Genomic DNA, 57,671 nt, shown 5'->3' on the forward strand with positions numbered 1-57,671 from the left:
TAATATTATCCTGATTAGCAATACTCCTTTCACTATACTTAAGCAGAACATACAAATTGAAAAAACGCCTATAGAATCTTTTTCTATAGGCGTTTTTTCATGAAGAATATTTCATCGTTAAATGTAATACCGCCACTTCATCCTCTTCATTTTTATAACTATGTTTCTTATTCGCTTCAAATTGAATGGAATCAAACTCATCTAGCACGTACACATCGTTCTCCACTTGAATAGAAACTTTCCCTTTCATTACTGTTACAAGCTCAATTGCTCCTTCATGATGAGCTTCAGGTTCATATATACTATTCGCTCTTAAACAAGCTCGGTGCATTTCCATCCCCGTTTCTTTCGTATACCGGAACATTGTTTCTAAGTGCCACGCTTGTCCTACATCTACTGCAAAGCCTTCTCCGCAGCGCGCAACAGCTACAGGCTCTCCAACAACCATCAATCTCGATAAAGGGATTGATAACCCTTTCGTAATTTTCCAAATGACAGCTAATGTTGGATTCGTTTCACCTCTTTCGATCTTTCCTAGCGTTAATTTACTAACACCTGTCTTTTGGGCTAAATCTTCTAAACTTAATTTTTGTTCATTTCGAATTTGTCTTAATAACTGACCTACTTGCTGAATTACTTCTTTCGTTTGCATATCTTCATTTTCTTTCATATATAAAAACCACCTTAAAATATAAAATAGTTTACTTTTATTCTCTTTAAGTATATTATACTATACATAAATACTCAATCCCGAAAGGAGTGCCATACTTCATGCGCGCAATATTACTAGGTCTTTTATCATCGGCCTTTTTTTCTGCAACCTTTATTATTAACAGAGCAATGAATGTATCTGGAACAAGCTGGGCTTGGACTGCTTCCTTCCGTTTTCTATTTGCTCTCCCTATTTTATTCCTTATCGTTTTATTTCGCAAAAACTTAGGAGTTTTATGGGAAGAATTAAAAAAACATCCATTTGTATGGATCGGGTGGGGCTCGGTCGCTGGCATCGGCTTCTATTCTTTATTAAGTTTCGCAGCTGTTTTTTCTCCAGCTTGGCTCGTTGCTGGAACTTGGCAAGTTACGATATTAGCAGGTTTACTACTATCACCATTATTTTTCGTTAAAATAGAAACGAAATCAGGTACAAAACTTGTACGTGGAAAAATTCCACTTCGCAGTTTATACGTCGCTTTATTTATTTTACTTGGTGTACTTTGTATGCAAGCTACTGAAGCGGGTCATATTACAATGACTCAATTCATTTCTGGTTTTTTACCTGTCGTTTTAGCAGCTTTCTTATATCCCTTCGGTAACCGAAAAATGATGGAACTTGTTGGCGGGCGTCTTGATACATTCCAACGTGTATTAGGAATGGCAATCGGGAGTCTCCCTATTACAATTCTACTTGGTATATACGGATTTTCCACTACCGGTATTCCATCATCAAGTCAAATGATGCAAGGATTTTTATTAGCATTATGTTCCGGAGTTATTGCGACGATGACATTTTTCTTTGCTACTGACTTAGCAAAAGACAATCTCGCTTTACTTGGAGCTGTTGAAGCAACACAAGCTGGAACGATGGTCTTTACCGTGCTTGGTGAGATTATTTTCTTAAATGGCTCATTCCCTAGTGGTCTGTCACTGATTGGGATGATGATTATAATGTTAGGAATGGTCGTAAATAGTGTTTTAAACCGTCCTGCTCCAGTCATTAAACAAAAAAAATCAGCATAAAGATAGATATGGTTCTTCTTCATAGAACCATATCTATTTTTATTGTCCCCCTATTTCGCCTTATCAGAATAGTATTTCATTAGCTATTTATACTAAAACCTATGTTATAATACGTTTCATGTGCATTAATAGGAGGTAAATTATGTTAAAAAAAGCAATTGCTGAATTTATTGGTACATTTGTACTTGTATTATTCGGAACTGGAGTAGCTGTCATTGGCGGCGGAATTGAAGGAATTGGAACATTAGGTATCGCTATGGCTTTCGGATTATCTATCGTGGCTATGGCATATAGCATTGGGACAATTTCTGGATGTCATATTAATCCAGCGGTATCAATCGCTATGTTCATTAACAAAAGAATGAACGCTATGGAACTTAGCTATTATTTATTAGCTCAAATTTTAGGTGGTTTATTAGGAACTGCAACGCTAGTAACAATTTTACGATCTGCTAAATTACCTTTAGATAATTTAGGACAAAATAGTTTTGGAACTCTTGGTTTATCTGGAGCATTTTTAGTTGAATTCATTTTAACTTTCGTATTTGTTTTAGTTATCGTTGCTGTAACAGGTAAAAAGGGAAGTTCTTCTTTAGCTGGATTAGTAATTGGTTTCACATTAGTATTAATTCACTTATTAGGTATTCCGTTAACTGGAACATCTGTTAACCCAGCTCGTAGTATCGCACCAGCTCTATTCGCTGGCGGAGAAGCAATTTCTCAACTATGGGTGTTCATCGTTGCCCCAATTCTTGGTGGTATCGTAGCAGCTGTTGTAGGAAAGTTTATTTTAAATACTGAAAAATAGAATTTTCAATATTTCCGAATAAAAAAAGGCGAGCCCTCATCATGAGGAAGCTCGCTTTTTTATTCTTTAATTTTCGACTTTAAATTTGTAACTAACTGCTGCACCGTTACATTTGCAAGTACGTTTTCCATCGCTTCTTGCGATTGTATTAAAACAATCTCTAATACCGATTGAATATTAGCTCCTACTGGACATTCAATGTTGGGATTTTCATGGAAAGAAAATAGATGTCCTTCTTCTACAACTTCCACAGCTTTATATACATCAAGTAATGTAATTTCATCTAAATCACGAGCAAGTGTCGTACCACCTTTACCAGCTTGTACATCAACAAGTCCTGCTCTCTTCAACATTCCTGTAATGCGACGAATCACAACTGGATTTGTATTCACACTACCAGCAATCCATTCAGAGGTACAGCGAGAGTTTCGATCTATTGCAAGTAACGTTAACATATGAACACCTACTGTAAAACGACTACTAATTCCCATCTGCACACCCTCCTTTTTATTCATTCTATTAAAAGACGACTCTTGTTATTATATACTATTTTTAATTTATACATAAAGAAAAAGCATGATTCCACTATAAAATCATGCTTTTCTCCCATTATTGACGCTTTATAAATTTCGCTAAATCTTTAAACTTCACTTTGTCGGAGTAATTCATTACACCGTTTACATAGATACGGCTTGTGATAGCATTTAATATACCAATCGTCGCCAATAAAACTACTAATGTTATCGTAATCTCTAACATACCTGCTTCACCAGCTACAATCCGCGAGAAGGTAACCATCGGTGTGAAAAACGGAACATACGAACTTACAACAACAATAGTACTATTGGGATCACTTAATGATTTAATACTAATGAAGAATGCAGCCATGATCAAAATCATTACCGGGAAAGATACAGCTTGTAAATCCTCTGTCTTAGACACAACAGCTCCAGCCGCAGCGTACATCATCGCATAAAGTAAATACCCCGTAATGAAATAAACAAGAAACATACTTATAACCTTTGCATCTAATTTTGTAAAGTCAATTGGAACACCAAATAATGAGGCACTTTCTAAATCGACCCAACCTAACAAATAAGGAATAAGATAACCACACGCCAATATTACAAGTTGTAATAACGCCGTTGAAACAACCGCCAAAATTTTCGCATACATCATCGTAAGAGGCTTTACTTTTGGAAGCATTACTTCCATTACACGTGACGCCTTTTCAGATGCAATATTCATTGCGATTGTATTTCCGAAAGCTACAATAAACATATACAAAGCAAATGTAAAGAAATATGCAATTCCGAAAGAAGATGTGCGATCTTTGATCGCTTCTTGCTTCACTTGAATTTCTGCCTGTAATTGCTGCGCAATTTCTGGTGAAACATTATTTTTTGCAATCGTCACCATCGTATATTGTTGTTTTAAATAACCCGCCATAATCGCAGAAGTTGCTTCGCTTGGAAATCCATTATACATATATGTAACTGCTGGAGCCCCATCCTTTTCCGTCACATGGAATAGACCATCTAAATCTCCCTCTTCTACTTGCTTATGCAGTTTATCAAAATCACCCTTTGAACCAACCGTTATTTTTGCTGATGGCAATAACTTATTTAGCTCTTCTTTTTGTACTTTGTATGTGGAACTCTCTACTACAACTGCAATTTTATCTTTATCCTTATTTTTATCATCGCCTGAAGTAAAATGATTAAATGCAAAAATCCCAAACACAACCAAAAATAAAATCGCACTCGTAATTAATGATTTTTTAGATAAAAACGCTTCCCTAAAATAAAATGAAAATACATGATAAAATTTACGCATCTTTATTTCGCCCTCTCTACAAAGATTTCGTTCAACGTTGGCTCTAGCATTTTAAATTGTCGTAAGCTAATACCTTGTTCTTGCAATTGTTGCAAAATCTTTAGAGCCTCTGCATCGTCTTGTACTTTTACATAAAGAAGGCCTTGTTGTTTTTCATACGGGACATGTATAGCCTCTAATCCCTTTTCATTCTCTGCTATATCTTCAATCGTTAAATTACGAAAACCGTATTCTTTCTTAATATCACTTAACTGTCCTTCTACAACTGCTTCGCCTTTTTTCAAAATACATACATGTTGGCAAAACGCCTCTACTTGCTCCATACGGTGACTTGATAAAATAATTGTCTTTCCGCTCTGTACTTGTTCTCCAATAATACTAGCTAGCATTCCAGCATTAACTGGATCAAGTCCGCTAAATGGTTCATCCAAAATAAGGAGTTCTGGATCATGAAGAAGAGCAGCTATCAATTGAATTTTTTGCTGATTCCCTTTTGAAAGTTCTCCAGCCGTTTTAAATTTATATTCTGGAATTGCTAAGCGCTCTAACCAGTGATCAATTGCAAGATCCACTTCTTTTTTCGTCATTCCTTCTAATCTACCAAAATATCGCAACTGATCTATTACTCTACTTTTTGTATATAGTCCTCTTTCTTCTGGTAAATATCCAATTGTTACCCCGCTATCACCAAATGACTTTCCATCCCACGTAATAGAACCTTCATTTGGCGTTAATAAACCTAGTAACATTTTAATTGTCGTTGTTTTTCCTGCACCATTTCGGCCAAGTAACCCTAACACTTCACCTTTCGGTAACGAGATTTGCAAACCATTAACTGCTTTAGATTCTCCGAATATTTTTGTTAAGTTTTGAATTTGTAAACTCAATGTATAAAGCCTCCCCTTTAGTATCATTCGTACCCTCTGTTAAAGCCTATGATTGTTCAGAATGAAATATAGTACTATATTTCATTCTCTTATATGTATCACTACACCTAACCCATCATTTGTTTCATTTAGTTAAAATTGTAAATAAAAACCCTGTTTTTGTCAATTATAATTGTCATTACGACAATAAAACTTGTCAAAACAATTATTATTATTTAACTCATCTTTCTAATATAGGACAAACTACTACATATATAAAAGACAATATGCAAATGTTCATAAAAAAAATATCATATTTTAATATATAATATTAAATGATTTTCTAACATCGAGGAGGATACATATGAAGATGAAGAGGGGTATTACCACTTTATTATCTGTAGCCGTTCTTTCCACATCGCTTGTAGCATGTTCAGGAACAGCTGAGAAAACAGTGGCAAAAGAAGAGAAAGTACAATTAACAGACCAGCAATTAATGGCTGATTTATGGTATCAAACAGCTGGCGAAACGAAAGCACTATACTATCAAGGATACAATATTGGTCAATTGAAGCTTGATGCAGCTCTTGCAAAAGGGACAGGCAAAAAACCTGCTATCGTTCTTGATTTAGATGAAACTGTTTTAGATAACAGTCCTCATCAAGCAATGAGCGTAAAAACAGGAAAAGGCTATCCTTATAAATGGGACGATTGGATTAATAAAGCTGAAGCTGAAGCTCTTCCAGGCGCGATTGATTTCTTAAAATATACAGAGTCTAAAGGTGTAGATATTTACTACATCTCAAATCGCAAAACGAATCAACTAGATGCAACTATTAAAAACCTTGAGCGCGTTGGTGCTCCACAAGCAACAAAAGAGCATATCTTATTACAAGATCCGAAAGAAAAAGGGAAAGAAAAACGTCGTGAGCTTGTTTCGCAAACACATGACATCGTCCTATTCTTCGGTGACAACTTATCTGATTTCACTGGTTTTGATGGGAAATCTGTAAAAGATCGCAATGAAACAGTAGCAGAATCAAAAGCACAATTTGGTGAAAAATTCATCATTTTCCCTAATCCAATGTATGGTGACTGGGAAGGTGCTTTATACGATTATAATTTCAAAAAATCAGATGCAGAAAAAGACAAAATCCGTCATGAAAACTTAAAATCATTTGATGCAAAATAACAAAGAGGATGGCTTACGCCATCCTCTTTTATTGCATATTTCTTGTTAAAGGCAAGATAAACACTTCAACACGTCTATTTTTCGCTTTTCCTTCAGGCGTATCATTTGGTGCAATTGAACGATATTCTCCGTAACCAACTGCACTAAATTTTTCTGGTTGCAATTCTTTATTTTGGAGTAACACCTGCATAAAATTAACTGCACGCTGTGTACTTAACTCCCAGTTTGATGCAAACTGAGCATTTGCGATAGGAACTGTATCTGTATGACCCGACACTGTAATTTCACGAGGTGATGCCGACACAAGCAGGTTAGACATCTCTTTTGCAATCCCTAATGATTCCAACTTCACATCTGCTTTCCCTGAGTCAAATAATACATTTTCTAATATCGTTACCATTAATCCTTTTTCAGTTAAATCCGTTTTAAACGAAGAAGATAATTGCTTTTCCTCAATATACTTGTCAATACTTTGTTGTACTGCTTTTAATTCATTCATTTCTTGCTTTTTCACTTCAGCTTCAGCATCTTTTTTGATTTTCTCAGATTCCAAACCACTTGCCGATAGCTCTTTTTCTTCTTTTGGTTTTTGATCACTTAAAAACTCTTTATTTCCTGTTCCACCTGCTAGTTCACTTCGAAAAGCTACTGCCATCTGTTTAAATTTCGCAGCATCTATACTACTCATTGCAAATAAAACAATAAACAGCGCAAACAACAACGTTAGCATATCAGAATACGGGATTAACCAAGTTTCATCGATATGCTCGTCATGCTTTTTCCTTTTACTTCTTCTATTCTTCCTACTCCGCATTCTTTTCCGCTCCTTTTTCTAGCTTTTTACGCTCAGTTGCAGAAAGCGCACCTAAAATGCGGTTTTTCATAATAAATGGATATGTACCTTCTTGTAACATTAATAAACAATCAATAATTAAACGTTTCTTCTCTAATTCAGCAGCAGACTTTTGCTTTAATTTATTTGCAAATGGATGCCATAATACGTAACCTGAAAAAATACCGAAAATCGTTGCAATAAACGCACCTGAAATAGCATGTCCTAGCTTTTCAATATCAGTTAAATTTCCAAGTGCAGCTACAAGACCAATAACAGCACCTAAAACCCCTAATGTAGGTGCATATGTACCCGCTTGCGAAAAAATAGTAGCTCCTTTTGCATGTCTTTCTTCAATTGCTTCTAATTCAGCTTCTAAAATTTGTTCTAAGTCTTCTGCAGATACACCATCAATCACAAACTTCATACCACGCAAGAGAAATTCATCTTGAATTTTATCTAATTGTTGTTCTAAAGACAAAATACCGTATTTTCTACTCTCAGATGTCCAATGAACAAATAATTCTAGTAACTGTTCATAACTTAAATCTTTTTTATTTGAACCAAAAAGAACTTTAAATAATTTTGGAATCCTTTTTAGTTGATTCATTGGAAAGGCAATACATACTGCAGCAAATGTACCCACAAAAATAATTAATGCTGCTGCAGGATTAACTAAGGCCATTACGTCAGCGCCCTTGACGACCATTCCTACTACTACTGCCAACACTCCTAAAATGACTCCAATAATTGTTGCAAAATCCATTCCCATTCACTCCTAGTCTATACAAGAAGTCCTTTATTCTCCATAATCGTTACATCTCCTTATATGTATATATTACATAAAAAATGAATCACATGAAAGATAGGAAATGAATTATATAAAAAAAATACTACAATTTCACACATTTTCTGACATTTTCTTTGCATTTCTATTACGTTATGACTCTTATATTTCTTTTTCAATAAACTAGACTTATAATAAAAACGATACATATTTTATTAAGAAAGGACAGTGATTACAAGGTATCATGAAAAAGATAATACTTATTTCTGCCACTACTATTGTAATCGGTATCACATCTTTCGCTTACTTTGGTTCTAAATCACCACTGCAAAATGAGGCGAAAGCTGTCGAAAGTCAAAAACATAGTAACCATCCAAAAGAAGAGATTCCTGCTTTTCCAAAAGCTGATCATAATGCAAAGAAACTAGATGATAATTTTTCCGTTGTAACAAATCCAGATTCTGCTCTTGTATTAGTCAATAAACATCGTAAATTACCAGATGGGTACATTCCAGAAGATTTAACGAAACCGAACGTACCATTTACTAGTCCAAAAGATAAAGAGAAAACATTACTTCGCAAAGATGCTGCAGACGCTCTTGAAAAAATGTTCCAAGCAGCGAAAGAAGAAGGTTTAGAACTTACAGCAGTTTCAGGTTACCGTTCTTACAAACGCCAACAGTCATTACATAATACATATATTAAACGCCAAGGAAAAGCTGAGGCTGATTCGGTAAGTGCAATTCCTGGAACAAGTGAGCATCAAACTGGTCTAGCAATGGATATTAGCTCAAAATCTGCTAAATTCCAATTAGAACCAATCTTTGGAGAGACAGCAGAAGGAAAATGGGTTGCGGAACATGCTCATGAATTTGGTTTTGTCATTCGTTATTTAGAGGATAAAACAGAGACAACAGAGTATTCATACGAACCGTGGCACTTACGCTACGTTGGCAATCCATATGCCGCATACATATATAAGCACCACCTAACATTAGAAGAGGCAACGAAGGACAAAAAATAAGAGAGCGAATCGCTCTCTTATTTTTCTTTTATTCTATTATTGTAATAATTCCTTCCATTCCTCAGGCCACGGTTCGCCTCTTCCAGTTTTTTTCGATGCTTGGACCATCATACCGCGTCCAACTAAACAAACTTCCCCCTCTGCATTTTTGACCATATAGTGTAAATCTAATGAGGAGTTCCCAACCGCTCCTGCCTTTACATATACTTTCAACTGCTCATCAAAATAAATTTGTTTAATAAAATTGCATTGTAAATCTGCAACAACGATCATCGTTTCTGATGATTCATGTGTCCATTCTTGCATAAATCCAAGTTCTTTAAACAATGCGATACGAGCTTCTTCAAAATATGTAAAAGCAACGACATTATTTACATGTCCAAACATATCTACTTCACCAAAACGAACTTTGACAGGATTATAAAATGAAAAACCACTTTCCCATTGCTCAAAGTCTTCAATATAAGAAATTCTCTTCATTGTTCCCTCTCCTTTTCGCCTTTAAAATAAACAGAATAAACAGAAATATAAAGTTATAAATATTGCCTCTTCAACATGAAGAGGCAATATTTATTAATAGTTATTGTCGCTACCAAAGAAATCTTTGAACGATTGAATTGTTGTATCACGGTTTAATGCTGCAATTGAAGTTGTTAATGGAATACCTTTCGGACATGATTGCACACAGTTTTGAGAGTTACCACAGTTTGCAAGTCCTCCATCACCCATAATTGCACGCAAGCGATCTGCTTTATGCATTTCACCAGTTGGATGCGAGTTAAATAAACGTGCTTGTGAAAGCGGTGCTGGTCCAATAAAGTCAGACTTACTGTTTACGTTCGGACATGACTCTAAGCAAACGCCACATGTCATACATTTCGAAAGTTCATATGCCCATTGACGCTTTTTCTCTGGCATTCTTGGACCTGGTCCTAGGTCGTACGTACCGTCGATTGGAATCCAAGCTTTAACACGTTTTAACGCATTAAACATACGGCTACGGTCAACTTGTAAGTCACGTACAATCGGGAATGTCTTCATCGGCTTTAAGCGAATTGGTTGTTCTAACTGGTCAATAAGAGCTGTACATGATTGACGTGGTTTTCCGTTAATCACCATCGAACAAGCACCACATACTTCTTCTAAACAGTTCATATCCCATGCAATCGGAGTCGTCTGGTTTCCTTTTGAATCAACAGGATTACGACGAATTTCCATCAGTGCCGAAATAATATTCATATTTGGACGATATGGAATTTCAAACTCTTGGTCAAACTCTTGTGCATCTGGTCCATCTTGTCTCGTAATGATGAGGCGGATTGTTTTCTCAGACATGTTGCTTATCCCCCTTCTCTTCACCCTTAGCAGCTACATCATGTTTTGAGGAATAGTCACGTTTACGTGGTTTAATTAATGAAACATCCACTTCTTCGTAATGGAATGCTGGTGCTTTTCCTTCTCCCTCAAATTTCGCCATCGTAGTTTTTAAGAAGTTTGCATCATCACGATTTGGGAATTCTGGTTTGTAATGCGCTCCGCGGCTTTCATTACGGTTATATGCGCCAATTGTAATAACACGTGCTAACTCGAACATATTTGCAAGTTGGCGTGTAAATGAAGCACCTTGGTTACTCCATCTCGCTGTATCGTTAATGTTAATGCGTTTGTAACGCGCCATTAACTCTTCAATTTTCGCATCAGTTTCTATTAACTTTTTATTTTCACGAACTACTGTAACGTTATCTGTCATCCATTCTCCAAGCTCTTTATGAAGAACATATGCATTTTCGTTACCATCAAGCGTTAAAATATTGTTAAATTTCTCTGTTTCGATTAATTCATTTTGCTCATATACAGTAGATGAAACAGCATCAGATGATTTAGAAAGACCTTTCATATACTCAATCGCGTTCGGTCCTGCTACCATACCACCGTAAATTGCTGATAATAGTGAGTTCGCACCTAGACGATTACCACCGTGCATAGAATAATCACACTCACCTGCTGCAAATAAACCTGGAATACTTGTCATTTGTTTATAATCAACCCATAATCCGCCCATTGAATAGTGAACCGCTGGGAAGATTTTCATTGGTAGTTTACGAGGATCATCACCTGTAAATTTCTCATAGATTTCAATAATTCCACCAAGTTTAATATCTAGTTCTTTCGGATCTTTATGAGAAAGATCTAAGTACACCATGTTTTCACCGTTAATACCTAGTTTTTGCTCTACGCAAACATCAAAGATTTCACGCGTTGCAATATCACGAGGTACAAGGTTTCCGTAAGCTGGATATTTTTCTTCTAAGAAGTACCATGGCTTACCATCTTTATACGTCCAAACACGTCCACCTTCACCACGTGCAGATTCACTCATAAGACGTAACTTATCGTCTCCAGGAATTGCCGTTGGATGGATTTGAATGAACTCACCGTTCGCATAATATGCACCTTGTTGATATACAGCAGACGCTGCTGTACCTGTATTAATAATAGAGTTTGTTGATTTTCCAAAGATGATACCAGGGCCCCCTGTTGCCATAATCACGGCATCAGCTTGGAAACTTTTTATCTCCATAGTTTGTAAGTCTTGCGCGACGATTCCTCGGCACACACCTTCATCATCCACAACAGCTCGTAAGAAATCCCAACCTTCATATTTCGTTACAAGTCCTGCTACTTCATGACGACGCACTTGCTCATCTAATGCATATAGTAATTGTTGACCAGTTGTTGCGCCAGCAAATGCTGTACGATGATGTTGTGTTCCACCGAAACGACGGAAATCAAGAAGTCCTTCTTCCGTACGGTTGAACATAACACCCATGCGGTCCATTAAATGAATAATACCAGGTGCTGCATCACACATCGCTTTAACTGGTGGTTGGTTCGCTAAGAAGTCCCCACCATAAATTGTATCGTCAAAGTGGATCCATGGAGAATCCCCTTCACCTTTTGTATTTACGGCACCGTTAATTCCACCTTGGGCACATACAGAATGTGAACGTTTTACTGGTACTAAAGAAAATAGTTCAACATTCACTCCTGCTTCTGCCGCTTTAATCGTTGCCATTAAGCCGGCCAAGCCACCGCCGACTACTATAAGTTTCCCTTTCATGCTCTCCCACTCCTTACTGGTTTGCTAGCTGTGGATCGATGAACGCTAATAATGCACTCACACCTACATAAGATAGACCTAAGAAAATAGCTAATGTTACATAAGTAGAGATTCTTTGTGAACGTGGAGATACTGTAATTCCCCAGCTTATGCAGAATGTCCATAGTCCATTTGCAAAGTGGAAAATTGTTGAAACAACACCAACTAAATAGAAACCAAACATAAATGGGTTGTTTAAAATATCTGCCATCATATCATAGTTTACCTCTTTACCTAACAATGCTTGAATACGAGTTTCCCAGACGTGCCAAGAAATGAAGATCAGCGTAACGATACCTGAAATTCGTTGGAAGACGAACATCCAGTTACGGAAATAGCCGTAAGATACCGCATTGTTCTTAGCTGTAAATGCAATATATAAGCCATATATAGCATGGTACAGTATAGGTAAAAAGATGATGAAAATTTCTAGCGCATACCGGAATGGAAGGAGCTCCATAAAGCCTGCAGCTTTGTTAAAAGCCTCTGCTCCTCTTGTTGCAAAGTTGTTTACAATTAAATGTTGCGTCAAAAAGACACCAACCGGGATGACCCCCATTAATGAGTGCCACTTACGAAACGTATACTCGCGGCCTTTCATGTCCCCATTACCCCCTTGAATGTTTGACTGCTGTTTTCAGATTAATTTACAACAATAATGTTTTTTCACTATTGGCATAAGAAAAACTGAAAAAATTATTCAAAATATTTCAGCATAATTTGATTCCAAGTTCATTTTACCCCTATTTTTGTCGAAGCGTCAAGAAAACGTATACATAATTTGCATATAATTTGCCAATTCTTTTTTTTTCTTATATATTCAGATTTCCCCAAAGAAAAATCTGTTTTTATAAATGAAAAATGTTATATAATAATCCCTATAGAAAGAGGGGAATATTGTGAGCAAAAATACAATCGATATAACATCTTTAGAAGATGTTTCATTGAACGCCTTCGCTTATGAATTGCTACGTGAAGAATTACTACCTGATTTAATTGGTAACGATTTAGATGGTATTTTATACTGGGCCGGTAGAAACCTTGCGAGAAAATATCCACTAGAAACAATTGAAGAAGTCATTCAGTTTTTTGAAAAAGCTGGTTGGGGCACTTTAAGCATCATTGAACATAAACGTCGTGAAATGCAATTTCAACTTAAAGGTACACTTATTACTGAGCGTCAAAAACAAAAAAGACATTCATCTTATCAATTAGAAGCTGGATTTATCGCCGAGCAAATTCAAAGACAAAGAAACGTCGTTGCAGAGTCCTATGAGGAACAGAAAAAACGTTCAGACTCTATTACATTTCTTGTTAAATGGGATATAAAAGATCTCATTGAAGTGTAGCATCTACTTACAGTCAACTAGACATATAAGTTTAGTTGACTTTTTTGTATATTCATTTAGGTGTGTTTATTTTAAATCTTCAGAAATTATATCAAAAAACAGAAGACATTGTAAACTACAACGTCTTCTTACCTGTTAAATAAGTATAAATTGTCTCCGCTACATTTTTCGGCATACCCGCTTCGACAAATTCCGATACGGAAGCTTCTTTCATCTTTTTTAATGAACCAAAATGTTTTAGCAATACTTTTTTTCGTTTATCACCGATTCCCGGAATTTCATCTAACGCCGATTGAATAACAGATTTCCCGTGTAATTGACGATGGAATGTAATTGCAAATCGATGTACTTCATCTTGAATGCGCTGCAATAAATAAAATTCTTGGCTATTCCTCGCAAGCATAACAGACTCAGGCGGATCCCCAATAATTAAATGTGATGTTTTATGTTTTTCATCTTTTACAAGCCCTGCCATTGGAATATATAATCCAAGCTCGTTTTCAAGAACATCACTTGTAGCCGCGAGATGTCCTTTTCCCCCATCGATAATTATTAAATCTGGCAAAGGTAAATTTTCCTTCAATGCTCTCGTATAACGGCGTCTCACAACTTCCCTCATAGACTCGTAATCATCTGGCCCTTGGACCGTTTTAATTTTATATTTCCGATATTCTTTCTTCGCTGGTTTCCCATCGATAAAAGCAATCATTGCTGAAACAGGATTTGTCCCTTGAATATTTGAATTATCAAACGCTTCAATACGATAAGGTGTTTCAATACCGAGCTGCTTTCCTAAATGATCTACAGCTTTAATCGTTCGCTCTTCATCACGTTCAATTAAGTGAAATTTCTCTTCTAGTGCAATTTTTGCATTTTTATTTGCTAATTCCACAAGATCTTTTTTCTTCCCACGCTTCGGCTGTGTCGCTTCAACTTCTAAAAAGCGCTCTACTAATTCTGAATCGATACTTCCTGGAACAACAATTTCCTTCGGCTTGAAATGACTACTGTTTTCATAAAATTGACCGATAAAAGTTAAAAAACCCTCTTCAGGTTCATCATATATCGGGAACATGGAAACATCGCGCTCAATTAACTTTCCTTTTCGAACGAAGAAAACTTGAACACACATCCACCCTTTATCAACTGCATATCCAAACACATCCCGATCCACTAAATCACTCATAATCATCTTTTGCTTTTCCATAATTGCATCAATATGAGCAATTTGATCTCGCAACTCTTTCGCCCGTTCAAATTCTAGTTTCTCTGAAGCCTCGTACATCTTCGTTTCTAATTCTGAACGAATTTCTTTATGCCCACCATTTAAGAATTTAATAATCTCATCTACAATTTCTTTATTTTGCTCATCCGTTACTTCTTTCACACAAGGCGCTAAACATTGGCCCATATGATAATATAAGCAAACTTTATCTGGCATATTTGAACATTTACGAAGTGGATACATACGATCTAATAATTTCTTTGTTTCATGTGCCGATTGCGCATTTGGATAAGGGCCAAAATACTTTCCTTTATCCTTTTTTACGTTTCGCGTAATGAGTAAGCGCGGCTGTTTTTCAGCTGTAATTTTAATGAAAGGATATGTTTTATCATCTTTTAATTGAATATTATATTTTGGATCATATTTTTTTATTAAATTCAACTCTAAAATAAGAGCCTCCAAATTTGAGGAAGTCACAATATATTCAAAATCAACAATCTCTCCAACAAGCCGAAGTGTTTTCCCATCATGTGAACCAGTAAAGTACGAGCGCACACGATTTTTGAGTACCTTTGCTTTTCCGACGTATATAACCGTTCCCTGCTTATCCTTCATTAAATAACAACCAGGTTGATCGGGCAAAATTGCTAACTTCTCTTTTAAATGCTCGTGCACTCGTCTCCCTCCATTTCTACATGCTTATCATTTTTATTTTCACATAAAAACATACTATGACAAAACACCCAACATACGTTCTTTTATTGTAACGGAAAGGTTGTAAAAAAGAAAATAAAAAAAGCTACCAAATGGCAGCTTCTTTATTTTAGAAGTGTTTAGAAACTAATTCTACTAACGCTTCTTTCGGTTTATATCCTAACGCTTGATCAACTACTTTACCGTCTTTTAATACGAAAAGAGCTGGAATACTCATTACTTCGAATTGACGAGCAGTTTCTTGGTTTTCATCAACGTCCACTTTTACTACTTTTACTTTCTCGCCTAACTCTGAATCGATCTCCTCTAATACAGGAGCGATCATTTTACAAGGTCCGCACCAAGGCGCCCAGAAATCTAATAATACAACACCTTCGCTAGTTTCAGCTGCGAAGCTTTGGTCATTTGCATTTATAATTGCCATTTTATTTCCTCCTTCAAGTATATTCTACCAAGAGTATATCATTAACTTTTATACGTGGCGAATATTATGTATCGTTATGTATTGTAACAAAAAAATGTTCCTTTATACTATATAAAAATATGGATGAAATACTAAAAAGATGAGAGACAGGGGATCTCTCACCTTTTTCTATATATAGGGGTACTTCACTTGGAACTCAAGGGTACTCAAATCATGAATGTACTTTTAACTTTTTAAACTCTTCTGTTAAAAGAGGTAATACTTCAAATAGATCACCGACAATACCGTAGTCAGCTACTTTGAAGATACTTGCTTCTGGATCTTTATTAATCGCAACAATTATTTTTGAATTAGACATACCAGCTAAATGTTGAATCGCACCAGAAATTCCGCATGCAATGTATAGGTCTGGTGTAACAACTTTACCTGTTTGACCAATTTGTAATGAATAATCACAGTACTCAGCATCACAAGCACCACGAGATGCTCCAACAGCGCCGCCTAGTACGTCAGCCAATTCTTTTAACGGTTTAAATCCTTCTTCACTCTTCACACCACGTCCGCCAGCTATAATGACTTTCGCTTCAGAAAGATCTACACCTTCTGCAGTTTTACGGACAACATCTTGAATGATTGTACGTAAATCTTTCACATCTACTGTAATAGAAGACACGTCACCTGTGCGAGACTCGTCTTTTTCAAGAGTTGCAATGTTATTTGGACGCACTGTCGCAAATAAGATACCATCTGTTACAATCTTCTTCTCAAATGCTTTACCAGAGTAGATTGGACGAGTAAAGATAACATTGCCACCTTCAATTTCTAAAGCAGTTACGTCAGAAATTAAACCAGCTTCAAGCTTCGCTGCTAATTTTGGTGATAAATCTTTACCAAGTGCTGTATGTCCAAATACAATGCCTTCTGGATTTTCTTCAGCATATACAGCTAAAAATGCTTGTGCATAACCATCAGATGTATATGATTTTAATTTATCATTTTCAACTGTCACAACGCGATCTGCACCGTAATGAATCAATTCATTTGCAAAAGAGGCAACGCTGTCTCCAACTAGAAGACCTACCACTTCACCGCCTTCTGCAATTGTTTTTGCTGCTGCTACTGCTTCAAACGAAACGTTACGTAGCGATCCATCACGAACTTCACCCATTACTAATACTTTACGAGCCATAGATTTTCCCTCCTGCATATATAATTTCGTATTTTATTAGATTACTTTCGCTTCTGTGTGGAGCAACGATACAAGTTCTTTTACTTGATCTTGCAGCTCGCCTTGTAACACTTTTCCTGCATCTTTCTTAGGAGGCAAATAGATTTCAATTGTTTTTGTTTTTGCTTCCACATCATCTTCTTCTAAATCTAAATCATCTAATTCTACTTCTTCTAGTGGCTTCTTCTTCGCTTTCATAATACCTGGAAGTGATGGATAACGCGGTTCATTTAAACCTTGTTGCGCTGTTACTAGAATAGGTAATGATGATTCAATTACTTCTGTATCCCCTTCAACATCACGCTCAATTTTCACATTTGTACCATCAATTTCAAGCTTCGTAATCGTCGTTACGTATGGGATATTTAACGCTTCAGCTACTCGTGGACCAACTTGTCCAGATGCACCGTCAATCGCAACGTTCCCGCCTAAAATTAAATCAATTTCTTTATCTTTTAAATATTCAGCAAGCACTTTTGCTGTTGTAAATTGGTCACCATTCTCAACATCATCTTCAATGTTAATTAGTACCGCTTTATCGCAGCCCATCGCTAATGCTGTGCGAAGTTCTTTTTCACTATCCTCGCCACCAACTGTTATAACAGTAACTTCTCCACCTTGTGCATCTCTTACTTGAATCGCTTCTTCAATCGCATATTCATCGTAAGGGTTGATGATGAATTCCGCTTCGCCATCGTAAATTGCACCGTTTTTAATTACGATTTTTTCTTCTGTATCAAATGTTCGTTTCATGAGTACGTAGATGTTCATTCCATTTACCCCCTTATTTTTCAGAAAGATTCTATCAATTTTAAAATTCTGTTAATTTTTATTAAAAAAATAATTGGACTACCTACCACTAAATGAAGGCTTACGTTTTTCTAAAAACGCTGCTACGCCTTCTCTTCCATCTTCACTCGTAAATACTTCACCAAAAATCTGTGATTCACGCTGTACACCTTCATAATAATGAGACGATTTTGTCGTTTGTAATAACTCTAGCACAGCACGAGTTGTTGCTGGGCTTTTTCCAGCAATCTGTTTTGCAATTTTAAGCGTATCTTCTAAAATGGATTCTTCAGAAAACACTCCGTTAACAAGTCCCCATTGCAATGCTTCTGCACCAGTAATTGGTGTACTTGTTAACATCATTTCACAAGCTTTCGCTTTACCAACATAACGTGGTAAGCGCTGTGTACCTGCAAAACCAGGAATTAATCCAAGTGTTAATTCAGGTAAACCAAGCTTTGTACTTTCAGTTACAAAGCGCATGTGGCAAGACATAGCAAACTCAAGGCCACCGCCAAGTGCCGCTCCATGAATTGCCGCAATAACTGGTTTTGAGCATTTTTCAACACGCTCAAACGTAACTTGTCCAAGCTGTGCTAACTCTGTTGCTTGCTTCGCTTCAGTAACAGATGTAAATTCTTTAATATCTGCCCCCGCTGAGAAGAAGCGTCCTTCACCATGTAAAACAACAACACGAATGTTATCATCCTTTTCCACTTGATCGATTAATTCAGTAACGTCATGCATAACTTGTGAAGACATCGCATTAGCTGGAGCATGATTTAACGTCGCCACCGCGATATGATCTTCAACTTTTACAGATAGGAATTTCAACATGATCCCTCCCATTATTTACGATAACCACAAGCTGCAATAAGTAGCCCGTGTACCGTTTTTGAAAGTGCGACCAGATCATACTTATGATCGCTCATTACCCAATTGGTCACAACTTCATCTACTGTTCCAAAGATCATTTGTCTTGCCACGCGAACATTTAAATCCGCCTGAAATTCACCTTGCTTTATACCTGTCTCTAAAATCTCATCCATAACTTGTAAGTAGCCTTTTAATACTTCATTTATTTTAAGGCGCAAGTCTTGATTGGACTGCCTTAGTTCTAATTGCGTAACGATAGCAAGAGGATCATTTTGTGACAACAGCAAGAAGTGCGTTTCTACCAACATGAATAACTTCGCTACAGCGCTTTCAATTCCTGCTATTTTTTGACGAATTGTTTCAACAAATTCTCCCATCTTCTCTTGGAATAAGGATATTAATATATCTTCTTTATTTTTAAAATATAAATAAATCGTGCCATCAGCTACCCCAGCTTGCTTTGCAATTTTAGAAACTTGCGCTTGATGGTATCCATTCTCCGCAATCACAATGACTGCTGCATCAATAATTTGATTGTATTTCGGTCTATTTTTCTTCACTTTACTGTCCCCTTCAAGAAGATGACTGAATGAATAGCCATTCATATTCTTATAATACTGACTATTTAGAAAAGTGTCAATCCTATTTTTTCAAAAAGAAAGGGCCTTAGCCCGTTTGCTCATCCTCATTCTTTCTCTTCTCTTCATCTATTAGGACACGGCGTAAAATTTTTCCGACTGTCGTCTTCGGCAACTCACTTCTAAACTCATATACCTTTGGAACTTTGTAAGCTGCTAAATATTTACGTGCAAACTGATCTAATTCTTCTTCAGAACACTCAGCGCCTTCTTTCAAAACAACAAACGCTTTTACAGTTTCCCCTCGATACGGATCAGGAACACCGATTGTTACCACTTCTTGCACCTTTTCATGTTCATATAACACCTCTTCTACTTCACGAGGATATACGTTAAAACCACTAGCAACGATCATATCTTTCTTACGATCTTTCACATAGAAAAAGCCATCCTCATCCATGTATCCTACATCACCTGTATGAAGCCAGCCATCTTGCAGTACAGCTGCCGTTTCTTCTGGCTTATTCCAATACCCTTTCATAATTTGTGGGCCCTTTACAACAATTTCACCAATTTCACCTGGAGGTAATGACTCTCCTGTCTCAAGTGACATGATGATTGCCTCTGTATCCGGCCACGGTACCCCAATACTTCCCGGCACACGCTTTTCCCACAAAAAATTCCCATGTGTAACTGGTGATGACTCCGTTAATCCATAACCTTCTACTAATTTACCACCTGTAACTCTCTCAAACTCCTCCTGTACTTCTACAGGAAGCGGTGCAGAACCACTAATACAAGCCTGAATTGAAGAAATATCATATTCTTTTAAAAGAGGACTATTTAATAGAGCGATATAAATGGTTGGTGCTCCTGGAAATAGTGTGACTTTATGTTTCTTAATTGCTTCAAAAACCATTTTCATATCAAACTTCGGAATAAGCACCATTTTATATCCTTGCATAATACTTAAATTCATTACAGCTGTCATCCCGTACACATGAAAAAACGGAAGAACACCAAGAATTACCTCTTCTCCTTCTTTACAATTATATAACCAATGCGCTCCCATTAAAGTGTTCGAAACGAGGTTTTTATGCGTTAACATAACCCCTTTTGGAAACCCTGTCGTTCCCCCTGTATACTGCAAAAGGGCTAGATCATTTTCAGGATCACATGGAACTTCAACATCAGCATTACTTTCCTTTTCTACCGATTTCCAAAGATGAATCGTTTCGCTTTCCGACACATTCACAACAAGATTTGCCTGCTTTTTTTGTACAAATGGATAAAGTAAATTTTTAGGAAATGGTAAAAAATCTGCAATACGGGTTACGATAATGTGCTCAATCTTTGTTGCAGTTTGAACGTTAGTAACTCTCGGAAACACTAAATCAAGGCAAAGAATAACTTTTGCCCCTGAGTCATGAAGTTGATACTCAAGCTCTCTTTCTGTATAAAGAGGATTCGTTTGTACGACAATACCACCCGCAAGCAAAGTACCATAATAACCAATTACAGATTGCGGACAATTCGGTAACATAATCGCAACTCTATCGCCTTTTTCAATACCAAGCCTTTGAAGGTAATTCGCAAATTTCTTTACCTTGTCATGGAAATCTGAAAATGTAACATCTTTCCCTAAAAAGTGAAGCGCTTTCTTTTTTGGATAACGAGCAGCCATTTTCTCTAAATATCTATGAAGTGGCTGAATATCATAAGAAATCGTCCCTGGAATTTCATCTGGATAACTCTGCAGCCAAGGTTTTTCCACTCTCATTCCCCCTTCCAATACTTGTGAAAATAAATAAATGAATGTTCATTCATGATGGTTATTTTCATTATATTATAGTCATAACAGTGTTACAATCATAATATTCTGACTTTTATATAACTATGCTTTACTTCGTTAACTTCTTATTATATGTATAAACTCTCTTAATTTTAAAAGAATAAGAGAGTTCACGTTACTTAGCTTAATCTTATAATCGTTAAAACTGCACCAGGTGTAGTCGTTGATAATGTTGCAACAGCTAACAATCCAAACAACTGCAAACTAATTGCACTCCCCGCCGCAAGAGTCGTAATAATTGTTGCACTAAATGAAGTCGTCGCTAATGCAGGAGAGTTGATAGTCCCAGCAAGCGGTGCTCCATTAATTGTAATTCGTGAACTAACTAATAATGAAGCCGTTATATTAATTGTATATGAAATATAATAATTCCCCGCATTTGCGGCCGTAAATACTGTGTTTCCCCCAGATACTGTAATTCCAGGTCCTATATTTTGATTATTCGGAAGTGCGACATTTGTCCCACCAAGTAATACTGATATTGCCGTACCCGATGTATTATTCGCAAATGCATACGTCGCAGTTATACTTGTACCTGTTACTCCCGTTGCTCCTGTTTCACCTGTTGCTCCCGTTGCTCCCGTTGCTCCTGTTGCTCCCGTTGCTCCCGTTGCTCCCGTTACTCCTGTTGCTCCCGTTACTCCCGTTGCCCCTGTTGCTCCTGTTGCTCCCGTTACTCCTGTTGCTCCCGTTACTCCTGTTGCTCCCGTTGCCCCTGTTGCTCCTGTTGCTCCCGTTGCTCCTGTTGCTCCTGTTGCTCCCGTTACTCCCGTTACTCCCGTTGCTCCTGTTGCTCCTGTTGCCCCTGTTGCTCCCGTTGCTCCCGTTGCTCCCGTTTCACCTGTTACCCCCGTTGCTCCCGTTGCTCCCGTTGCTCCCGTTGCTCCCGTTGCTCCCGTTGCTCCCGTTGCTCCCGTTGCTCCCGTTGCTCCCGTTGCTCCCGTTGGACCGAGCTTAGGAACTGTCCCATCGCAACTAAAACAGCATGAATCAACATGTACACCATTTGTATTATTACACCCACAGTATCCATTTGTATTATTACTCCATAAAGACATGTTGACCCCTCCTTCTTGTTCAATCTTTTAAGTACAGCCAACTAATTAGAAATATTTTTCTAATAAAAAATCAGTTTTTATTTTCCTTATCAACTACCCGATCTGGAACAAACCTTTTATAAACAAAGGTTTATTCCTTACATTCTAATAATTATTACATGCAATGCGCTCCCCTTTCGCTTGTACTTTCGCCTTCCTTCTTAAACGAATTTCCTCTCCTTCAGTCTTGATACACATCTGCATTTCAATACGATATATCAAAATCCATATAAATCGTTATTTTTCGTCGAAATTTTAAAAAAATATTGACACTTAAAATATCCTCATAGTATGATTTTGTTGTTGTAATTGATAACGATTTTCAATATCGTACATTGCAAATAAAATAATTTATTTGGGGGCATAAGATGAAGAAAATTCTTAGCATTTTCATGGTAGTTCTTCTATTCGTTGTCGGATGCGGACAACAGAAAGAAGAGAAAAAGGAAACAAAGGCGGACAATAAAAGTCAAGCTATAACAATTAAACATGCTGAAGGGGAAACAAAGTTAGATAAACCAGCGAAAAAAGTTGTTGTACTTGAGTGGGTATATGCAGAAGACTTATTAGCACTTGGTGTTCAGCCAGTAGGGATGGCAGACATTAAGAATTATAATAAATGGGTAAATACAGAAACAAAACCAAGTAAAGATGTTGTAGATGTAGGAACACGTCAACAACCAAACTTAGAAGAAATTAGCCGTCTAAAACCAGATTTAATCATTACAGCTTCATTCCGTAGTAAAGCGATTAAAAATGAATTAGAACAAATTGCACCAACAGTTATGTTCGATCCATCAACAAGCAATAACGATCACTTTGCTGAAATGACAGAAACATTTAAACAAATTGCAAAAGCAGTTGGAAAAGAAGAGCAAGGTAAAAAAGTATTAGCTGATATGGATAAAACATTTGCTGATGCAAAAGCAAAAATTGATAAAGCAGGCTTAAAAGATAAAAACATCGCAATGACACAAGCATTTACAGCTAAGAACGTACCAACATTCCGTATCTTAACTGACAATTCTACAGCTTTACAAATTACAAAAAAATTAGGTTTAACAAATACTTTTGAACCAGGTAAATCTGAGCCAGACGGTTTCAAGCAAACAACTGTAGAATCATTACAAAGTGTACAAGATTCAAACTTCATTTACATTGTAGCGGATGACGATAACATTTTTGACACTCAACTAAAAGGCAACCCTGCTTGGGAAGAATTAAAGTTCAAAAAAGAAAACAAAATGTATAAATTAAAAGGCGACACTTGGATTTTCGGTGGTCCTGAGTCTGCAAAATCTTTAGCAACACAAGTAGCAGATGTAATGACAGCGAAGAAGTGATTACACGATGAATAGCTTACAACATACACTTCGAGCAAGTCTTGTATTCGGAGGAGGAGCAGCTCTCTTGCTCCTCCTTTTCTTTATTCATATCGGGCAAGGACAAGCAAACATTTCCTACAGTATGATTATCGATGCTCTTATCTCACCGAACCAATCTCTAGAGCATCAAACTTTAATCATGCTTCGATTACCTAGAGCTGTAATTGCTATTTTAGCTGGGGGGGCTCTTGCTGCATCCGGAGTAATTTTACAAACTTTAACGAAAAACCCTCTTGCTGAAGCCAGTACAATGGGAATTCACTCTGGAGCATATTTCTTTTTAGTAACAGCTACTATTTTTTTACCGAAAGGTTTGCAAATTAACTCCCTTCTTTTCACATTTATCGGTGGTGCAATTACTGCTTTATTTGTATACCGTATTTCTGGTGGAAAAAAGGGAACCCCACTTAGAATGGCACTAGCTGGTATGGTCGTTACATTAATGCTTTCTGCCTTTACCGGAACGATGCAGCTTTTCTATGAAAATGAAACAGCTGGTTTATTTTTATGGGGAGCTGGATCTCTTATTCAAAATAACTGGGATGGCGTTCAATTCTCTTTTCCATTTATTGTTATTTCTTTCCTAGTTTTACTATTCATGTCACGTAAGCTTAATATCCTCTTACTCGGCGATGATGTAGCTGTTTCACTTGGAGAGAAAACAGCAGTAACACGGTTTATCGCGTTCATCGCTGCAATTTTTTTAACAGCAGTAATTGTAACTGTTGTTGGACCGATTGGCTTTGTCGGCTTAGTCGCACCACATTTAATGCGCCTTATTGGTTACCGTCAACACTTTACACTTCTTCTCTCCTCTTTCTTATGGGGAGCAATATTATTGCTAGGAGCAGACGTTGTTGGTAGATTAATAGATCCAACTGGTGCCGAACTTCCTGTCGGAGCAGTTACAGCAATGATTGGATCACCTTGGCTTATTTATTTAGTGTATCGCATGATGAAATCGAAACAATATATGAATGATAATGGAGCTAATGCAGCTGGAGCTAGTTCTCGCTATTACTCTTATAAAAAGGTAATCATTATATCTATCACACTTTGTATTGCAACAATTGCTCTTGGCGTTGTAATCGGTAGCAACTCTTATATCGAAAGCATTACAAATGTCATAACAGGACAATTAACACAATTTGATAAAAATATGATGATGAATCTTCGTTTACCAAGAATGCTCGTTGCCGCTATTGCCGGAGCATGTCTTGCGATAAGCGGACTTGTTTTCCAAGGCATATTACGAAATCCACTTGCTGATCCATCTATTATCGGAATTTCGTCTGGAGCAGGTGTTGGTGCTTTAACCATTATGTATGTCTTCCCTGCACTTCCTGGTTTCTTCCTACCAATTGGTGCATTTATTGGTGGACTACTTGCAGTTGGAATTGTCCTCTTCTTCTCATGGAAATCAGGATTTAGCCCAACAGCTCTCGCTTTAATAGGGATTGGAATTTCAGCGCTTGGATCAGCGATTATTCAAATCTTTATCGTTAAAGCGAATTTGAATGTGGCTGCTGCTTTAACATGGTTGTCAGGTAGTACTTATGCAAGAGGATGGAATCACTTAGAAAATATCATTCTATATCCATCGCTGATTCTTGTGCTAATTATCTTTTTCTTAATGAAACAACTTGATGTTCTCGTACTTGGAGACGATTTAGCAACCGGACTCGGGCAACCAGTAAATAAAACGCGCCTTGCTCTAATTGTATTAGCGACACTACTTGCATCTGTAAATATCGCAGCTGTCGGTACAATTGCCTTTTTAGGCCTTGTTGCACCTCACTTAGCACGAATCGTTGTTGGCATGAATCATCAAAGACTATTCGTTTGTTCAGCACTGTTTGGAGCAATTCTTCTTTCTGTCGCTGATTTACTCGGACGAACAATTGCATACCCGAAGGAAATACCTTCAGGTCTTGTCGTTGCTGTACTTGGAGCGCCATATTTCTTATGGTTGATGAGGAAGAGCGGGAAGAAGGTTAGTTAAGAGGAGGCTTCTTGTATAGGAAGCCTTCTTTTTTTATCCCGCATTAACGGGTAGTAAGACTCCCACCTCAAAACCCGGCAATGCGAGGAAGTTAGGTGAGAGCTCAACTGCCCGTAAAAGCCCGATTGGTGAGGGATAATAATCAGTGAGGATGGACAACACCCCCACTGATTAAATTTTCATAGATTAAAAGGAAACTAACTTTTTTTCACGAATGTAACCCATGAACATACTTAGGAGGGATAACAATGTACCAAACAATTGAAGGCTTTTTACAATCATGGAAATATGAAGCTGAGTCTACTCAAAAGATGCTCGATGCATTAACAGATGAATCTTTATCACAAGAAATTGCACCTGAACACTGGACGTTAGGACGAGTTGCTTGGCATATCGTTACCGCAATTCCTGTTATTCTATCAGGGACAGGGTTAAAGTTTGAAGGTGAAACAAAGGATTATCCAGTTCCAACTTCTGCCAAAACAATTGCAGATGGGTATCGCAATATGAATGCAGCTTTTGTTGAAGCACTTCAAAGCGAATGGACCGATAAAGACTTAGCTACTATTAATGACTTCTTTGGCCGTCCTATGCCGAATTCTATTTTTTTAATGACACTCATTAATCATCAAAATCACCACCGCGGGCAGATGACTGTTTTAATGCGTCAAGCTGGATTAAAAGTCCCTGGCGTATACGGCCCTTCGAAAGAAGAATGGGCTGCAGCTGGAATGGAAGCTCCAAAAATGTAATGACAGAAAAAGACAAGGTGGTAAATCACCTTGTCTTTTTCTGTCACTTGTTTCATGTGAAACTATTTTTCGGTAAATTGTTTTTTATGGAAAAGATACGTTAAAATGAATACACATTATTAGGAGGGGCAACCAAATCGAATAAAAAAAGTAAAAAAATAACAATAGGAACTCTTTTATTAACTTCTATCATTGGCGTTATCGGTGTATCTATTTACTTCACATGTAATGGTACCCCATGGGAGAAACAAACAGCAATTGCCGAATCAAAAAGTTATATTACAAAATACTTCAATTTAAATGCAAAAGTCAAAGATACTTCTTATGATTCTAAAATGAATAGCTATGCGATCTCTTTTGAAACAAATGAAGATGGAGAATTTACTATCGAATATAAAGGTCCTAATAACTTTAACATTTCTCCAGGAGTCCAAGAGTATTTAAGTAAACACTACAAATTTACAGAGTAGTAACGAAGCATACATATACAAAAAAGAGTTGGTGTAACGCCAACTCTTTTTTACTTATTTTTGTCACGTTGTTACATCTTCCCTCTCAATATTTTTAATTCCATAATAAGCAATCGCAATACCAATTGCTGCAAATGTGAATTGTAGAGGGAGAAAAGTCGCTATAGAAAATACTGGCTGGTTATTAATTGCGATTAGTACAACGATAATAGAGGAAACGATTGTAGTTGGCACCGAATGTTTACGCATTCCGAAGTATAGAGGAATTAAACTTATTCCCGCCGTTGCAATCGCTAAAGGAATAACATTTATCCCTTCTTGAATCAATTGATCTACTGTGAATGAATTAGGAAGAATTGAAAAGTAACTATCTATTCCAAAGAAAAGTCCTACTACTAAAACATTAGATAAAATAACTGTTATAAATGTTACTATTGCTGTAATAGCCAACTTACTGATCATCATTTTCTTTCGGTTAATTGGATAAGAAAACATAAGTAATATTGTTTTATTTTTATATTCATCAATTATTAACTTGGCTATTAGTACACCACCAAAAACAATAAATGTTGCTCTTACTAACGTACTAGCCATCAACAAAATTGTCTGTGGATCTCTTATTTCTGGATCTCCTTCTATTTGAGCAACGAAACTAACAAAGATTAATAATGCTAGTATGGCGATATTTGCAATAATCGCTCCCTTCACATACCATCCAAGCTTAAACTTCTTCATTTCTAGCTTCATAAGACGTAGCATGATAGTCCTCCTCTCTTTTAAAATTTAATTGATATAAATTTCCTTTATCGTATCTATCTCAAAAGCAACCTCCTTCTTAAATTCTTTTCCAGCGAATGTCTTAAAACCAAAAATCACACTAGCAATTGTAATTACTATTATTTTTTTCACTGTTTATACCCCAGCTCGTTTTTGTTTTAAGCTTGCTTCACGCCACATCAATCTTGTCGATTTTTCGATACGACAGATAACTAATAAAAATCCCTACTAAACAGAGCACTATTGGGATAGCTATAAAATTATAAAAACTTACTTGATTGTTTCCAATGTTACTGTTCATTATCATCCCGATTATTACTGCAGAAGTAATCGTTGTCGGTGCCGATTTCTTTCTCATCCCAAAAAATAAAGGGATTAAACTTATACCAGATATCATAAATGCATTTATAAAAGTAGCTGGAACGGTAGCTATTATTTCACCCATCGTAACAGGCGTTTCAATTACTCCCATCATTGGATTCATAAAAAATATGAGCAAACTAATAGTGAAAGTAGCGATAATCATGCTCACAAAGCAAAAACTAAAAACAATTGTTAATTTCGCCCTCATTACCGTTTTCCTTTGCAATGGATACATAAACAATAGTTGCATTGTTTTGTTCTTATACTCATCAATTACTAAACGTGATAAAATGACCGAACTAAAAATAAGAAATGTCATCCTAATAAAAATGTTTGCTAAGGTCATATATTTTGTAAAATCAGTGAGCGCCGCATCTACTTCACCTTTCGCTCCCAACCCTATAAGACTTACCGCAGCAAAAATTGCTATAATACAAATGGCTACCCCTTTAAAATAACTAGATAATTGATGTTTTTTCCATTCAAGCTTCATTAATTTAAACATATAAACCACGCCTCCATTACTGACATAACTGTCTCTACGCTAATAACATCCTAATTCCAGCAGTAACTACACTTACTATTCCTATCACTAGTAAAACTAATATCCACTTTCGTTCTGGTTTTCTATAATATAAAATTCCACTTATCAGCATTACGATAAATCCAGCTATAACATTTAGTATTAATACATTCATCATCATATCCTCCCTCGCTGAAACTACATTACGCGTGAATGCCTTCTCCATCCATTACGTTTAAGAAATATTCTTCTAAAGAACTATGTTTCTTATTAATACTTTCAATTTCTATATCGTTCATAACAAGAGCTTTTGAAATTGCTTGCTGAGTCGCTGCTATTTCATACACACGAATCATGTTTCCACTCATTATTTTGTAGTTTTTTATACCAAGTTTATCTTCTAAAATATAAGCTGCTCGTTTCACGTCAGGAACAGTGATTTCAATGTACTCTGTTTGTTTTCCGTTAATACTCTTCATTGAAACTTCTTTTATTAGTTTTCCATTTTGAATAACACCAATTGTATCTGCCATTTGTTCCATCTCGCCTAAAATATGACTAGAAACTAATAAAGTAATGCCATATTCTTTGCAAAGCATTTTAAATAAGTCTCGTAACTCTTTAATACCAATTGGATCTAAACCATTAATTGGTTCATCTAAAATGAGAAGCTCCGGCTTTGTCATAATCGCTCTAGCAATGCCTAATCTTTGCTTCATCCCTAATGAAAAATCTTTTACTTTTTTATTGTCTATGCCGTGCAGTTTTACTAAATTTAAAGCATGATCAATTGCGTTCTTATCGTAATACCCCATATATTCACAATGTAATTCTAAATTTTCCTTCGCCGTTAATTTATCATAAAAGATTGGATATTCAATAATTGTCCCCATTCTTTTTAATACTTCATAAGATGTGTCTGTTAACTTCTCACCGAAAATTTCAATATCACCACTCGTCGGTTTTATTAAATTCGTAATCATTTTCATAATCGTTGTTTTACCAGCACCGTTCGGTCCTAAAAACCCGTAAATCTCTCCTCTTTTCACATGCATGTTAACGCTAGAAATAATTTCTTTCCCTTTAAACACTTTCGTTAGCTGGTTCGTCTTTAATATATATGTCATGTCACTTTCCCCTTTCGCACCGCTCTATATTTCTATAATAGACAATGGAAATCTCTTTTTTCTTACCCGTTCCTTACAAATTCCTTACGTTCAAAAAAAGCTTGTAGAATCTACTTCTCTACAAGCTAAAATTGCATCTTTGTTAATACAACTGTAAAAATTGTTTTTTCATATGGCTTACTAGAAAGATGAATTTCTCCATCCATCGCCTCCACAAGCCTTTTCGTAATCGTTAACCCTAGACCACTACCTTGGTACAATCTATTTCTTGAATCTTCAAGTGTGTACATACGCTCAAACACTTTATCAATATGAGATTCATCAATTCCTTTTCCTGTATCCCATACGTCTATATACACACTCGTTTCATCATCTCTTAAAGTCATACCGAGTGTCTTTCCATCGTCTCCATATGTAATCGCATTTGATATTAAATTATTTAACACTCTGCCTAATACTTCTGTATTTCCAAGTACATATATATTTCTTTCTGGTATATCAATATGGATATGAAAACCTTTCGTCGTCACTAAATCATAGAAAGATAAAATCTTCTCGCGGCAAACTTCATTCATATTTACTTTTGTTATCTCAATTGCCTTGTCACCAGATTCTAATTTTGCTAAATCAAAAAACTTATGAATCAGTTCCATAACTTCTAGTGTTTTCACATGCACCTTTTCAAGTAATATTTGCTGTTCTTCTTTACTTATCGTTTTATCCTTATTTAACATTTCTGTATATCCAAGAATAACTGTTAGTGGTGTTTTTAAATCATGTGAAATATTTGAAAGCATTTTTCTCATCGAAATTTCCACTTTCGCATGATCTGCATTCGTTTTCTGTTTTGCATCTAACAAATGATTAATAGCCACTAATAACTTTTGCAATTCTGTATCATCCGTCATAATTAATAGCTTCTCACCAGTTTGTTCTTTTACAATTCGATTTAACTTCTCATACGTATAGCGTAAATTCCTACTACTATTTTTCCTAATTTTATATTGCACGTAAATAACGATAAGCAATATAATAATCACCACTGTTAAAAATATAACCATACTACATCACTTCCAATTTATAGCCAATTCCCCACAGTGTTTTTATATATTCCGGGTTAGATGGGTCCGTTTCAATCTTCTCGCGTAATCTCCTCATATGAACATTAATAACATTATCATCACCATAATATTCTTCATTCCAAACAAGCTTATATATTTGCGCTTTCGTAAAAACACGATTTTGATTCTTCACGAATAGTTTTAAAATCTCAAATTCTTTTAAAGTAAGTTTAAGCTGTCTTCCCTTTTTCTCCACAGTAAAATTAATTGGGTCAATTATTAAGTCACCAATCTGAATGGTCTCATCTTTTAATTCCACAGCTGAATACTTTGTAGACCTTCGAATAGCGGCTTTTACACGTGCTGCCAATTCAATCATAGAAAATGGTTTACAAATGTAATCATCCGCTCCAAGCCCTAAGCCAATCGCTTTATCAACATCTGTATCTTTTGCCGACATCATTAAAATCGGAACAGCACTTTTTTCTCGAATGATTCGCACAACCTCTAAGCCATCTAACTTTGGCATCATAATATCGAGGATAATCAAATCAAATGAACCTTTTAAAAATGCGTTAACTCCTTCTTCTCCATCAGATGCGATTGTAACTTGAAAACCTTCTTTTACTAAATATGTTTCAACCATCTCTTGAATTGAGATATCATCTTCAACTAATAAAATATGATATGACATATTTCTATCCCCTTTTCACAAACATTAACAATTCAATTGTATCGCAACTGCAAATTAGTTGGTACAATTATATGAATTTTCAAACCAACTTCCCTTCCTTCCTTAACAATGATATGATGAAATTCACTACTATTGTTCATAATTAACTTTATATAAAGGAGACTTATCATGTCAGAAAACAAAAAAGTAAGCTTAGCTGATTTAATGCGCGAACAACTTGCAAAGAAAAAGCAAGGAAATGGAAACGGCTCAAATAATGGAAGTCAAAGTCAAGAAACGAAAAAATTACAAAACCAACAAACGAAGAAAACAAACAACCAACGTAGACGTACAGGTGTATAAATGAGCGGGCAAAAACGATCTAACGTCGCGCCAGGTCTTGCGGTTGATATTGTGTTAAAACAAGATCAACGTACAGGCAAGCTAACAAGAGGAATTGTAAAAGATATTTTAACTAACTCACCCTCTCATCCGCACGGCATTAAAGTACGATTGCAGGACGGGCAAGTTGGCAGAGTCCAAAATATCATTCAATAAGAAAAGGAGCTCATTTAAACTTGAGCTCCTTTTTCTTTATTACCCTTTAATTTTCTCGATGAAAACTACTTTTAAATAGTCTCCTTCTTTAAATTGATCAATTGTACGGAAATCTTCTGGTAAAGAATGTTCTTCTAATATTTTATATTTACCGTTCATTTCTTTGAATGCTGTATCGATAAATCCATTAAACTTTTTCATATCGAATGCGCTACAATTTGTAGAAGCAACGATAATACCGTTATTTTCTGTAATCGCAATTGTTTCTTTTAATAAGTTTTTATAATCTTTCGCCGCACTGAACGTATATTTTTTTGAGCGTGCAAAACTTGGAGGGTCAAGTACCACCATATCAAACTTCATCTTTTTCTTAACTGCATATTTGAAATATAGAAATACATCTTCTACAATAATATCTTGTGCTTCATAATCAATTTCATTTACACTGAACTGCTCAATCGTTTTACTTAAGCTACGATTTGCAAGGTCAACACTTGTTGTTTTACTTGCGCCGCCAAGTGCTGCAAATACAGAGAAAGCTCCAGTATAAGAGAACATATTTAAAACTGTTCTTCCTTTTGCATATTTATCACGAATTTGTTTTCGAACGTTACGTTGATCTAAAAATACACCAACCATCGCCCCGTCATTTAAATATACAGCAAAGTTTACACCGTTCTCTTTTACGATAAGTGGGAACTCACCGCGCTCTCCTGTTACGAAATCATCACCTTCAATGTACTTTCCTTTCGTATCAAAACGTTTTTTCTCATAAATCCCTTTGAAGTTTGCTACTTTTTGAAGCGCTGCTACAATCTCATCACGGAAAGTATAAATCCCTTCACTATACCAACTAATTACGTAATAGCCGTCATAATAATCGATAATTAAGCCACCAAGACCGTCACCCTCACCGTTTACCACACGGAATGCTGTTGTATCATTTGATTTATAAAAATCTTTTCGTTTATGTAAAGCAGATTTGATTTTACTTTCAAAGAAAGATTGATTCACTTCCTCCTTCTCTTTTCTCGTTAAAATCCAACCATACCCTTTATTTTGTTTTCCATAATAGCCTTTTCCAATGAATTGGTTCTTCTCATCTACTACGTTGATGATTGTTCCTTCTTCACGTACATCATTTAAATTTTGAATAGCATCTTTTAAAATAAGTGGATATCCACTTTTAATTTCTTTTATAAACTTCGGTTTTATTTTTATAGTTACTTCGGATCGCATGTAATGTCTTCCTTTCCATTTGAATGCTTTCTAATTAGTAGGAAGCAATGTAAAAAACGAGGCTGAAAAAAAGTCTCGTTTCACTATACCATATTATTGCTTTGCTCGTACAACTAGCTCATCTTCTCGCTTAATCGAAAAAAAACTTATATATTTTATCATTACCATTGACAATGATAATGATTTTCACTATCATTTAATGTATATGAAACGATGAAAATAATGATAGATTTATAGGAGGAATAAAGAAATGATTATTGTTACAAATACATCTAAAATTACGAAGGGTGACGCACATAAATTAATTGAGCGCTTTAATAAAGTAGGTAAAGTTGAAACGATGCCTGGTTTCTTAGGACTAGAAGTTCTTCTAACTGAAAATACAGTTGATTATGATGAAGTAACGATTAGCACTCGTTGGAATGCAAAAGAGGATTTCCAAGGTTGGACAAAGAGTACGGCCTTTAAAGATGCGCATTCACACCGTGGTGGATTACCAGATTTTATTATCGATAATAAAATCTCATTCTATGATGTTAAAATTGTTCGTATGCCAATTGCTGCGGCTCAATAACTTCGGTTTTAATAATTGGTATAGAAGTATGAGAAGTAATATATCTTCTCTACTTCTATACCTTTTCTTTTTTCAATTTCTTTTCACCAACTTCGCGTGCACGACTAGTCTACCAGCCTCTGGATCCAGTGCATAATCACATGTAGAAAGTGTTAAAATTTGATCATCCGCTGTCACTTTTGTATCTGTTTGATAGAGTGATCTTTCCTTAATTTTTTCTAGAAAAGATGCATAGTCCTCGTTGCTTCCAAAATCCGTTTCAATATAATAGAAATCAGTTGTCGTTGTATATACTGAAAATACTTCTACATCGTATCCTTCAAACAAAGTATCGTAATACAATTTGCGATGAGACATAAAGAAATCTTCTTCTAACATTTTTTTTAGACTCCCAAACATAGAACCGTCTTTCATACGATGTCCGTATAGAATCGTATTTCGATTTTGAGATTTCACATCGTTACGATGATCCATGAAGATACTTCCTGCTCTCATATCCTCGCCTTTATAATTACGATACAAATAGTAATCATTATCTTTCGCTTGAACAATCGGATAATTAATTTGCGTATCATCCATCGTAATCCAACCAACTATTTCTGGATTAATTTTTTGTAAGGCTTGGAACTGTGAACGTACTGCTCCATCTGATGATTTTTCTTCCATCGGACTCCTTTGATAAATATCTTGTGCTTCAGCCATTACTTTGCGATTTTCATAGTAATCCATGAACATCCCGCCTAATTCATACACGGAGTAGAAAAAGATACCTAAAAAAGCAACTGTAAGTATTCTTTGAAAAAAGGAATTCTTTTTCTTTTCTTTCTTGCCGCTCAAATTATCACCTCAAAACGGATTACCAAAGGGATTTAGTCGCCTATCAAATACCCATTGGCACCATATACAATCCTGTATGTTCATCGTGCTTTACAACAACGTCTACACCATATATCGTCTTGATCATATCTTCCGTTACGACTTCACTTGGCTTACCCTTCATCACAATTTCTCCATCTTTCATAACGATAATATGATCGCTATAACGGATTGCTTGATTAATGTCATGTAATACCATAACAATCGTTAAACCATGTACTTCATTTAACTCTTTCACTAACTCTAATATTTCAAGCTGATAGTAAATATCTAAATACGTCGTTGGTTCGTCTAAAAACAGCATGGGCGTATTTTGCGCTAAAGTCATCGCAATCCAAACACGTTGCCTTTCCCCACCAGATAATGCATGTATTGGCTTATCACGCTTATCTTGTAGTCTCGTACACGTCAATGCTCTTTCTATTGCTTCGCTATCCTCATCCGTTTGTGTAGAAAAAATATTTTTATATGGCATACGCCCAAAACTCGTCAATTTTTCAACTGTAATATCTGCTGGCGCCTCATTTTGCTGATGAACGACCGCTAGCTTTCTAGCAAACTCTTTCGGCTTATACTGGCTAATAGCTTTCCCATCTAGCATTACTTCTCCGCTACGGGGATCATGATTTCGCGACATAACACCTAGTAATGTTGATTTCCCACAACCATTTGGACCAATAATTGTTGTAATTTTTCCAACCTCTATCTCACTACTAACAGACTTTAAACGATCCGTTACATTATCATAAGAAAAGGTTACATTTTTAATTTCCATGAACTCGATCACTCTTTCTAAGCAAGAATATTAAGAACGGACCACCGATGACTGCCATAATCGTCGCCGCTGGAATTTCATTAGGCGGTACGATTAGCCTACCAATTGTGTCTGCCGTTAAAATTAATAACGCACCTGCAAGGGCTGAAAATGGAATAAGTACTTTATGATCTGATCCAACCAGTTGCCTTGAAATATGCGGGATAAGTAATCCAACGAAAGCGATAACACCCGCAATTGCAGTTGATACAGCTGCTAAAAGAACAGCAATGACAGAAATAATAAGGCGTACCCTCGTCACGTGAAGTCCAAGGTTTTTAGCCGTTTTATCTTGTAGAGATAATAAATTACACCACGCCCCTACAAACAGTGCAAGTATAAGGCCGATTGATCCATATGTAACAAGTACTTCCACATCGCCCCATGTCTTCATCGTTATATTAGATGTTGTCGTCTGCTTAATACTTTTAATGAAATATCCGCAAATCGTAACGAAAGATTCATTTAAACCAGTAAACATCGCATTTATCGCTATACCAATCAAAATGATACGCAGCGGACTTAAACCTGATTTCCAAGAAAACGCATAAACGAGATAACAAGCAAACGCACCGCCTAAAAACGCGAATAGTGGTGTCCAGAAAAAGAACTGAGGGAATAGCGTAATGATAACAAGCGTCATAAAACTGGCCCCTGAAGATATCCCGATAACCCCAGCATCCGCAAGTGGATTTTTCATAACTGCTTGGAAAAGCACACCAGAAACAGCAAGCGCCGCTCCAGTGAAAAGTGCAATAATGATGCGCGGGAAACGTAAATCTTTAATGACTTCAACATCTTCATTTGTCCCTGTAAATATACCTTGAAAAAGATCAATGACACCTATTTCTAAACTACCTTTCACAGCGGATACAGTAGTCATAATAACTAGTAATACTGTGACGATGAAGAAACTCCAAATTTTTTTATTCATCTCAATCTTCCTTTATCTATACATGCATCATGGATACATCATTTTCTTTAATTCATCTAAGGCTTCAATAGCTGCTAAATTCCCCGTCGTTCCAAATAAGCGCTCTTCTAAATCGTACACTCTATTATTTTTAACTGCGGCAAAATGCTTCCAAATGTCGTTCGTTTTAAATTCCTTATCGAACATTTTCACAACTTCATCTGGCATACCATGCGCTGCACGTAAAATAATATCTGGATCAGCTTTTTTTAAGTACTCTGTATTAGAAGCTAAATATTCTACTTTCTCACCTTGTACGATATTTTTACCACCTAGTTGTTTTACTAAATCCCCAATATAGGAGTGTTCTGTCGCAACTAAATAACTTCCAGGTACTCCAAGTAAAATAAGGACTGTCGGTTCTTTCTTCCCTTTCACTTGTTTTTGAATGTCTGCAACTTTTTTATCGAACTTTGTTACGACTGCTTCAGCCTGTTTCTCACGCCCATATGTTTTACCCAAATCTGTAATTGAATTTTGCATGTTTTTTAAACTCGTTAAATTTAAAAAGTTTGCCTTAATGCCTGCTTCATTAAAAACTGGCTTCAACTCATATTCAAGCGTCGTAACAGATAATACTTCTGATGGTTTCATTGATTTTACTTTTTCCATATCAGGACTCATCGGATTCCCAACTTCAGGTAAACCTTTATAGCGCTTTGGCAAAGTTTTAGAACTTGTAGGAATACCTGCTAAATCTACTTCTAATGCATCCATAATTTCAGTCACAGCAACTGTCGTTGCAATAACACGTTCCTCACTACTGCTCTTTACCTTTTTTGCCGTTTCTTTTTTGGGTGATGAGCACCCAGCTATACTAAATAAAAGAATGATAGCCATGAATACACTCGTGATTTTCTTCACTCTCAATCACCACTCCTTTCGGTACAATATGAAACGAGTCTTGATGCATGAAACCATGCATCAAGACTCCAAATTTTACAGTCTACCTGCTCTATATTTACGAACTAAGAAAGCAAGTGATCCTAGTAATAGCAACATATACATTCCAATCTGTGCTGTATCTGCTGTTTTTGAGTTTTTCTCTTTTTTCACATCATTCTTCGCATTTTCATTTTGCTTCTTACCGTCTGCATTTCGGTTGAAATCAGGATTACCGATTGTTTTTGCATTGTCTACTTTCGGTGTAATCACTGGATTTTTCGGATCATTCTTCGGATCGTTTTTCGGATCCTCTTTAATAGTTCCTACTGCACCAATATTATTTGTATCAAATTGAATTTGCACGTCGTAGAAATGATGATAGTTCATTGAATCAATATCTACTTTTACTTTCGCATTTAATTTCGCAAATAAATCATCAACCTCAAACTCTATTACTCTCGTATCTGCATTTTTATCTTCACTCACTACTTTTGCATCAACAAATGCACCAGCATTTTCTGTTTGGAACTTCGTAATCCACGCACTATTTTTCAGTGTCATCGCAACATATTTCTTACCATCTTTCACTGTTAATCTAGCTGGATTTACAACATATTGATTCATCATTGAAATCTCATCCGTTTTATCTTTTAACACTTTAAAAGCAACATCATATTGACCGTCTTTTAAATTTTTCGGATCGACTGTTATGTGTCCATTTTGGTTATTATTTCCGCCTTGATTATTGTTTCCATCTTGGTTGTTACTTCCACCTTGGTTATCGTTTCCGCCTTGATTATTGTTTCCATCTTGGTTATCGTTTCCGCCTGGAATGTTGTTTCCATCTTGATTACCTAAAGCTTTAATACTACCTTTATCAAATGCAAATTGAATATCATAGAAATGATGGTAGTTCATCGCATCAATATCCACTTTCACTTTTGCATTTAACTTTTTCGATAAGTCGTCTACTTCTACTTCCACTACTCTTGTATCTTGCTCTTTATTTGTACCTAATACTTTCGCATCGACAAACGAACTATTCTTTTCAAACTCAAACTTTGTAATCCATGAGCTATTCGTTACTGTGAAGGATACATATTTCTTACCATCTTTCACTTTTAATACGCCTGGACTCTTCGTATATGTGTTCATCATTGAAATTTCGTCTGTTTTATCTTTTAGCACTTTAAAACCGATACTGTATTCACCATCTTTAAGAGCATTTGGATCAATTGTTGTGTTATTGTCTTGGTTATTATTTCCGCCTTGGTTATTGTTTCCACCTTGGTTATTGTTTCCGCCTTGGTTGTCATTTCCACCTTGGTTATTATTTCCGCCTTGGTTGTCATTTCCACCTTGATTATTGTTTCCACCTTGGTTATTGTTTCCACCCTGGTTATCGTTTCCACCTTGGTTATCTACTGGCTGAATGCTATCTTTATCAAATGCAAATTGAATGTCGTAGAAATGATGATAATTCATTGAATCAATATCCACTTTCACCTTTGCATCTAATTTTTTCGATAAATCATCTACTTCTACTTCCACTACTCTTGTATCAGCCTTCGTATCTGTATTTAATACATTTGCATCAACAAACGCACCATTTTTCTCAAACTCAAACTTTGTAATCCATGAGCTATTCGTTAATGTGAAGGATACATACTTCTTGCCATCTTTCACTTTCAATACGCCTGGGCTCTTCGTATATGTGTTCATCATTGAAATTTCTTCTGTTTTATCTTTTAACACTTTAAAACCGATACTGTATTCACCATCTTTAATTGTGTCAGCATCCGGTTGTTTATCTCCATCTGGTTGTTTGTCTCCGTCTGGTTGCTTGTCTCCGTCTGGTTGCTTATCTCCATCTGGTTGCTTATCTCCATCTGGCTGTTTCTCTTCATTTTTAATTGGTTCAAGTTTCTCTTGATCAAATAAAAGTTGTACGTCATGCGTTTGCTTGTAACCTTGTGATGCCACCTCAATAAATACTTTTGTATTTATTTTTTTAGATAAATCATCCACTTCAAATTCTACGACTCTTGTACCTTTTTCTTTATCTTCACTCACTACTTTTGCATCAACAAATGCACCATCTTTTTCCGTTTGGAAGTTTTTAATTAATGAGCTACTTTTTAGTGTTACGATTGCTTTTTTCTTACCATTCTCTACTTTCAATACTCCTGGATTTTCCATGTAAGTATTCATTTTAGATTCTTCATCTGTTTTATCTTTTAACACTTTAAAGGGAATGCTGTACGCACCATCTTTAATTATTTCAGCATCCGGCTTTTTATCTTCATCCGGTTGTTTCTCTTCATTTTTAATTGGTTCAAGTTTCTCTTGATCAAATAAAAGTTGTACGTCATGCGTTTGCTTGTAGTTTCTTGATGCCATCTCAATAAATACTTTTGTATTTATTTTTTTAGATAAACCGTCTACTTCAAATTCTACGACTCTTGTATCTTTTTCTTTATCTTCACTCACTACTTTTGCATCAACAAATGCACCATCTTTTTCCGTTTGGAAATTTTTAATTAATGAGCTACTTTTTAGCGTTACAATCGCTTTTTTCTTACCATTTTCTACTTTCAATACCCCTGGATTTTCCATATAAGTATTCATTTTAGATTCTTCATCTGTTTTATCTTTTAACACTTTAAATGGAATGCTGTACGCACCATCTTTAATTGTGTTAGAATTTGGTTGTTGATCTGAGTCAGGCTTTTGGTCGGGCTTCTGACTTGGATCCGGATTTTCATTTGGATCTGGCTTATTAGCTGGGTCCTCTTTTTCATCTGGTTTTTCTACATGAATTGGTGTAATGCTATTTTGGTCGAATGAAATACGAATGTCATAGTAATGATGATAATTAAAAGCATCAATATCAACTTTTACTTTCGCATTTAATATTTTCTCTACATCTTCTACATCAAATTCTACTACTCTTGTATCGCTCTCTGTATCTTCACTAACTACATTTACATCAACGAATTGACTACCTTTTTCTGTTTCAAACTTCGTAATCCATGAACTATGCGTTAACGTAAAGGATACTTTCTTTTTCCCATCCTTCACTTTCAAAGTCCCCGGGCTTATAGAATATTGATTCATCATTGATTCTTCATCTGATGTATCTTTCAAAACTTTGAAACCAATTGAATATTCACCGTCAGCTAAAGTTGTAGCTGCTTGAACTGCAAGTGGTTGTAGCGTTGATACGAATGTAAAAATCGTTAGAAACATTGCAACAACAATTTTTAAATACCTGTTCAATAGAATGACTCTCCTTTTTAAAATTTATTTACTTAACTTCACTTTACGAACTAAGAAAACACCTGAGATTAAAACTAACGCTGCAAATAATCCGATACGTGCTTCGTCGCCTGTTTTTGGATTATCTATTTTTTCAGCTTTTCCACTTTCATTTGTTTCTTTTTTTGTATCTTTATTTGTTTCTTTGTTATCTACTTTCGTTTTCTCTTCTTTTACTTGTGTATCTTTTTTAGTTTCATCATTATTTTTTGTTGCAGCAGCTACATTGTTATCGCCGCCTACAGCTTTTACATTCGCATCAAACGCAAAGCGAACTGTGTAATGATGGTCGTAGTTTGCACTTGGTACAACAACATGAATTTTTACTCCTAACGGTTTAGATAAATCATCAACTTTAAATTCAACCGTTCTTTTATCTGCTGCTTCGTCTTTGCTAATTACTTTTGAATCAACGAAATTACCATTCTCTGGTGCTTTAAATTCTGTAATCCAAGCACTATGATTCATTGGAACTTGTACTCTCATCTCACCATTTTTTACAATTAACTTAGCTGGTTTTTCAAAATAATCATTTGCCATTGAAGCTGAATCATCTTCCGCCTTTTTGATAACGTAGTTAATATCGTAAGTACCATCAGCTAATTTTGCTGAGGCTTGTCCAGATGGTATTACGAGAAAAGCTAGCATACATACTAACGTTATAATAAATGCGGGTAATACTGAAAACTTTCTCATTTTGCTTACTTCCTCCTTGTTTATCTTTCGTTTTATAATTTGAAAATGATAATTATTCTCAATTTATAAGAAAAAAATAATCTCTTCTACCTTTATTTCATTGTCATTACTTTATGTAATGTAAGTATCGTTGATTATCATTCTCACTAAAGGTCAAAAAATATAATATCCCTCTATATTCCCTATAAAAAGCACTCTAAAATAATTCAATCCCTTTACTGATTATCATTCTCAACAGACCACAAAAAAAATAAACTACCTAATTCTATTGTTCTATCACCTCTTCTTCCAAAAATGATATAGTCATAGAAAACCTCTTCCCCTGCTCCCCTCACTTCCCTTCCAATATTTCCACAACTAAGTCAATCTTAGCCTAATGCTAATTTTATTGTCAACTATATTACGTATATTTTTTTTAATATCTAAATTTTTTTATATACGGCTTTTTCTACAAAAAAAGAGGCTTCCTTTCATAGAAAGCCTCTTTTCTCTATTTTTCTACAGCAATTTCTTGCTTTTGAAACTTAGAAACTATATAACCAATTCCTATACCGATCATACCTGGAACTAACCAACCAATCCCTACGCTATATAATGGGATTTTATTTAAAATAGGTGTTAGTGCAGCAATTTGAAGATCTGCATTGTGTAATCCATCAAAGAAGCTAATCGCAAATGATCCTACAATACCACCTACATACATCGCTAATGGAAGACGAACGTAGTTTTCAACGAGTGATAATACGATCAGTACGATACCAATTGGGTAAATTGCAATTAAAATTGGCAATGCTAATGCATTTAACTGAGTTAAACCAAGATTCGCTACCATAAATGCTAATACACAAAAAATGAAAACAACTTTTTGATAAGAAAGCTTCGGTAATAACGAAGAGAAATATTCTCCACAAGCTGCAACAATACCTACAGAAGTCGTTAAACATGCTGCTGTAATTGCGATGCCTAGTAATAACATTCCGTAATTACCAAATAAATGATTTACGACGTTTGTTAAAATGATCCCTCCGTTTGCTCCCATTCCAAGTGAAACACTAGAAGCACCAAGGTAAGCAAGCGCCAAATAAACAAGAAGTAAACCAAGTGCTGCAATAAATCCTGCAAAGATTGTTACTTTCGCAATACTGTTCTTATTTGTAATACCTTTTGCTTTTAAAGCACTAATGACAACATTTCCGAAAACGAGTGCTGCAAGTCCATCTAAAGTTAAATAGCCATCAATAAAACCTTTAAAGAGCGGGGCACTATACGCTTCTGTCGGTGCACCAAACTCTCCCATTGGCGTAATAATTGCTTTCGCTACGATAATTGCTATAACAGCTAATAAAATTGGTGTTAATACTTTACCAATACGCCCTACTAATTTCGAAGGATTTAAAGCTAAATAGAACGTTACCGCAAAGTAAATAAGTGTAAAGATGACAAGTGGATAAGCCTGACCAGCTACCGCACTTGGTAAAAATGGTGCAATGCTCATTTCATAAGCAACAGTTCCTGTACGTGGTACACTAACAAATACGCCTAAACATAAATAAATTGCAGTAATGAAAATTAGCGCGAATACAGGATGTACACGTCCTGCTAACTCATTAATATCCCCTTTTAGAGCTATAACAATAACTCCTAATAAAGGCAGTCCTACACCTGTTACGATAAAGCCAAATAACGCGATCCATACATCTGTTCCAGCACCTTGCCCTAACGCTGGTGGGAAAATCATATTACCTGCACCGAAAAATAGTGCAAATAACATTAAGCTTATTGCAAACATCTCAGAAAACTTTAAAGATGATTTCATTTCTACTAACCTCCTAAATAATTATCCGATTAACAAAATATTCTGAATTAAAGTCCGTCACATATCCTCTTTCAAGCATACTTCCCTATAAAAGAACGCAAAAAACACCCGTCCCTAACAAAGGGACGAGTGTTGAAATCGTGGTTCCACCCTTATTCTAATAAAATGAATTTATAACGAAATAAGCTCATTTTATAGCTCGTGTAAATTGATAACGGTTTTATCCGCCAAGAATTACAATGCATCATGCAGTTCACTCTTGAAGTTTAGAGGTGGTAAGTTTGTCTTTCCGTATTAGGAAGCTCACAGCCTAAGGCTTCCCTCTCTGAGAATCGTCAAAAACAACTCATGTCCTCATCATTACTTTTATAAAATATTTTGTCGAAACTTGTTGTTTTTTATTATATGGGCTATTTTCTAAAAAATCAATAGTTTTATTTTTTCTGACAAAAAAATATAGGGAGAAAACTTTTCTCCCTATAACTGCCCTATTAATATTTCTAATTCCTCAGCTGTAATGTCTCGCCATTTTCCTACTCCAAGCTCATTTAGCTCTATATTCATAATGCGAACTCGCTTCAACTTTGTTACAGTAAACCCGAAAGCACGGCTCATTCTACGAATTTGCCTGTTCATCCCTTGTGTTAAAACGATGCGAAATGTTGATTGATCGACTCTTGTCACTTCACATGGCTTCGTCATTCCATCTTTAATCTTTACACCGCTGGACATCTCATCAATAAACCAATCTGTAAAAGGCTTATCGACAGTGACAACATATTCTTTCTCGTGCTCATGATCACCGTGTAAAATTTGATTGGCAATCGTGCCATCATTCGTTAATAGAATAAGCCCTTCCGACGCTTTATCTAATCGTCCAACAGGAAAGATTCGCTCTGGGTAATTGATATAATCAATAATATTATCTTCAATATGATCCGCTGCTGTACAAGTAATTCCGACTGGTTTATGAAAGGCAATATACACCTTTTCTTTCTCTTCTTTTGCAATAACCTGTCCATCAATCGTTACAATATCACCATCGCTCACGATTGTACCGTGCGTGCAAATTTCACCGTTAATCGCGATACGTCCTGCTTTAATAAGACGGTCTGTTTCGCGTCTTGAGCAGGATTTTACTTCGCTTATGTATTGGTTGATTTTCATGTTTTATTCCTTTTCTTATAGATTAAAAGCGTCAATCCATGGCAATATCATTATGCCAAGATTGACGCTCCTTTACTTCGCAAAAACAACTAAATAAATAACCCCAATTACCAAAAATATTCCGCAACAAGCTAACAATACTTTTGCAAGTTTGTCCATAAACATATAATGGTTTCCCCTTTTGTTTGGTTGTTTGCTATTTTAATTCGACAACTGTTACGCCTAGGCCTCCCTCGCCCATGTCACCGTAGCGGTAGTTTTTCACGCCGCGATGTTTCTTCAAGTAATCTTGTACACCTTGGCGAAGCGCTCCTGTTCCTTTACCGTGAATAATTGACACACGAGGATAGCTTGCAAGCTGTGCATCGTCTAAATATTTTTCAACGCGCATCATTGCATCTTCATAACGTTCACCGCGAAGGTCTAGCTCTAACGACACGTGATAATCTCTACCCTTCACACTTGCGACTGCTTTTTTCTCAGTTTGCTTCGGTGTATTAATGTATTCCATATTGGATTCTTTCACTTTCATCTTCAGAATACCAATTTGTACGCTCCACTCTGTATCACTTACTTTTTTAAGCAATTGACCTTTTTGACCGAACGTTAACACTTTTACTTCATCACCTGGTCGTAATTGTTGTTTCGGCGCTGTATTTTTCACATTTACTTTTTGTTTCTTCACAAGCTCTGGCGCTGCCCCTTCTAGACGGCTCTTCGCTTCAATAAGCTCATGGTCTTTCACATTTACAAGCTGCGCTTTACGCAATTGACGAAGTTCATGAATAATGCCTTCTGCTTCTTTCTTCGCAGCTTCGACTTTTTCTTCCCCTTCTTTTTGCGCTTTTAATAATTTTTCATCGCGCTCATCGTTAAATTCAATAATTTGACGCTGTAATTCACGATGAAGTTTTTCAGATTGCTTACGATGTTCTTCCGCTTCTTTTCGTTCGCGCTCTGCATTTTTTTGGCTTTCTTCTAGCTTTGCAATCATATTTTCGATTTTGTTCGTATCTGTACTAATATGGTTACGAGCGCGATCAATAACGCGATCAGACAAACCAAGACGCTTCGAAATTTCAAAGGCGTTACTACGTCCTGGTACACCGATTAATAATTTGTACGTTGGGCTTAATGTATTCACATCGAACTCAACGCTCGCATTAATAACTTGCTCACGATTGTATCCATATGCTTTTAATTCTGGGTAATGCGTCGTTGCAACAACGCGAGCACCGCGGTTACATACTTCATCCAAAATTGAAATTGCTAGTGCAGCCCCTTCTTGCGGATCTGTCCCAGCACCTAATTCATCAAATAGGACTAAACTTTCAAAATCAGCTTTTTCTAAAATATCTACAATGTTTACCATATGAGAAGAGAATGTACTTAAATTTTGTTCAATCGATTGCTCATCACCGATATCAGCAAAGATGTTTTTAAATACACATATCTCTGATTCATCCATTACCGGAATATGAAGACCAGATTGCGCCATTAAGACACAAATACCGACTGTTTTCAGTGTAACTGTTTTACCACCTGTATTCGGTCCTGTAATAACGATTGTTGTAAAGTCTTTACCAAGCATAATGTTATTTGGCACGATAATTTCCGGATCAATAAGCGGATGGCGTGCTTGTTTTAAATCCATGTAGCGTTCATTATTTACGATTGGCTTCGTCGCTTTAATTCGCTTCGCATAAAGAGCTTTCGCAAAAATAAAATCAAGATTTGCAACTACTTCTACGTTTGATAAAACGATATCAGCTTCCACTGCTACTTCTTCTGTTAGCATCATTAAAATGCGTTCTACTTCTTGTTTTTCTTTCACACGTGCTTCTTGAAGCGCATTATTTAATTCCACGATTACTTGCGGTTCTATAAATAACGTTTGTCCAGAAGCAGATTGATCGTGAACAATACCACCATATACGCCGCGGTATTCTTGTTTTACTGGGATTACGTAACGTTCGTTACGAATCGTTACAATTGCGTCTGATAACATTTTTTGTGCGTTTGAAGAACGCGTCATGTTTTCTAATTTCTCACGAATACGGCTTTCCGCAGTACGAATTTGGTTACGAATACCACGCAATTTGTCACTTGCGCTATCGACTACTTCACCGCCGTCACCGATACAGTTTGTAATTTTCTTTTCTAAATCATATAAAGATACAATTTGCGCGACATGTCCTTCTAGAATTGGAAGCTCTACGCCATTCTCAGCCATGTCTTCAATAAATCGTTTCATCTGGCGGCTACCATACATCGTACTTGCGATTTCGATTAACTCATGCGGACTTAACATACTTCCAATTTTCGCACGCTTAACATTTGAGCGAATATCAGAAATCCCTCCAAGTGGTACATGTCCTTTTAAACGGATAACTTTCGCTGCCTCATCCGTTGTTTCTTGCAGTTCCACAATTTCTTCAAAATCTGTGCTTGGCACTAAATTCTTCACTTTATCACGACCAAGTGAAGATGCTGTATGTTCAAGTAATTGTTCTTTTACTTTATTGTATTCTAATACACGCAACGTTCTTTCTAACATGTTGCAGGTCCCCCTTGTGTTACTTATTACGTTTAATATAGTCTAATAAACGTTCAATATCCCATGTGTTAATCACGTTATCTTTTTGAATCCAACCTTTACGTGCTGCCGCTACACCTGTTTCCATATCTTCTAACATTTCAAGTGTATGAGCATCCGTATTAATCGCTACTTTTACACCAGCATCTTGTGCTTGTTTTAATAATTTCGCACTTAAATCTAGACGGTTTGGATTTGCATTTAATTCTAAAACTGTATTTGTTTCTTTTGCGAGCTGGATTAATAAATCTGTATCTACATCGTAACCCTCACGGCGCCCAAGAAGACGTCCTGTCGGATGGGCAATCATTGTCACATGTTTATTCTCAAGTGCAGTGCGAAGACGTTTCATAATCGTTTCACGGTCTTGTGAGAAGCTAGAGTGAATGGCTCCAATGACATAATCTAGTTCTGCTAATACTTCATCATCAAAATCAAGTGTCGCATCTGGTAAAATGTCCATTTCGATTCCGCGCAAAATTGTAATGTCTGGATACTTTTCATTCATACGTTCAATTTCTTTCGCTTGTTCACGAAGACGCTCTTTCGTTAAACCGTTCGCTACTTTCAAGTATTGCGAGTGATCAGTAATTGCCATAAATTTATACCCACGAGCACGACATGCTTGTACCATTTCCTCAATTGAAAAAGCACCGTCACTCCACGTTGTATGCATATGTAAATCACCCTGTATATCAGAGAACTGAATTAAGTTCGGATACTCTTTAATTAATTCAATTTCTTTTCCATCTTCACGCACTTCTGGTGGGATGAATGGAAGACCGAAATGAGCGAAGAAATCCTCTTCCGTTTCAAATGTTTTCACTTCACCTGTTTCTAAGTTTTCTACACCGTACTCACTAATTTTCTCGCCTCTATCTTTCGCAATTTGGCGCATTTTTACGTTATGGTCTTTTGATCCTGTGAAATGGTGAAGAGTTGTAATAAATTCTTCTGGTTTTACTAAGCGGAAGTCAATTGAAATATCATATTCATATTGAAGACGAACAGATACTTTCGTATCTCCACTTGCAATCACTTCAATCATATTATCAAATTGTAGTAAATGTTCACGTACTACTGCTGGCTCTGTCGTTGCAATGATGAAATCTAAGTCCTTCACTGTCTCACGAACACGGCGTAAACTACCAGCACGTGAGAAACGGATTATTTCAGCAACATTCGACAATTTCTCCTCTATTTCCCCGGCAATAGGCAATACCATCGCAATTGGTAAACGCTCTGGACGAGAGCCTACTTGATCAATTGCTTCTAATATTTTCTCTTCTGTTTTCTTACCAAATCCAGCTAAAGCTTGTACTTTGTTTTCTTCACAAACAGCTTTTAACGTTTCCATATCAACAACACCAAGTTCTTTGTATAACTTGGCCACCTTCTTACCACCAAGGCCTGGTAGTTTTAATAGTGGTAATAAACTGCTTGGCACTTCTTTTTCAAGTTCTTGTAGTACTTCAGATGTTCCCGATTCTATATATTCTTGAATAACTGCTGCCGTTCCTTTTCCGATACCTGGAATCTTTGTGAAATCTTCAATTTCAGAAAGACTACGGTCATCACTTTCTAGCGCTGCCGCCGCTTTACGGAATGCAGATATTTTAAATGGATTTGCGCCCTTTAGTTCCATAAACAGGCCGATTGTCTCTAGTAATTTGATAACTTGTTTTTTATTCACTTTCATCATTGCCCCGCCTTTCTTTCATAGAAAAAAACTTCTCTTTCCGAAAAAAGAGAAGTTACACTCTGCTACCTGTCTGCCATAGTTCCTTCACCTTTTCAGAAAGAATCGGTGTATCGTCTACAATTATTTTGCTAATTGATGATTTTTGTAATGGTGTTTGTATTTGTTCAATTGGAAGAATTGATCCAACAATAATTAAGACAAACAGAATGATATACACTTCTAAAAAGCCAAGAAGTGCCCCAGCAACCGCATTGACTTGCTTTAAAACTGGGATTTCTGCAAACATATTCAGTAAATTACCAAGTAGTGAAAGTGCGATTTTTGTAATAATAAATAATACAATAAACGCAATTGCTTGATAGAAGACACCCTCAATATTATTCGCATCTATCCATTCTGGAACAGAAACATTCTTATCAAATGGATACGGAATAATTTTCGCAAGTGCTGGCGCTAAATCTTTACAATACCAGTATGCAACGAGGTATGCGATAATAAAGCTTGTTAACTTTACAAGTTGCAAAATAAATCCTCTGCGTAAACCGAGGAAGAATCCCATAACAAGCAATAAAATGATAATAATATCAATCATGTTTATTCAATTCCTTTTTGTGTCATACTTTCTTTCAATTTCTCATGTTCTTCTTTTAATTTTATGTAATCGTGTATGACGTTTACCGCCGTCAATACCGCTAGTCTACTCGTATCAAGCGAAGGATTCTTGGCATTGAGTTCGCGCATTTTATCATCCACAATCGCTGCTACCATGCGGATATGACTTGTACTTTCATCGCCAACAACTGAATATTGTTGACCATATATTTCTACATTAATTCGACTTTTATTTCCCTTTTGTTGTGACAACTCACCGGCCTCCAATCACGTACAGAATCCTAAAGTTTATCATACCATGAACCATCATAATATGGAAACAGAAAGAACAATCCGATATGATAAAAATAACAACATAAAAAAGGAGCGACCATTTTGTCAAATTCTATCGTAATACAAACAAGTTCTACAGTAATTGAAGACATGAAACAACAATACAAACAAGCACTTAGCCCCAAAATTCCGCAAGGCGGTATCTTTATGGCAAAAGTTCCATCTTGCACAATTACAGCTTATAAATCAGGAAAAGTGATGTTTCAAGGTGGACGTGCTGAAGCAGAAGCTTCTCGTTGGCAAACTGTCTCTCAAACACCAAAATCAGCTGTAAAAAAATCGGTCAATTCACATCGTTATGCGCCGCCCGCTTCCATCGGCACAATGTCTATTCTAGGATCAGACGAAGTAGGTACTGGTGATTACTTCGGACCGATGACAGTAGTTGCTGTATATGTAGATGCAAAGCAAATTCCACTTTTAAAAGAACTCGGTGTAAAAGACTCCAAAAACTTAAATGATGCTCAAATTGCTGAAATTGCAAAACAACTCCTTCACGTTGTTCCTTATAGCTCTCTCGTTCTTCATAATGAAAAATATAATGAGCTATTTGATAAAGGAAACAACCAAGGTAAACTAAAAGCTTTACTACATAATAAGGCAATTACAAACTTACTAGCGAAAATAGCACCTACAAAACCAGAAGGCATCTTAATCGACCAATTTACACAGCCTGATACATACTATAAATATTTAGCGAAACAAAAACAGGTACAACGTGAAGATGTTTACTTCGCTACAAAAGGAGAAAGTGTCCATTTAGCAGTAGCTGCTGCTTCCATTTTAGCTCGTTACTCATTCGTAAAACAATTTGATGAACTAAGCAAAAAAGCTGGCATGCCACTTCCAAAAGGTGCTGGTAAACAAGTTGATATTGCCGCTGCTAAATTAATTCAAAAAGTCGGTAAAGAAAGACTACCTGAGTTTGTGAAAGTGCATTTTGCTAATACAGAGAAAGCGTTTCGCTTACTGAAAAAATAACTACTTTTTAGTATCGACAGGATATGGATGAACTAAACAAGGCGAAAAGAATTGGATTCTTTTCGCCTTTTATGAATGAAAAATGGATACATAGGATCTCACACGTTCCTATTTTTGTCGCACTCCTTCTTTATATCTATATATTAAAATTAAGTCTGATATATATTCATTTACTATTCACCTAAAAAAGAGAGTCTCCATGACTCCCTTTTTATGTTTAACTTCGTTTCTGCTTCTTATTTGATGAAGGTACTTTATAAGAACCCGTTTCATGCGTAGTCGTTCCTTGTCCTTCCACTTCCGGAGAACCTAAGCTTGATCTAGAATGGTCTGTTTTCACTTTCTTACTCATTACAATCACCCCCAAGATTACTTTTCACTTAAGAGTAAAAAACTATTCAGCATAACCATCTGAACATATACTGGCTACTCTTTTATCCTCCTGTCTGTTTTTCACTAATGTCCCATAGACGTTTTGCGGCATCCTTATCCAAGGCAGCTTCAGACATTTTTCCTATTTGCTTATCGGCATAGTAATAACCACTATGATCAGTAAATTCACTTGATTCTGCTAGCCATATTAGAGTTTCAGCACCTTTCTCGGGTGTACGAGAGAAAGGTTTCATTGCTGCCATAGTTAAGCGAGCAACTAGACCATTGTCCTGGTTGAAATTCGTAGCCACTAGCCCTGGATCGAAGCTGTATGCACTAACACCCGTTCCCTCCAACCGCTGTGCCAATTCAAAGGTGAATAAAATGTTAGCTAGTTTTGTTTGCGCATAACGCATTGTAGGACCGCCCATGAACTTCTTAACACCGCGATACAGTTGTTCTGCATCTAGATCACCGAAATCAATTCCCTTTTTAGCCATTTTGTGACCGTGAGATGCAGTGGTAATGACACGAGCAGGAGCACTTTCTTTTAAACGCTCCAACAACAAATCTGTGAGTAAGAATGGACCTAAATGGTTTACCGCCCAAGTCATCTCCAAACCGTCCTCCGTAAGCTGCCTTGTTTGAAATAAAGCACCAGCATTATTCACTAATATATCTATTCTCGGACACCTTTCTAAAATATCAGTAGCTACCCGGCGTATAGATTGTTGGGAAGCCATATCAGCTAAAAATAGATCTATCATCACATCCCCATTCGTTACATCCTTAATTTGAGCAATAGCAGCATTCGCTTTTTCCTCGTTACGTGCAATGATTCCTAGCTTGGCACCGCGCTCCGCAAATGCCTTAGCTGCCGCTAATCCAATACCACTTGTTGCACCAGTGATTACTATATACTTGTCACGCAATGTCCACTTTGTATGACTTGGAATTTCCCCCATTGTACAAAAACCCCTTCCCTTGCCCATAAATATTTCATTCGTTTTACTATATGTGAGATATGAACGAACCTATGAACAACATTTTTCCAAACAAAAAAAGCGAGAGCAGTTGCTCTCGCTTTTTTTATCTTAAAACTCAGAAGAACCTGGAGTTCTTGGGAATGGAATTACGTCACGGATGTTAGCCATACCAGTGATGTACATTAGGAAGCGCTCAAAACCTAGACCGAATCCAGCGTGTTTTGTACCGCCGTATTTTCTAAGTTCTAAGTACCACCAGTAGTCCTCTTCGTTCATACCTAATTCTTTAATTCTGTCTACTAAAACGTCCATTCTTTCTTCACGTTGGCTACCGCCGATTAATTCGCCGATGCCAGGAACTAGAAGGTCAGTAGCTGCTACTGTTTTACCATCTTCGTTCATACGCATGTAGAATGCTTTAATGTCTTTCGGATAGTCAGTTACGAATACAGGGCGTTTGAAGATTTCTTCTGATAAGTATCTTTCGTGCTCTGTTTGTAAGTCAATACCCCATTCTACTGGGTATTTGAATTCAGCACCTGATTCTTGAAGTACTTTAATTGCTTCTGTATAAGTGATGCGACCGAAGTCAGAGTTGATTACGTTGTTCATGCGCTCTAGAACTGTTTTATCAACGAAGCTGTTGAAGAAGTCCATTTCTTCTGGTGCATGCTCTAGTACGTATTTCATTGCATATTTCAGCATATCTTCTGTAAGATCCATTACATCACCTAATTCAGCGAATGCAATCTCAGGCTCAACCATCCAGAACTCCGCTGCGTGGCGAGTTGTGTTTGAGTTTTCTGCACGGAATGTAGGTCCGAATGTGTACACATCACGGAACGCTAACGCATAAGCTTCAGCATTCAGCTGTCCACTTACTGTTAAGTTTGTTTCTTTGCCGAAGAAGTCTTTTGATTCGTCAACTTGTCCGTCTTCACCTTTTGGTACGTTGTTTAAGTCTTGCGTTGTTACGCGGAACATTTCGCCTGCACCTTCTGTATCACTACCAGTGATAATTGGTGTGTGAACATGTACAAATCCACGCTCTTGGAAGAATTGGTGAATTGCAAATGCTGCGATAGAACGCACGCGGAATGTTGCAGAGAATGCGTTTGTTCTTGGACGTAAGTGAGCGATTGTACGTAAGTATTCAAACGTGTGACGCTTCTTTTGAAGTGGGTAATCAGAATCTGATAAGCCCTCGATATCAATTTTTTCTGCTTTAATTTCAAATGGTTGCTTCGCTCCAGGCGTTGCAATTACTTTACCTTCTACTTTAACTGAAGAGCTAAGTGGAAGCTTTGCAATTTCTTTGAAGTTCTCTAATTCTGTATCGAAAACGATTTGAACACCTTTGAAGAAGCTACCGTCGTTTAATTCGATGAAACCAAATGCTTTTGAATCACGTAAGTTACGAATCCAACCTGATACTTGTACTGTTTGATCTGCGTATTTATCTGTATCTCTATACAGACTTTTTACTAATGTGTTTTCCATAGTAAAATTCTCCTTTACTCATATATTTAAATACAAAAAAACCTTTCATCCATAAAGGGACGAAAGGTTAAACTTCGCGGTACCACCCAATTTGTCATAAAGACCAACTTTAACTCGTATGTAATACATACTTCCCGGTTTGTAACAGGCCGGATTCCCGTCTAAGTCTACTCTTGAATACAAGTTTCAATTTCGGTTAGCAACTCCAAGGTGTTCTTCACATATACCGCCTCATCAGGCTCTCACCGCCCCTGACTCGCTTTGGATTATAGTATATACTACTTTTCCTTATCATCGTCTTTCGTTTTGTTAAACTAAAATTAATGTACTACATTCGAGAGAAAGATGCAAGATGCCTTGATATATATCGGCAATTTTTGCAATTTATCGATCGTAACTTCAAATTTATCAGCGATTCGACATAGAATATCGACTTACCGACATCTTTCAACAACCATTCTAATAAAAAAACTGCCGGGAAAATTCCGGCAGCTGTTTTTATTACTTACGTAACTCCGCACCAAATTTCTCTTCTACCGCTGTTAATACACGGCTATGTGCTTCTGTTACTTCTTCGTCTGTTAATGTACGTTCTGCATCGAAGTAGTTCATAGAGAATGCAAGTGATTTCTTGCCTTCTTCCATTTTTTCACCTTCGTATAAGTCGAATAGTGTTACTTCTTTTAGAAGTTCTCCGCCAGCTTCAGCAATTACTTGCTTCATTTCACCAGCTTTTGTTTCTGCTGTTACTACAACAGCCATATCACGTGTCATAGATGGGAAACGTGGAATTGCTAAGTAGTAAGTTTCCTCAGCGTCTGCACCGAATACTTTTGCAAGAGATAATTCGAATACGAATGTATTTTTCACATCTAATTGTTTTTCTGTTTCCGGGTGCAATTGACCGATGAATCCGATTGCTTCACCATCTAATACGATGTCAGCTGTACGGCCTGGGTGCATACCTTCACGTTTTGCTGGTGCATAAGTGATTTGGTTTGCAACGCCAAGTACGTCGAATAATCCTTCTAATACACCTTTAACAACGAAGAAGTCTACAACTTTCTTCTCACCTTGCCATGCATGGTGAAGAGCAAGACCTGTCATAACACCTGCAAGATGTTGTTCTTCTTTCGGAAGTTCTCCTGCTTCTGTTGGTAAGAAGATAGAACCTACTTCATATAAAGCAACGCTATCGTTTTTACGTGCAACATTGTATGAAACTGCTTCTAACAATTGTGGTACTAAGCTTAAACGAAGTTGGCTACGCTCTTCGCTCATTGGAAGCGCAAGATTTACAGGAGCTTTTTCGTTTGGTTCAACCATGTATTGTTTCGCTTTGTCAGCACTTGTTAATGAATATGTGATTGCTTCATATAAACCAGCACCTTCTAGGAAGCGGCGTACTTTACGACGTTTCGTTTGTGCTGATGTTAATTTACCACGTGTCATTGTTCCAGATGGTAATGTAACTGGAATGTGATCATAACCATACAGACGACCCACTTCTTCTACTAAGTCTTCTGAAATTGTAATATCAGGACGACGTGCTGGTACATTCACATGGAATGTTCCTTCTACTTCTGTGAATGGGAATTTTAAGTTTGTGAACATTGTACCCATTTCGCTCGCAGCAATATCTGTACCTAATACACGGTTTACTTTTTCAGCAGTAACAGATACTGTACGTTCTTGTACTTGTAAATTATCAGCTTCTACTACACCTTCAAGTGCTTCTCCGCCAGCGTATTTTGCCATTAAAGCAGCTGCGTGTTGAATCGCTTCAAATGTACGTGTTGGGTCGATTCCCTTTTCAAAACGTGCACTTGATTCGCTACGAAGACCTAAGTCTTTTGATGTACGGCGCACTGTTTGACCTGCAAAGTATGCAGACTCAATTAGAACGTTTACTGTCTCACTATCAACTTCAGAATCCGCCCCGCCCATTACACCAGCAACAGCTAAAGCTTTTTCACCGTTTGTAATAACAAGGTGGTGGCTTTGTAATTTACGCTCTTGATCATCTAATGTTTGAATCTTTTCGTCTTCTTTAGCTAGACGAACAACGATTTCTTTTGAACCTAATTTATCGTAATCGAATGCATGTAACGGTTGACCGTATTCCATTAAAATGTAGTTTGTAATATCAACTACATTACTAATTGGACGAATGCCAGCTGCCATAAGGCGAGTTTGCATCCACATTGGTGATGGACCAATCTTTACGTTCTTCACCATTTTTGCAATGTATAACGGGTTTTCTTCTTTCGCTTCTACACTTACAGAAATGTAATCAGCTGTTTTTTCTGCTGATTCTTGTAAGTTGATAGCTGGAAGTTTTACTTCACGGCCGTAAATAGCAGCTACTTCATATGCAACACCTAACATGTTTAAGCAATCTGCACGGTTTGGTGTTAAACCAAGCTCAAGCACTTCATCATGTAAGTTTAAAATTTCAAGTGCATCTGCACCAACTTCAGCGTCACTTGGGAAGATGAAGATACCGTCTGCATATTCTTTCGCAACGAATTTTCCATCAATACCAAGCTCTTGAAGAGCACAAACCATACCGTGAGAAGCTTCCCCGCGTAGTTTTGCTTTTTTAATTTTGAAGTTACCAGGAAGTACAGCGCCAACTTTTGCAACTGGTACTTTTAAACCTTTTGCAATGTTAGCAGCTCCACAAATAATTTGAACTGGCTCTTCTTCACCAATATCGATTAAGCATTTGCTTAATTTATCAGCTTCTGGGTGTTTTTCACATTCTAATACGTGACCAACTACAACACCTTTTACACCTTTATTTAATACTTCAACACCCTCTACTTCAATACCACTTTTCGTGATTTTATCTGCTAGTTCTTGTGCTGTTACATCTTTAATATCTACATACTCTTGTAACCAACGATATGATACGTACATATTTATCCTCTCCTTCCCTTACGCTCGTTTGAACTGTTGTAAGAAACGTACATCATTTGTATAGAAATGACGAATGTCATCTACGCCGTATTTCAACATTGCGATACGCTCTGCGCCCATACCGAATGCGAAACCTTGATATTCTTTTGAATCATAACCAGCCATTTCAAGTACGTTCGGATGAACCATACCTGCGCCTAAAATTTCAATCCAGCCAGTCCCTTTACAAGTACCGCAACCTTTACCGTGACACATCATACAAGAAATATCCATCTCTACAGATGGCTCTGTGAATGGGAAGAAACTTGGACGAAGACGGATTTCACGATCTTCACCGAACATCTTTTTCACGAATACTTGCAGTGTACCTTTTAAGTCACTCATGCGAATGTTTTTACCAATTACAAGACCTTCGATTTGCATGAACTGGTGTGAATGCGTCGCATCATCGTCATCGCGGCGATACACTTTACCAGGACAAATAATTTTAATCGGTCCTTTTTCTGCATTCTTTTCCATCGTACGTGCTTGCACAGAAGATGTATGTGTACGTAATAACGTTTCTTCTGTGATGTAGAATGTATCTTGCATATCACGCGCTGGATGATCTTTCGGTAAGTTTAATGCTTCGAAGTTGTAGTAGTCTTTTTCTACTTCTGTTCCTTCAGCTACTTCATAACCCATACCGATAAATACATCTTCAATTTGCTCAACAACAGCTGTTAACGGATGGTGACAACCTGTTTCAACAGGACGACCTGGCAGTGTAACATCAATTGTTTCAGTAGCTAATTTCGCTTCAATTACTGCTTTTTCTAAGTTGCCAATTTTGTCTTCTAGACGCGTTTGAATCGCTTCACGTACTTCATTTACTAATGCTCCCATACGTGGACGCTCTTCTGCTGATAATTTTCCCATGCCGCGTAATACTTCTGTAATTGGACCTTTTTTCCCTAAATACGCTACGCGTACGTCGTTTAAGCCCTTTAGCTCTTTCGCTTCTTCAATAAGCTCTAACGCTTTTTGCTTTAGCTCTTTTAAACGTGCTTCCATTTGGAACCCTCCTAATTTTAAAAATAAAAAAACCTCGCTCCCAAAAAGGGACGAGGTAAATTCGCGGTACCACCCTAAATTGACAGAACAAGTCTGCCCACTCATTAGTTATAACGATCAATTCTGACCGGAACGCCTTTACATATAAATGGTCCTGGCGCCAACTCCAGAGGTGAATTCACTTCCATCTA

At 36.6% G+C, this 57,671-nt stretch carries 57 protein-coding genes and 3 other annotated features (2 of these 60 cut by a window edge); of the genes, 14 read left to right on the forward strand and 43 right to left on the reverse strand.

Annotated elements, in window-relative coordinates; genetic code table 11:
• Window positions 1-3: the final stretch of a PspC domain-containing protein gene (locus NSQ47_RS15940; RefSeq protein WP_002112091.1), read on the forward strand. It extends 183 nt beyond the left edge of the window; the window shows 3 of its 186 coding nt (coding positions 184-186); the start codon falls outside the window, past its left edge; its stop codon occupies window positions 1-3.
• A gap of 94 nt (window positions 4-97) precedes the next feature.
• On the opposite strand, the gene NSQ47_RS15945 is transcribed toward NSQ47_RS15940, so the two are convergent.
• Entirely contained in the window at window positions 98-670 is a 573-nt protein-coding gene (locus NSQ47_RS15945) for a helix-turn-helix domain-containing protein (RefSeq protein ID WP_016106278.1), read from the reverse strand.
• 101 nt (window positions 671-771) lie between these two features.
• Between NSQ47_RS15945 and NSQ47_RS15950 the strand changes: the two genes are divergently transcribed.
• On the forward strand, window positions 772-1,737 hold the full coding sequence (locus NSQ47_RS15950) for a DMT family transporter (RefSeq protein ID WP_341037348.1): 966 nt from the start codon (window positions 772-774) through the stop codon (window positions 1,735-1,737).
• Between the two features lie 142 nt (window positions 1,738-1,879).
• Window positions 1,880-2,545, forward strand: a complete 666-nt coding sequence (locus tag NSQ47_RS15955; protein ID WP_002015331.1) for an MIP/aquaporin family protein — start codon at window positions 1,880-1,882, stop codon at window positions 2,543-2,545.
• 59 nt (window positions 2,546-2,604) lie between these two features.
• Here NSQ47_RS15955 and NSQ47_RS15960 read toward each other — a convergent pair whose 3' ends face one another.
• The 3 genes from NSQ47_RS15960 to NSQ47_RS15970 all read right to left on the reverse strand — a co-directional run bounded on the left by NSQ47_RS15960 (window position 2,605) and on the right by NSQ47_RS15970 (window position 5,268).
• Entirely contained in the window at window positions 2,605-3,036 is a 432-nt protein-coding gene (locus NSQ47_RS15960) for an Rrf2 family transcriptional regulator (RefSeq protein WP_002112095.1), read from the reverse strand.
• A gap of 118 nt (window positions 3,037-3,154) precedes the next feature.
• Complete coding sequence (locus NSQ47_RS15965; RefSeq protein ID WP_215579762.1) at window positions 3,155-4,381, reverse strand: ABC transporter permease; 1,227 nt, start codon at window positions 4,379-4,381, stop codon at window positions 3,155-3,157.
• 2 nt (window positions 4,382-4,383) lie between these two features.
• Complete coding sequence (locus tag NSQ47_RS15970; protein ID WP_070129034.1) at window positions 4,384-5,268, reverse strand: ABC transporter ATP-binding protein; 885 nt, start codon at window positions 5,266-5,268, stop codon at window positions 4,384-4,386.
• Between the two features lie 343 nt (window positions 5,269-5,611).
• Between NSQ47_RS15970 and NSQ47_RS15975 the strand changes: the two genes are divergently transcribed.
• Entirely contained in the window at window positions 5,612-6,439 is an 828-nt protein-coding gene (locus tag NSQ47_RS15975; RefSeq protein ID WP_002160318.1) for a 5'-nucleotidase, lipoprotein e(P4) family, read from the forward strand.
• A 28-nt stretch (window positions 6,440-6,467) separates the two neighbouring features.
• Here the strand turns inward: NSQ47_RS15975 and motB are convergent, their stop codons facing one another.
• A complete protein-coding gene (gene motB, locus NSQ47_RS15980; protein ID WP_002160317.1) occupies window positions 6,468-7,253 on the reverse strand; it encodes a flagellar motor protein MotB in 786 nt (261 codons plus the stop codon).
• A complete protein-coding gene (gene motA, locus NSQ47_RS15985) occupies window positions 7,243-8,037 on the reverse strand; it encodes a flagellar motor stator protein MotA (protein ID WP_002112100.1) in 795 nt (264 codons plus the stop codon). Before motA ends, motB begins: the two co-directional genes overlap by 11 nt.
• Window positions 8,038-8,302: 265 nt before the next feature.
• Here motA and NSQ47_RS15990 point away from each other — a divergent pair, with 265 nt between their 5' ends.
• Entirely contained in the window at window positions 8,303-9,082 is a 780-nt protein-coding gene (locus NSQ47_RS15990) for a M15 family metallopeptidase (RefSeq protein WP_088099546.1), read from the forward strand.
• A gap of 36 nt (window positions 9,083-9,118) precedes the next feature.
• On the opposite strand, the gene NSQ47_RS15995 is transcribed toward NSQ47_RS15990, so the two are convergent.
• The 4 genes from NSQ47_RS15995 to sdhC form a co-directional block, all read right to left on the reverse strand.
• Window positions 9,119-9,562: an acyl-CoA thioesterase gene (locus tag NSQ47_RS15995; protein WP_002015410.1), complete on the reverse strand. Its 444-nt coding sequence runs from the start codon at window positions 9,560-9,562 to the stop codon at window positions 9,119-9,121.
• A 93-nt stretch (window positions 9,563-9,655) separates the two neighbouring features.
• On the reverse strand, window positions 9,656-10,417 hold the full coding sequence (sdhB, locus tag NSQ47_RS16000) for a succinate dehydrogenase iron-sulfur subunit (protein WP_002088861.1): 762 nt from the start codon (window positions 10,415-10,417) through the stop codon (window positions 9,656-9,658).
• On the reverse strand, window positions 10,410-12,203 hold the full coding sequence (sdhA, locus tag NSQ47_RS16005) for a succinate dehydrogenase flavoprotein subunit (protein WP_002160314.1): 1,794 nt from the start codon (window positions 12,201-12,203) through the stop codon (window positions 10,410-10,412). Before sdhA ends, sdhB begins: the two co-directional genes overlap by 8 nt.
• 13 nt (window positions 12,204-12,216) lie before the next feature.
• On the reverse strand, window positions 12,217-12,843 hold the full coding sequence (gene sdhC / locus NSQ47_RS16010) for a succinate dehydrogenase cytochrome B558 (RefSeq protein ID WP_002015407.1): 627 nt from the start codon (window positions 12,841-12,843) through the stop codon (window positions 12,217-12,219).
• 298 nt (window positions 12,844-13,141) lie between these two features.
• Here sdhC and NSQ47_RS16015 point away from each other — a divergent pair, with 298 nt between their 5' ends.
• On the forward strand, window positions 13,142-13,591 hold the full coding sequence (locus NSQ47_RS16015) for a YslB family protein (protein WP_002015405.1): 450 nt from the start codon (window positions 13,142-13,144) through the stop codon (window positions 13,589-13,591).
• Between the two features lie 115 nt (window positions 13,592-13,706).
• On the opposite strand, the gene uvrC is transcribed toward NSQ47_RS16015, so the two are convergent.
• The 8 genes from uvrC to NSQ47_RS16055 all read right to left on the reverse strand — a co-directional run bounded on the left by uvrC (window position 13,707) and on the right by NSQ47_RS16055 (window position 22,335).
• Window positions 13,707-15,491 carry an excinuclease ABC subunit C gene (gene uvrC, locus NSQ47_RS16020; RefSeq protein WP_002160313.1) on the reverse strand — a complete coding sequence of 595 codons (1,785 nt, stop codon included), beginning with the start codon at window positions 15,489-15,491 and terminating at the stop codon, window positions 13,707-13,709.
• 148 nt (window positions 15,492-15,639) lie between these two features.
• The gene (gene trxA / locus NSQ47_RS16025; RefSeq protein WP_000974757.1) at window positions 15,640-15,954 is read right to left on the reverse strand and encodes a thioredoxin; all 315 of its coding nucleotides are present in this window, start codon (window positions 15,952-15,954) and stop codon (window positions 15,640-15,642) included.
• Between the two features lie 211 nt (window positions 15,955-16,165).
• Window positions 16,166-17,143, reverse strand: a complete 978-nt coding sequence (etfA, locus tag NSQ47_RS16030; RefSeq protein WP_193656782.1) for an electron transfer flavoprotein subunit alpha — start codon at window positions 17,141-17,143, stop codon at window positions 16,166-16,168.
• A gap of 36 nt (window positions 17,144-17,179) precedes the next feature.
• Complete coding sequence (gene etfB / locus NSQ47_RS16035) at window positions 17,180-17,953, reverse strand: electron transfer flavoprotein subunit beta (protein WP_002160310.1); 774 nt, start codon at window positions 17,951-17,953, stop codon at window positions 17,180-17,182.
• Window positions 17,954-18,031: 78 nt separating this feature from the next.
• The gene (locus tag NSQ47_RS16040) at window positions 18,032-18,808 is read right to left on the reverse strand and encodes an enoyl-CoA hydratase (protein WP_002088868.1); all 777 of its coding nucleotides are present in this window, start codon (window positions 18,806-18,808) and stop codon (window positions 18,032-18,034) included.
• Between the two features lie 11 nt (window positions 18,809-18,819).
• Window positions 18,820-19,407 (reverse strand): TetR/AcrR family transcriptional regulator, encoded by a 588-nt coding sequence (locus NSQ47_RS16045; RefSeq protein ID WP_087945806.1) that lies wholly within the window; start codon window positions 19,405-19,407, stop codon window positions 18,820-18,822.
• Between the two features lie 106 nt (window positions 19,408-19,513).
• Window positions 19,514-21,199, reverse strand: a complete 1,686-nt coding sequence (locus NSQ47_RS16050) for a long-chain-fatty-acid--CoA ligase (RefSeq protein WP_341037357.1) — start codon at window positions 21,197-21,199, stop codon at window positions 19,514-19,516.
• A gap of 197 nt (window positions 21,200-21,396) precedes the next feature.
• Window positions 21,397-22,335, reverse strand: coding sequence for a BclA C-terminal domain-containing protein (locus NSQ47_RS16055; RefSeq protein WP_341037359.1), 939 nt, complete (start codon window positions 22,333-22,335; stop codon window positions 21,397-21,399).
• Between the two features lie 407 nt (window positions 22,336-22,742).
• Between NSQ47_RS16055 and NSQ47_RS16060 the strand changes: the two genes are divergently transcribed.
• The 4 genes from NSQ47_RS16060 (at window position 22,743) to NSQ47_RS16075 (ending at window position 26,983) form a co-directional block, all read left to right on the forward strand.
• The gene (locus tag NSQ47_RS16060) at window positions 22,743-23,717 is read left to right on the forward strand and encodes an ABC transporter substrate-binding protein (protein ID WP_341037361.1); all 975 of its coding nucleotides are present in this window, start codon (window positions 22,743-22,745) and stop codon (window positions 23,715-23,717) included.
• A 7-nt stretch (window positions 23,718-23,724) separates the two neighbouring features.
• Complete coding sequence (gene fhuB, locus NSQ47_RS16065; RefSeq protein ID WP_341037362.1) at window positions 23,725-25,761, forward strand: Fe(3+)-hydroxamate ABC transporter permease FhuB; 2,037 nt, start codon at window positions 23,725-23,727, stop codon at window positions 25,759-25,761.
• A gap of 248 nt (window positions 25,762-26,009) precedes the next feature.
• Window positions 26,010-26,513 (forward strand): DinB family protein, encoded by a 504-nt coding sequence (locus NSQ47_RS16070; RefSeq protein WP_215579767.1) that lies wholly within the window; start codon window positions 26,010-26,012, stop codon window positions 26,511-26,513.
• Between the two features lie 164 nt (window positions 26,514-26,677).
• Window positions 26,678-26,983: a YfjL-like protein gene (locus tag NSQ47_RS16075; protein ID WP_341038243.1), complete on the forward strand. Its 306-nt coding sequence runs from the start codon at window positions 26,678-26,680 to the stop codon at window positions 26,981-26,983.
• A gap of 63 nt (window positions 26,984-27,046) precedes the next feature.
• Here NSQ47_RS16075 and NSQ47_RS16080 read toward each other — a convergent pair whose 3' ends face one another.
• The 7 genes from NSQ47_RS16080 to NSQ47_RS16110 all read right to left on the reverse strand — a co-directional run bounded on the left by NSQ47_RS16080 (window position 27,047) and on the right by NSQ47_RS16110 (window position 31,528).
• Complete coding sequence (locus tag NSQ47_RS16080) at window positions 27,047-27,742, reverse strand: ABC transporter permease (RefSeq protein ID WP_016100539.1); 696 nt, start codon at window positions 27,740-27,742, stop codon at window positions 27,047-27,049.
• Between the two features lie 24 nt (window positions 27,743-27,766).
• Entirely contained in the window at window positions 27,767-27,892 is a 126-nt protein-coding gene (locus tag NSQ47_RS16085) for a hypothetical protein (protein ID WP_341038262.1), read from the reverse strand.
• A gap of 37 nt (window positions 27,893-27,929) precedes the next feature.
• Window positions 27,930-28,628 carry an ABC transporter permease gene (locus NSQ47_RS16090; protein ID WP_341037368.1) on the reverse strand — a complete coding sequence of 233 codons (699 nt, stop codon included), beginning with the start codon at window positions 28,626-28,628 and terminating at the stop codon, window positions 27,930-27,932.
• Between the two features lie 34 nt (window positions 28,629-28,662).
• Window positions 28,663-28,824, reverse strand: a complete 162-nt coding sequence (locus NSQ47_RS16095; protein WP_002160301.1) for a hypothetical protein — start codon at window positions 28,822-28,824, stop codon at window positions 28,663-28,665.
• A gap of 25 nt (window positions 28,825-28,849) precedes the next feature.
• Window positions 28,850-29,773 carry an ABC transporter ATP-binding protein gene (locus tag NSQ47_RS16100; RefSeq protein WP_002160300.1) on the reverse strand — a complete coding sequence of 308 codons (924 nt, stop codon included), beginning with the start codon at window positions 29,771-29,773 and terminating at the stop codon, window positions 28,850-28,852.
• A gap of 125 nt (window positions 29,774-29,898) precedes the next feature.
• Entirely contained in the window at window positions 29,899-30,834 is a 936-nt protein-coding gene (locus tag NSQ47_RS16105) for a HAMP domain-containing histidine kinase (RefSeq protein WP_002160299.1), read from the reverse strand.
• Between the two features lies 1 nt (window position 30,835).
• Window positions 30,836-31,528 carry a response regulator transcription factor gene (locus tag NSQ47_RS16110; protein ID WP_002160298.1) on the reverse strand — a complete coding sequence of 231 codons (693 nt, stop codon included), beginning with the start codon at window positions 31,526-31,528 and terminating at the stop codon, window positions 30,836-30,838.
• Between the two features lie 168 nt (window positions 31,529-31,696).
• Here NSQ47_RS16110 and NSQ47_RS16115 point away from each other — a divergent pair, with 168 nt between their 5' ends.
• On the forward strand, window positions 31,697-31,870 hold the full coding sequence (locus NSQ47_RS16115) for a hypothetical protein (protein WP_002015431.1): 174 nt from the start codon (window positions 31,697-31,699) through the stop codon (window positions 31,868-31,870).
• Window positions 31,871-32,065 (forward strand): YwbE family protein, encoded by a 195-nt coding sequence (locus NSQ47_RS16120; RefSeq protein WP_002160297.1) that lies wholly within the window; start codon window positions 31,871-31,873, stop codon window positions 32,063-32,065. It begins immediately after the preceding gene.
• A gap of 39 nt (window positions 32,066-32,104) precedes the next feature.
• Here the strand turns inward: NSQ47_RS16120 and NSQ47_RS16125 are convergent, their stop codons facing one another.
• Window positions 32,105-33,304, reverse strand: coding sequence for a class I SAM-dependent rRNA methyltransferase (locus NSQ47_RS16125; RefSeq protein ID WP_341037373.1), 1,200 nt, complete (start codon window positions 33,302-33,304; stop codon window positions 32,105-32,107).
• 250 nt (window positions 33,305-33,554) lie between these two features.
• Between NSQ47_RS16125 and isdG the strand changes: the two genes are divergently transcribed.
• Entirely contained in the window at window positions 33,555-33,878 is a 324-nt protein-coding gene (isdG, locus tag NSQ47_RS16130; RefSeq protein WP_002112144.1) for a heme oxygenase, read from the forward strand.
• A gap of 72 nt (window positions 33,879-33,950) precedes the next feature.
• Here the strand turns inward: isdG and srtB are convergent, their stop codons facing one another.
• The 12 genes from srtB to zapA form a co-directional block, all read right to left on the reverse strand.
• The gene (gene srtB, locus NSQ47_RS16135) at window positions 33,951-34,715 is read right to left on the reverse strand and encodes a class B sortase (protein WP_341037374.1); all 765 of its coding nucleotides are present in this window, start codon (window positions 34,713-34,715) and stop codon (window positions 33,951-33,953) included.
• 43 nt (window positions 34,716-34,758) lie between these two features.
• The gene (locus tag NSQ47_RS16140) at window positions 34,759-35,529 is read right to left on the reverse strand and encodes an ABC transporter ATP-binding protein (RefSeq protein WP_341037375.1); all 771 of its coding nucleotides are present in this window, start codon (window positions 35,527-35,529) and stop codon (window positions 34,759-34,761) included.
• A complete protein-coding gene (locus NSQ47_RS16145) occupies window positions 35,519-36,502 on the reverse strand; it encodes a FecCD family ABC transporter permease (RefSeq protein WP_016106299.1) in 984 nt (327 codons plus the stop codon). Before NSQ47_RS16145 ends, NSQ47_RS16140 begins: the two co-directional genes overlap by 11 nt.
• A 27-nt stretch (window positions 36,503-36,529) precedes the next feature.
• Window positions 36,530-37,411 (reverse strand): heme ABC transporter substrate-binding protein IsdE, encoded by an 882-nt coding sequence (gene isdE, locus NSQ47_RS16150; protein ID WP_078179641.1) that lies wholly within the window; start codon window positions 37,409-37,411, stop codon window positions 36,530-36,532.
• 69 nt (window positions 37,412-37,480) lie between these two features.
• Window positions 37,481-40,705 carry an NEAT domain-containing protein gene (locus tag NSQ47_RS16155; RefSeq protein WP_341037376.1) on the reverse strand — a complete coding sequence of 1,075 codons (3,225 nt, stop codon included), beginning with the start codon at window positions 40,703-40,705 and terminating at the stop codon, window positions 37,481-37,483.
• Between the two features lie 24 nt (window positions 40,706-40,729).
• Window positions 40,730-41,440, reverse strand: coding sequence for a heme uptake protein IsdC (gene isdC, locus NSQ47_RS16160; RefSeq protein WP_002160288.1), 711 nt, complete (start codon window positions 41,438-41,440; stop codon window positions 40,730-40,732).
• Between the two features lie 490 nt (window positions 41,441-41,930).
• Window positions 41,931-43,256 carry a branched-chain amino acid transport system II carrier protein BrnQ6 gene (gene brnQ6 / locus NSQ47_RS16165; protein ID WP_341037377.1) on the reverse strand — a complete coding sequence of 442 codons (1,326 nt, stop codon included), beginning with the start codon at window positions 43,254-43,256 and terminating at the stop codon, window positions 41,931-41,933.
• 118 nt (window positions 43,257-43,374) lie between these two features.
• Window positions 43,375-43,626: a binding site (T-box leader), on the reverse strand.
• Between the two features lie 107 nt (window positions 43,627-43,733).
• Window positions 43,734-44,423, reverse strand: a complete 690-nt coding sequence (locus tag NSQ47_RS16170; protein ID WP_341037378.1) for a 23S rRNA pseudouridine(2604) synthase RluF — start codon at window positions 44,421-44,423, stop codon at window positions 43,734-43,736.
• 196 nt (window positions 44,424-44,619) lie between these two features.
• Window positions 44,620-46,980: an endonuclease MutS2 gene (locus NSQ47_RS16175; RefSeq protein WP_341037379.1), complete on the reverse strand. Its 2,361-nt coding sequence runs from the start codon at window positions 46,978-46,980 to the stop codon at window positions 44,620-44,622.
• 19 nt (window positions 46,981-46,999) lie between these two features.
• Window positions 47,000-48,718, reverse strand: a complete 1,719-nt coding sequence (gene polX / locus NSQ47_RS16180) for a DNA polymerase/3'-5' exonuclease PolX (protein WP_070129045.1) — start codon at window positions 48,716-48,718, stop codon at window positions 47,000-47,002.
• Window positions 48,719-48,773: 55 nt separating this feature from the next.
• Window positions 48,774-49,313, reverse strand: coding sequence for a CvpA family protein (locus tag NSQ47_RS16185; RefSeq protein ID WP_002015450.1), 540 nt, complete (start codon window positions 49,311-49,313; stop codon window positions 48,774-48,776).
• A 2-nt stretch (window positions 49,314-49,315) separates the two neighbouring features.
• Window positions 49,316-49,585 (reverse strand): cell division protein ZapA, encoded by a 270-nt coding sequence (gene zapA / locus NSQ47_RS16190; RefSeq protein ID WP_002112165.1) that lies wholly within the window; start codon window positions 49,583-49,585, stop codon window positions 49,316-49,318.
• A gap of 123 nt (window positions 49,586-49,708) precedes the next feature.
• On the opposite strand from zapA, the gene rnhC reads away from it, so the two are divergent.
• The gene (rnhC, locus tag NSQ47_RS16195) at window positions 49,709-50,647 is read left to right on the forward strand and encodes a ribonuclease HIII (protein ID WP_204208444.1); all 939 of its coding nucleotides are present in this window, start codon (window positions 49,709-49,711) and stop codon (window positions 50,645-50,647) included.
• Between the two features lie 217 nt (window positions 50,648-50,864).
• On the opposite strand, the gene NSQ47_RS16200 is transcribed toward rnhC, so the two are convergent.
• From NSQ47_RS16200 to pheS, 5 genes are all read right to left on the reverse strand, one after another.
• Window positions 50,865-50,999, reverse strand: a complete 135-nt coding sequence (locus NSQ47_RS16200; protein ID WP_002112167.1) for a YuzL family protein — start codon at window positions 50,997-50,999, stop codon at window positions 50,865-50,867.
• Between the two features lie 82 nt (window positions 51,000-51,081).
• Window positions 51,082-51,984 (reverse strand): SDR family oxidoreductase, encoded by a 903-nt coding sequence (locus tag NSQ47_RS16205; protein WP_341037381.1) that lies wholly within the window; start codon window positions 51,982-51,984, stop codon window positions 51,082-51,084.
• 129 nt (window positions 51,985-52,113) lie between these two features.
• Entirely contained in the window at window positions 52,114-53,505 is a 1,392-nt protein-coding gene (gene asnS, locus NSQ47_RS16210) for an asparagine--tRNA ligase (RefSeq protein WP_002034242.1), read from the reverse strand.
• 52 nt (window positions 53,506-53,557) lie between these two features.
• Window positions 53,558-53,809: a binding site (T-box leader), on the reverse strand.
• Between the two features lie 197 nt (window positions 53,810-54,006).
• Window positions 54,007-56,427: a phenylalanine--tRNA ligase subunit beta gene (gene pheT / locus NSQ47_RS16215; protein ID WP_341037383.1), complete on the reverse strand. Its 2,421-nt coding sequence runs from the start codon at window positions 56,425-56,427 to the stop codon at window positions 54,007-54,009.
• Between the two features lie 18 nt (window positions 56,428-56,445).
• The gene (pheS, locus tag NSQ47_RS16220; RefSeq protein WP_341037385.1) at window positions 56,446-57,480 is read right to left on the reverse strand and encodes a phenylalanine--tRNA ligase subunit alpha; all 1,035 of its coding nucleotides are present in this window, start codon (window positions 57,478-57,480) and stop codon (window positions 56,446-56,448) included.
• Window positions 57,481-57,523: 43 nt separating this feature from the next.
• Window positions 57,524-57,671 (reverse strand) — a binding site (T-box leader); it runs 81 nt beyond the window's last position.

The organism is Bacillus sp. FSL R10-2780, assembly GCF_038006125.1.
GTDB lineage: Bacteria > Bacillota > Bacilli > Bacillales > Bacillaceae_G > Bacillus_A > Bacillus_A cereus_U.

Coding starts and splice junctions, on each gene's coding strand:
- NSQ47_RS16145 (WP_016106299.1), bottom strand. CDS start 36,502: ATGAATAAAAAAATTTGGAGTTTCTTCATCGTCACAGTATTACTAGTT.
- brnQ6 (WP_341037377.1), bottom strand. CDS start 43,256: ATGAAATCATCTTTAAAGTTTTCTGAGATGTTTGCAATAAGCTTAATG.
- NSQ47_RS16140 (WP_341037375.1), bottom strand. CDS start 35,529: ATGGAAATTAAAAATGTAACCTTTTCTTATGATAATGTAACGGATCGT.
- NSQ47_RS16100 (WP_002160300.1), bottom strand. CDS start 29,773: ATGACATATATATTAAAGACGAACCAGCTAACGAAAGTGTTTAAAGGG.
- NSQ47_RS15995 (WP_002015410.1), bottom strand. CDS start 9,562: ATGAAGAGAATTTCTTATATTGAAGACTTTGAGCAATGGGAAAGTGGT.
- etfB (WP_002160310.1), bottom strand. CDS start 17,953: ATGAACATCTACGTACTCATGAAACGAACATTTGATACAGAAGAAAAA.
- isdG (WP_002112144.1), top strand. CDS start 33,555: ATGATTATTGTTACAAATACATCTAAAATTACGAAGGGTGACGCACAT.
- NSQ47_RS16120 (WP_002160297.1), top strand. CDS start 31,871: ATGAGCGGGCAAAAACGATCTAACGTCGCGCCAGGTCTTGCGGTTGAT.
- NSQ47_RS15960 (WP_002112095.1), bottom strand. CDS start 3,036: ATGGGAATTAGTAGTCGTTTTACAGTAGGTGTTCATATGTTAACGTTA.
- NSQ47_RS15965 (WP_215579762.1), bottom strand. CDS start 4,381: ATGCGTAAATTTTATCATGTATTTTCATTTTATTTTAGGGAAGCGTTT.
- NSQ47_RS16080 (WP_016100539.1), bottom strand. CDS start 27,742: ATGCTACGTCTTATGAAGCTAGAAATGAAGAAGTTTAAGCTTGGATGG.
- NSQ47_RS16105 (WP_002160299.1), bottom strand. CDS start 30,834: ATGGTTATATTTTTAACAGTGGTGATTATTATATTGCTTATCGTTATT.
- NSQ47_RS16175 (WP_341037379.1), bottom strand. CDS start 46,980: ATGTTAGAAAGAACGTTGCGTGTATTAGAATACAATAAAGTAAAAGAA.
- NSQ47_RS16200 (WP_002112167.1), bottom strand. CDS start 50,999: ATGAGTAAGAAAGTGAAAACAGACCATTCTAGATCAAGCTTAGGTTCT.
- NSQ47_RS16170 (WP_341037378.1), bottom strand. CDS start 44,423: ATGAAAATCAACCAATACATAAGCGAAGTAAAATCCTGCTCAAGACGC.
- pheS (WP_341037385.1), bottom strand. CDS start 57,480: ATGGAAGCACGTTTAAAAGAGCTAAAGCAAAAAGCGTTAGAGCTTATT.
- NSQ47_RS16060 (WP_341037361.1), top strand. CDS start 22,743: ATGAAGAAAATTCTTAGCATTTTCATGGTAGTTCTTCTATTCGTTGTC.
- NSQ47_RS16205 (WP_341037381.1), bottom strand. CDS start 51,984: ATGGGGGAAATTCCAAGTCATACAAAGTGGACATTGCGTGACAAGTAT.
- fhuB (WP_341037362.1), top strand. CDS start 23,725: ATGAATAGCTTACAACATACACTTCGAGCAAGTCTTGTATTCGGAGGA.
- sdhA (WP_002160314.1), bottom strand. CDS start 12,203: ATGAAAGGGAAACTTATAGTAGTCGGCGGTGGCTTGGCCGGCTTAATG.
- motB (WP_002160317.1), bottom strand. CDS start 7,253: ATGCGGAGTAGGAAGAATAGAAGAAGTAAAAGGAAAAAGCATGACGAG.
- NSQ47_RS15975 (WP_002160318.1), top strand. CDS start 5,612: ATGAAGATGAAGAGGGGTATTACCACTTTATTATCTGTAGCCGTTCTT.
- NSQ47_RS16070 (WP_215579767.1), top strand. CDS start 26,010: ATGTACCAAACAATTGAAGGCTTTTTACAATCATGGAAATATGAAGCT.
- NSQ47_RS15990 (WP_088099546.1), top strand. CDS start 8,303: ATGAAAAAGATAATACTTATTTCTGCCACTACTATTGTAATCGGTATC.
- NSQ47_RS16090 (WP_341037368.1), bottom strand. CDS start 28,628: ATGTTTAAATTAATGAAGCTTGAATGGAAAAAACATCAATTATCTAGT.
- polX (WP_070129045.1), bottom strand. CDS start 48,718: ATGAAAGTGAATAAAAAACAAGTTATCAAATTACTAGAGACAATCGGC.
- NSQ47_RS16095 (WP_002160301.1), bottom strand. CDS start 28,824: ATGATGAATGTATTAATACTAAATGTTATAGCTGGATTTATCGTAATG.
- sdhC (WP_002015407.1), bottom strand. CDS start 12,843: ATGAAAGGCCGCGAGTATACGTTTCGTAAGTGGCACTCATTAATGGGG.
- NSQ47_RS16185 (WP_002015450.1), bottom strand. CDS start 49,313: ATGATTGATATTATTATCATTTTATTGCTTGTTATGGGATTCTTCCTC.
- NSQ47_RS16125 (WP_341037373.1), bottom strand. CDS start 33,304: ATGCGATCCGAAGTAACTATAAAAATAAAACCGAAGTTTATAAAAGAA.
- pheT (WP_341037383.1), bottom strand. CDS start 56,427: ATGTACGTATCATATCGTTGGTTACAAGAGTATGTAGATATTAAAGAT.
- etfA (WP_193656782.1), bottom strand. CDS start 17,143: ATGGCTCGTAAAGTATTAGTAATGGGTGAAGTTCGTGATGGATCGCTA.
- NSQ47_RS15955 (WP_002015331.1), top strand. CDS start 1,880: ATGTTAAAAAAAGCAATTGCTGAATTTATTGGTACATTTGTACTTGTA.
- NSQ47_RS16115 (WP_002015431.1), top strand. CDS start 31,697: ATGTCAGAAAACAAAAAAGTAAGCTTAGCTGATTTAATGCGCGAACAA.
- trxA (WP_000974757.1), bottom strand. CDS start 15,954: ATGGCAATTATAAATGCAAATGACCAAAGCTTCGCAGCTGAAACTAGC.
- isdC (WP_002160288.1), bottom strand. CDS start 41,440: ATGAGAAAGTTTTCAGTATTACCCGCATTTATTATAACGTTAGTATGT.
- motA (WP_002112100.1), bottom strand. CDS start 8,037: ATGGATTTTGCAACAATTATTGGAGTCATTTTAGGAGTGTTGGCAGTA.
- NSQ47_RS16110 (WP_002160298.1), bottom strand. CDS start 31,528: ATGTCATATCATATTTTATTAGTTGAAGATGATATCTCAATTCAAGAG.
- sdhB (WP_002088861.1), bottom strand. CDS start 10,417: ATGTCTGAGAAAACAATCCGCCTCATCATTACGAGACAAGATGGACCA.
- NSQ47_RS16055 (WP_341037359.1), bottom strand. CDS start 22,335: ATGTCTTTATGGAGTAATAATACAAATGGATACTGTGGGTGTAATAAT.
- asnS (WP_002034242.1), bottom strand. CDS start 53,505: ATGGAAAACACATTAGTAAAAAGTCTGTATAGAGATACAGATAAATAC.
- NSQ47_RS15950 (WP_341037348.1), top strand. CDS start 772: ATGCGCGCAATATTACTAGGTCTTTTATCATCGGCCTTTTTTTCTGCA.
- NSQ47_RS16040 (WP_002088868.1), bottom strand. CDS start 18,808: ATGTTGAAATTCCTATCTGTAAAAGTTGAAGATCATATCGCGGTGGCG.
- NSQ47_RS15945 (WP_016106278.1), bottom strand. CDS start 670: ATGAAAGAAAATGAAGATATGCAAACGAAAGAAGTAATTCAGCAAGTA.